We start from the raw sequence: 55,180 nt of genomic DNA, 5'->3' as shown, positions 1-55,180 counted from the left end.
AAGGGCAGCGGAATACGGCGAAACAGGGCCACCACCGCAAACCAGTCGGCCAGCGCCCCGACCATCGCCGCTTCGGAAATGGCCTTCAGCGCGCTGACCCACGGCGTCGGCGGCAGCAGCAGGGTGGTAATAAATAGCGCGGCGGCGATCAGCAGCAGCGACAGCGCCAGCAGTTTGGCGCGTTTCAGTACAGCGAGTTTTTCCATAAACTTAAGCATATAACCTGACGGCGAGGTCGTGCAAAAATCGCCAGATAATCCACAGACCGAACAACATCAGGATCGCCCCCGCAGCCCGCTCGACCCGCCAGACGATGGCGCTCAGGCGGCGCTGTACCTGCGGCAGCGCAATCGCGCTCACCAGCAGTAAATCCCAGAAGAACACCACGCTGACCATCCACAGCCCGCTCACCGTTTGCTGCAGCAGGGTGACCGCCGGCCCCAGCAGGGAGGTCATCAGCGCCAGATAAAACAGCGCATTCTTCGGGTTGAGCAGCGATGACCCCAGCCCCAGCAGTAGCTGCTTGCCGAACCCCGGACGCGATGCGCGAACGCTCTCCACCGCCAGCGCCGCGGGACAGCTGCGAATCAGCAGGCTGCCAATCCACAGTAAGTAGCCCGCGCCCAACAGCTCGATGAGTAAAAACAGCAGCGGCGCCTGGCGCAGAAGTCCCCAGCCAACGATGGCCAGAACAATATACAGCGCATTGCCGGCGGCGATGCCGAGACACAGTCCGAGGCTGCCGCGGATCCGGTAGCGTACAGCGTAACCGACCAGCAGAAAAAAATCGGGGCCCGGGCTGAGCAGGGCGACAAAGTGGGACAGGGCTAACGCCGGGAAGGCGGCGGGGAAGAGAGTCGATAAGGTATGCATAGTGGCCTCGATAATGGTGCTGAGGCCACCCTACGCCAGGTGGAAAATTACTTATTGTCGGAAATTGATCTGCTGTGCGCATACTGCCGCGGCGTGGCGGCGGTATAGCTGACGAAGGTTTTATGGAAATGGCTCTGATCGGCAAAGCCGGCCTGATAGCCGACGTCGGCGATAGGGTCCCCGGCACGTAAGCGCGTTTTCGCATATTCAATGCGCGCCATATTGATCAAACTGGCGGGCGTCAGGCCGGTATCCTGCTTCACGGCGCGGATAACGGTCTCTTTACGTAGCGCGCTATCGTGGGCCAGCTTATCCAGCGATGGCGGCGCCGGCAGATCTGTCGCCAGGCGCTGAAACAGCAGGGCGCTGGCGTGATGTGGCGCCTGCGGCGTGGCGGCGCACAGCGGCAGCGCGTGCAGGAGCTGCGCCACCCGGGCTGGCAGTTGCTCAATGCGGCCGCGGCTCATCAGGGCGACAATCTGCTGGAAGCAGGCAAAGAGAGGGCTGTCGTGCAGCAGCGGCTGCGGCGAGGTGATACTGGCGCCAGGGGGTATATCCGGACGCTGCGCATGGCACCATGCCGCCTCCAGATACAGCATATGATAGCTGCGCGGCCGGTCACGCAGCGGATTACAGCTATGCGGCGCGTGCGGCGGGATCACGATCAGATCCCCGGGCTGCAGGAGATATTCCTGTCCATTGCACAGGCAGCGCGTTTCACCGTCGATAATCGCCCCCACCGAGAGCTGCGGGTGGCTGTGGCGCTTATAGGCCTGACGGCTGCGCCAGGTGCTGCGCAGCTCCAGCCACGGCAGGCGATCGTCTCGCCAGAAGGTTTGGGGAATATCTCGGGTATGGTTCACCGCATCGACCTTTGCTGAGGGGATAAATCGTTTATAGCATGCTGCGCCGAGGCTGTCGCCCGCCGGGATTTGCGTACCGCGTCGAAAAAGGATGTCGCGCTTGCAGTCCGGGGAAATATGTTTTCGTCGCGGAATGTAAAACTCCGGTTTCCGGGGTGCCAGAGTCATTCATGGGAGGTAGAGTCCCTGCAGGATAAGCAGGCAGGGATGAGCCGATGGCAAAGGGCACCACCTCGACGCCGCATGATGCGGTGTTTAAACAGTTTCTCACTCAGGCCGACATCGCCCGTGATTTCCTGGCGATCCATCTACCGCCTGCGCTGCGTCAGCGCTGCGACCTCGATACCTTACAGCTGGAGTCGGCAAGCTTTATCGAGGAGAGCCTGCGGGCCTGGTACTCCGATGTGCTGTGGTCACTCAAAACCGCGTCTGGCGAGGGCTACATTTATGTGGTTATCGAACATCAGAGCTCGCCGGATGCACAAATGGCCTTCCGCCTGATGCGCTACGCCATCGCCGCGATGCAGCGCCATCTGGATAGCGGTCATACCAGACTGCCGCTGGTGGTGCCGATGCTGTTCTATCACGGAGCGACCACGCCATACCCGTGGTCGCTCAACTGGCTGGACTGCTTTGCCGATCCACCGCTGGCGAGGGAGCTTTATGCCTCGCCCTTTCCGCTGGTGGATATCACGGTGATCCCCGACGATGAGATCGTTCGTCACCGGCGCGTGGCATTACTCGAGCTGATACAAAAGCATATTCGCCAGCGCGATTTAATGGGGATTGTTGAGCAGCTGACGACGATTTTACTTAGCGGTGACGCTAATGACAGGCAGATAAAAACGCTGTTTAATTATCTGCTGCAGACTGGCAACGCGCGCCGCTTTGGCCGGTTTATCCAGGAAGTGGCGCAACGGGTTCCTCAGCACAGGGAGAGATTGATGACCATCGCCGAACGATTACAGGAAGTGTGGCGCAGAAAAGGCAAGCGTGAAGGACAGCATGCCGAGGCGCTGCGCATTGCCCAGAGGATGCTGGCCGACGGCATTGCCCGCGAGACGGTGGTGAAAATCACCGGCCTGACCGCCGATGAGGTCGCCGCGCTGGCGCATTGATAACGCCGGGGCGGCATGACGGTCGCCCCGGTTAGCCACCGTTATGGAATATTCCGGATATACCTAACTTTACCCGCATCGCCAGCCATCTCGACTACTCTTAATATCCTTAACGGCATTTTTGACTGCCTTTATAGCGATAACAAGGAGACATGCGATATGGCCTATCAGACGGTGAATCCTGCGAACAATCAGCTTATTAAAACGTACCCGGCGCACAGCGATGCGGACGTGGAGGCGGCGCTGCGGCAGGCGGATGCGCTCTATCATTCTGCCTGGGCGAAAGGGGATATCGAACCGCGCCTGGCGGTGCTGCATAAGCTGGCGGATCTGATCGACAGCCGGGTGGAAGATCTGGCGAAAATCGCCAGCCAGGAGATGGGGAAACTCATTAAGCAGAGCCGCGGCGAAGTGAAACTGTGCGCGCAAATCGCCCGCTATTACGCCGATAACGCCAAATCGTTCCTGGCGCCGGTGAAGTATCCCTCCGAACTGGGTGAAGCATGGGTTGAGCACCACCCCATCGGCGTCTTACTGGCGGTAGAGCCGTGGAACTTCCCCTATTACCAGCTGATGCGCGTCCTGGCGCCAAACCTGGCGGCCGGGAACCCGGTTATCGCCAAACACGCCAGCATCGTGCCGCACTGCGCGGAGACCTTTGCTCATCTGGTGCGCGAGGCCGGCGCACCGGAAGGGGCGTGGACCAATCTGTTTATCTCTCAGGATCAGGTGGCGAAGATTATCGCCGACGACCGTGTGCAGGGGGCGGCGCTGACCGGGTCGGAAAAAGCCGGCAGCGTGGTGGCGGCGCAGGCGGCGAAGCATATTAAGAAATCGACCCTGGAACTCGGCGGCAACGATGTGTTTGTGGTGCTCGATGATGCCGACCTCGATCGCGCGGTGAAAATCGGCGTCCAGGCGCGGCTGAATAACGCCGGCCAGGTGTGTACTGCCGCCAAGCGGTTTATTCTGCATGAGAGCATCGCTGAGTCGTTTCTGACGAAATTTAGCGAGGCGTTTCGCCAGGTAAAAATAGGCGATCCGCTGGATGAAAGCACCACGCTGGGGCCGCTCTCCTCTAAAGATGCGCTGGAAACCTTGAGCAAGCAGGTGGACGAGGCGGTCAAAAACGGCGCCACGCTGCATCTGGGCGGCAAAGCGGTGGCGCGGGAAGGCAACTTCTTTGAACCCACTATCCTGACCGGTATCACCCGTGACAACCCGGCGTACTTCGAAGAGTTCTTTGGCCCGGTGGCGCAGATCTATGTGGTGAAAAACGATGAGGAGGCGATTGCGCTTGCCAATGATTCTCACTATGGCCTGGGCGGCGCGGTGTTCAGTCAGGACATCGAACGCGCCAAACGGATGGCATCCGCCATTGAAACCGGGATGGTCTATATCAACTGGCTGACCGATACCGCGCCCGAACTGCCGTTTGGCGGCGTGAAGCGTTCCGGTTATGGCCGGGAGCTCTCCGATCTCGGTATCAAAGAGTTCGTGAACCAGAAGCTGGTGGTGGTGCGCCGCTAGGCCGGCCATAAAAAAACCTGCCATCCGGCAGGTTTTTTTATAATAGATTTATTGCACTTCGACTTTATCCCAGCCGCTTTTGAACATACAGCTGTCGACTAAGGTCTCCCGCTGATATTCATTCGCGTCTTCTACCGTATAACTTGTTTCAACATCCTGTTTCTTTTGCTTTTTGTCCGTTTTTTCTGAACTGGACCCGGTCACCACGTTATCCGGCGGGAGATCGACCAGGGCCTGCGCTTCACATTCGGTGAGCTTTTTATGCATCTCGGCATCGCTTAAACCCGGCTTCACCCAGGTATACTGAGTGCAGCCGGTCAGCAGCAACGCCAGGCTCAGCGCAGAGAGCGCGGCGAGACGTGATTTCATCAGAAGGTAACCCCGCCGCCTACGTAGGCGCCGTCAATCAGGGTGTGGTTTGGGCGGCCCTCTTTGCCGTCAACGCTCACGTGACGGTAACCCACCTTCAGGGTCAATGGACCAACCGGGGACCAGCTCACGCCGCCGTTCGCTTCAACATAGTTTTTCACGCTGTTGTTCAGGCCGTCGGGCGCGACATACCCTTCGCCAAATACGTGGATGCTGTCGGTCAGGGCCACGTTCACCCCGCCGCCGACCGGAAACGCGACGCCGTTATCGCCTTTTTTCGGTCCCAGATAGATAGCTTTCGCGCCAGCGTTGAGCATCACCGGGCCCACTTCCAGATTGTAACCCGCGCCAACGCCGCCGGTCTGGCTACCGTCATCGGTATTCTTCAGCCAGTGGCTTTCGGCATACAGGCCGGAAGAGGATTTACCCATTTCCATATTCAGGTTGGTAAAATTCTTACCTTGTTCAACGGTAAACCCCATTGCCATGGCGGAACCAGAGACCGCGGTCAGGGCAGCAACAATCAGGATGTTAAGCTTTTTCATGGTTTGCTCCTCGTCATTAAATTTGTCTGAGGGCACCTTAACAATCGATGTTTACCTCTGCAAATGTGACTTACGTCGATTTTTTATGCTGGTTTTGTCAGCGGTGTGTTTTGATAATGTTGTAAAGACGTTGGGTTACGGCGAGGTCAATCATGAAATTTGGTCTGTTTAGCAGAGGTTTAATGGGTGAGCTAAACAGAAACTGAACAGGGCGGGCATTAATTATTAAGGATCCTATTCATTTAGTTTCTTATTATTTCCAAAAGTGTTTCTACTGTTACTTATAAAAACGTTGATTTACATTTTTCGACGCGATGACGACGTTTTGTTCCTGTCTTTGACGATGTGCGGTGAGAGAAGGGGGCCTGCGCCTTAGCGCGCAGGCGGGTAGGTTAGCGTCGTAACCCGGCAAACGCCGCGCGAATTTCCTCTTCCGGCAACTGAATGCCGATAAACACCAGCGTGCTGTGCGGCGTTTCATCGCCCCACGGGCGATCCCAGTCGGCGCTGTAGAGGCGCTGCACGCCCTGGAACAGCAGCCGATTCGGCTCGCCGTCGATCCACAGCATCCCTTTATAGCGCATCAATTGCTCGGCGAAGGAGAGCAGCAGGTTTTCCATTACCCGTGATACCTCGCTGATATCCACCGGGTAATCCATCTCAACCACGATTGATGACACGTCGTTTTGCTTCTCGGCCATAAAGTGGAAACGCGGTGTGCTGTTAACGACCTTCTCTTCCAGCATAAAGCCGCTGGTGTTAAACAGCTGGCTTAGATCGATATCGCCATGAATGACGGTATAAATCGGCGCCCGGGCATTGATGCGCGCCAGGCGTTCGCGCAGCTTTTCGGTATCGCCGGCAACATCAATTTTGGTCAGCAAAATGCGGTCCGCGTAGCCCACCTGCGACTGGGCGATGGTGAACTGATCCATCTGCTGGTCGGCATGGACCGCATCCACCAGGGCGATCACGCCATCCAGCAGATAGCGCTCGCAAAGCACCTCATGGGAGAAAAAGGTCTGGATAATCGGCCCCGGGTCGGCCATGCCGGTGCACTCAATCACCAGCCGGTCAAACTCGATTTCGCCGCGATCGCGGCTGTCGAGGAGATCGAGCAGGGCGTCTTCCAGTTCGTTGGATCGCGTACAGCAGATGCAGCCGTTGGTCAGGGTTTTGATCTGCGTGGCGCGGTCGCCGATCAGCTGATCGTCAACGGAGACTTCGCCAAATTCATTTTCAATCACGGCGATTTTGAAACCGTGCTGCTCATTCAGGATATGGCGCAGGAGGGTGGTTTTTCCTGCGCCGAGAAAACCGGTGAGTAGGGTGACTGCAATCGGTGCCATTATTGCCTCCATTAACAGCAGCGGACGCCGCCTTTGCCGTCGCCGCCGTAGCGGGCCTGCTGGCGTTCGCGGAAGAATTCTTCATAAGTCATGTACGGCTGATCCGGATGGTTGGTTTGCATATGGGCGACGTAGTTGTCGTAATCCGGAATGCCAATCAGCATTTTCGCCGCCTGACCGAGATATTTTTTAGCCTGACCTAAGTTACCAAACATTGTAAGTTCCAGATAACGAATAAAGCCGGATGGCGACTCGCGCCTTATCCGGCCTACGTTAATGCGCTTGTTTGTAGGCCGGATAAACGTAGCGCTATCCGGCATCAGAGTTAATGATGTGACGAGGTCTTCACACCGCCTTCCGGTACCGGCACGTACGGGGTCTCTTTGTCGGTGCGCACCTTATTGTTGCGCACGTTGAGCCAGGTTTTGATGCCGTAGAAGATGATGCTGTACACCACCACCAGGAACAGGATACTCAGCCCGGCGTTGGTGTAGTTGTTGACCACGATATGATTCATGTTGGCAATCTGCTGCGCGGTCAGCTCGCCGCCGGCAGCAATCTTCTCTTTATACTGCTGAGCCATAAAGAAGAAGCCTTCCATCTGCGGGTTGGTGCTGAACAGCTTCAGGCCCAGCGCCCAGGTGGTGCACAGCAGCAGCCACGCAGCCGGGATCACGGTGACCCAGATATATTTGGTGCGTTGCATTTTGACCAGCACCACGGTGCCAAGCACCAGCGCCACGGCGGCCAGCATCTGGTTAGAAATACCGAACAGCGGCCACAGGCTCTTCACGCCGCCCAGCGGGTCGACCACGCCCTGATACAGCAGGTAGCCCCACAGCCCGACGCAGCCCGCGGTACCGATAATCCCGGCGACCAGCGAGTCGGTTTTTTTCAGGAACGGCACGAAGTTACCCAGCAGATCCTGCAGCATAAAGCGGCCTGCGCGGGTACCGGCATCCAGCGCGGTGAGGATAAACAGCGCTTCAAACAGGATACCAAAGTGGTACCAGAAGCCCATATCCGCCATCGGGATGATTTTATGGAACACGTGGGCGATACCGACGGCCAGCGTCGGCGCGCCGCCGGCGCGGTTCAGTACCGAAGGTTCGCCGATATCTTTCGCCGTCTGCAGGATCTGCTCAGGTGAAATCACGAAGCCCCAGGAGCTGACGGTCGCCGCCGCGTGGACGGTCACTTCTTTCAGCTGCGCGGCGATCATCGCCGCGTTTTCACCGCCCATTTCGTGCAGGTTCGGCATGACGATGCCCAGGCCCGCCGGCGGGGTGTTCATCGCGAAGTAGAGACCCGGTTCGATAATCGATGCCGCGACCAGCGCCATGATGGCCACGAAAGATTCCATCAGCATCGCGCCATAGCCGATAAAGCGGGCATCGGTTTCGTTGGCCAGCAGCTTCGGCGTGGTGCCGGAGGCGATCAGCGCGTGGAAGCCGGAGACCGCGCCGCAGGCGATAGTGATAAACAGGAACGGGAACAGGGCGCCTTTCCACAGCGGGCCGGTGCCATCAATGTACTGGGTCACTGCCGGCATTTTCAGGTCCGGGTTGAGGATAACGATCCCCAGCGCCAGGCCGACGATAACGCCGATTTTCAGGAAAGTAGCCAGATAGTCACGCGGCGCCAGAATCAGCCATACCGGCAGCAGGGCGGAGATAAACGCGTAGCCAATCAGGGTAAAGGTGATGGTGGTGTCTTTAAAGGTCAGCGCCGGGCCCCAGTAGGGGTCGTGAGCAATAATGCCGCCGAACCAGATGGAGGCCACCAGCAGCACGATACCGATAACCGACACTTCACCCACGCGGCCCGGGCGCAGGAAGCGCATGTAGATACCCATGAACAGCGCGATAGGTACCGTCGAGCAGACGGTAAAGACGCCCCACGGGCTCTCCGCCAGCGCTTTCACTACGATCAGCGCCAGTACCGCGAGGATGATGATCATAATCAGGAAGCAGCCGAACAGGGCGATAGAGCCCGGAACCGGCCCCATCTCCTGCTTGATCATCTCGCCCAGCGAGGCACCGTTACGCCGCGAGGAGATAAACAGCACCATAAAGTCCTGTACTGCCCCCGCCAGCACCACGCCGGCCAGCAGCCAGAGGGTGCCAGGCAGATAGCCCATCTGCGCGGCAAGCACCGGGCCCACCAGCGGGCCGGCGCCGGCAATGGCGGCGAAGTGGTGGCCAAACAGCACGTAGCGGTTGGTCGGCACATAGTTCAGGCCATCGTTATTAATGACCGCCGGCGTCGAGCGCGTCGGGTCAAGCTTCATCACCTTCTGCGCGATATACAGGCTGTAATACCGGTAGGCGACGAGGTACACGGAAACCGACGCCACGACGATCCACAGGGCACTGACGTGCTCACCGCGGCGCAGGGCGACGACTGAGAGGCAAAATGCCCCGATGATTCCGAGAATCACCCAGGGTATGTGCTTGAGTAGTTTTTTGGTATCCATAGTAAAACCTGGCGTTAATTAGATGAATAATTGGCCGAAGCCGTCTGGTTTTAAGTAAGGGTTAATGGAGGTATTGATTAGCTAGGCTGGCTTCGATCTTGCCAGAACTACGCGCGCGTAAAGTTGGGTAAATCGGTGAGTGGTTGTATAGGGGGTTAAGCGGTTACTGGAGGGGGTAAGCGGTTGGCTACGAAGTGAACAGGGCTGGATTATGTGATTGTGATCACAGGAGATTGTGGCCTGCGACTCTGTTGGTTAACGCTCCTCCCCAACCGGGGAGGAGCAGGCGAGGCCATTACACCGCGACTTCCATGTCCATCATCACCGGGTGGAAACGGCGTTTAAAGTAAATCAGGCCGTGGCCTTGCGGGCTCAGGGTAATATTGCGGATCTCCACCAGATATACCAGGTGGGTACCGATGGTTTGCACCTGGCTAATCTCGCCTTCGAGACTGGCCAGCGAGCCCTTCAGCACCGGCTGCCCGAGCGCGCCGTGCTGCCAGCCGCTGAGGGCAAACCGCTCTTCCATCGTCACCCCGGTCATCCCGGCGAAATGACGGGCCATGATTTCCTGTTCGTGGTTCAGCACGTTGATGCACAACTTGCCGTTGCCCTGAAACACCGGGTTCATCGCGCTGTTGGCGTTGATACACACCATCACCGATGGCGGCGTATCCGTCACCGAGCACACCGCCGTGGCGGTAATCCCGCAGCGGCCGGCTTCGCCTGCGGTAGTGACCACATTCACCGCCGCCGACAGGCTGGCCATGGCATCGCGAAAACGCAGGCGTTGTTCATCTAATTGCATTATGACCTCCCGCTGCGAATTACTTCAGCAGCTTATCCAACATGTTGATATCAGCGTTATTGTGCAGATGCGGCACCGTCCAGCCGTTCTGGTCGTACTCGGACAGGCAGCGGTCGACCATCGCCATCATCTTGTCCATATTGCCGGAGCTCTGCGCCTGGCGCAGACACTGCAGGCGAATCTCATCCTGGCTACCGGAGTAGTTGATTTCATACAGCTCGTGGCGGCCGCCGAATTCGCTGCCGATGGCGTCCCACATCAGTTTTAGGATCTTGATGCGTTCAACGTGATCCATACCGTTGGAGCCGCGCACGTACTTCGCCAGATACTGGTCGATCTGCGGGTTGTTCAGATCGCGGGCGCTGGACGGCAGATAAATCAGGCCGCTGGTGACGTTGCGCTCGATGATGTTTTTGATCTTGGCGTAGGCCATCGGGGCCATCACGCGATAGGTCTGCAGCGCGGCGTGATCCGGCAGCCATGCGCCGTTGACCCACGGCGTCGCTTCCGAGCACATGGAATCGCTTAACGCCCAGAACATGTTGCGCCACGCCACAACTTCGCCAAGGTCGGCCTGCACGCCGCGGAATTCGAGGGTACCGGTACATTCCAGAGAACGCTTCAGCAGGGCGGTGATAAAGTCCAGTTTCACCGCCAGGCGCACGCAGGCCTGCAGCGGATACATGCGGGCGAAACCGCCCTCCATGGTCCAGCGACGGCAGCGGTCAAAGTCGCGGTAAATCAGCACGTTCTCCCAGGGGATCAGCACTTTATCCATGACCAAAATCGCGTCGTTCTCGTCGAAACGGCTGGAGAGCGGATAGTCGTACGGGGACCCGGTCGCGCCGGCGACCATCTCATAGGAGGCGCGGGAGATAAGCTTCACCCCTTCGGCATCCATCGGCGCGACGAACATCAGGGCGAAGTCCGGGTTCTCGCCCATCACCTGTGCGGAGCCGAAGCCGATCATGTTGTAGTGGGTCAGCGCCGAGTTGGTGGCGACTACTTTCGCGCCGCTGACGATGATCCCGGCATCGGTCTCTTTTTCCAGCTTGATGTAAACATCCTTCACTTCATCAGCCGGCTTGTGGCGGTCAATCGGCGGATTGACTATCGCATGGTTAAAGTACAGGCCGGTTTCCTGAATGCGGGTGTACCAGTTGCGGGCGTTCTGCTCGAACTGGCCGTAAAACGCCGGGTTGGCGCCCAGCGCGCAGCCGAAGGCGGCTTTATAGTCCGGGGTGCGGCCCATCCAGCCGTAGCTTAAGCGCGACCATTCGGCGATGGCGTCGCGCTGCTGGCGCAGATCGTCGGCGCTTTTCGCCACGCGGAAGAATTTATGGGTGTAGCCGCCGCTGCCGGTATCGGTGCCCCAGCACAGGGAATCCTGCATCTCCGGTTTGTGCAGCGCATCGTACAGTTGGGCGACAGAAGCCGCGGCATTACGGAAAGCCGGGTGGGTGGTGACATCCTTCACGCGCTCGCCGTAGATATAAATTTCGCGGCCATCCTGCAGGCTTTTTAAATATTCTTCGCCAGTTAACGGGCGTTTCGCGTCGGCGCGGAAATCTTCAGGTTTCATAGGGGCCTCTTCAGTATTTATCGGAAAATAATGTTAAATATATGTTTTGTTTTTGTTGTTTAATTGAAGCGGTTATTGCGCTTGTCGTGAAGGGACGTTTGCGACAACGACGGGTACTTTTCAGGCGGGAGTGAATTTTGTGATCTCTGCAGCTTTTGCCGGCTGGCGCGGCGCTGACCCGACCTGTGGGCCATCGTCCGGCAGGCGCAGCGCCAGCGGGAACTTACGATACCGGTACTTTTTGCGCCCGGTAGCTGCTGGGCGAGCAGCCGACCTGGCGGCTAAAAAAGCGCGCAAAATAAGCGGGATCTTTAAACCCCAGCTGCCAGGCTATCTCATTAACCGCGCTATCGGAAAACAACAGCAGCCGCTTCGCCTCGCGTAGCTGGCGGTCGAATATCAGCCGCTTCGGCGAACGGTTGGCAAAGCGGCGACAGATATCGGTCAGCCGCGATTCGGTCAGGTGCAGCTCCCTGGCGTAATCCGGTACCGTCCAGTGCTGATGGTAGTGGCTGTCGATCATCTGGTTAAAGCGCTGGAATAGCTTCAGCTCGCCGCGCATGCCGCTGGCAGCGTGATCGTCGAGCTTTGCGTTACGCAATAGCAGGGTAAAGACCGCCTGCGCCAGCAGCGCCAGGGTATGCTCGCGCCCCGGCAACTGGGCGGTAGATTCCCGGCGAATCAGCTGCCAGTAGTGCGCCAGCGCCGCCAGCTCGTCGGGTTTATCCGCCAGCGACAGGCAGATCCCCGGCAGGCCGAAGGTCTCCCGCGTGCCGGGATAAAGCACCTCCAGCAGCGGCCAGATGAGTTCTTCGTGCACCGTCAACACGTGACCATCGCTATCGGACTCGGTAATAAAGGCGTGCGGCACCGAAGGCGGCGTTATCACAAACAGCGGCGCCTGCACCGAGTAGCGATGGTCATCAAGCTGCAGCTCAATCTGCCCGGTATCAAGAAAGTGCATCTGAAAATAGCGGTCGTGGCGATGCGCCTGCATGTCGCGGCCAAAAAAGGCCGCCATACGGGCAAACGACTGATAGTGCACCTCTTCGGTACCCAGGCTCTCGTCGTAATCTTTATTGATGTCGATGTTGGCGATGGAATGCTGACACATACCCGCTCCTTAGTGGCCTTTTTGCGCCGCTAAGCCCGGCGCGGCGGCGGCGTCCTCACGCTGGCTCATTGGAATGCGGGTGAGCACCAGCGCGCCGACGATCAGCAGTCCGGCGACAAACCACAGCCCGGAGCTAAAGCTGCCGGTGGTATCACGCAAAATGCCGATCAACAGCGGGCTGACGGCAGAGCCGACGTTGCCGATGGCGTTGATCACCGCCAGCGCCACCGCGCGCGACTGCAGGCTGATCACCCGATCCGGGGTGGTCCAGAAAATGGCCATCGCGGTAAAGGATCCCACCGAAGCCATAATAATGCCGATCAGCTGGATCAGGCTGTGGTGCGTTGCCGAAGCCAGCAGCCAACCCGCCGCGGCGAACAGGTAGGGCAGGATGGTATGCATCTTGCGCTCTTTGCGCCGGTCGGAGCGGCGACTCCACCAGATCATGCCGAAAATGGTGCAGAACTGCGGGATCGCCGCCAGCAGGCCAATCATGATGTTGCTACTGCCGGTGTTGAAGCTCTGCAGGATCTGCGGCGTCCAGATATTAATGGCGCTGAGGGTATTGGTCAGGCAGAAGTAGGCCAGGGTATACATCAGCACCGCTGGCGTCAGGACTTCGCGCAGCGTGGAACGCGGCGAAGCCGGGACGATCGCCGCATGTTCCCGTTCGCGATCGATCATCGCCTTCAGCGCCTGTTTCTCTTCGTTATCCAGCCAGTTGGCTTTATCCGGCGTGTCGTTGAGGAAGAACCAGGTGACGACGCCAAGCACCACCGATGGCAGGCCTTCCAGCAGAAACAGCCACTGCCAGCCCTTCAGGTTCCACAGGCCGTCGAGCGCCAGAATATAGCCGGAAAGTATCGAGCCGAGCATCATGGTCACCGGCATGGCGATCATAAACAGGGCGTTGGCGCGGGCGCGATGGTAGGCCGGGAACCACCAGGTCAGATAGACGAGGATCCCTGGTAGGAAACCAGCCTCGGCGATGCCGACCAGCATGCGCAGGATGTACAGCGTATGCGGGCTGGTGGCGAACATGGTACAGGTCGAGGCGATCCCCCAGACCACCATGATCCCGGCGATCCAACGGCGCGCGCCAACTTTCGCCAGCATGATATTGCTGGGGATCCCGCACAGCACGTAGGTGACGTAGAACAGCGTCGCCGCCAGGCCGAACATGGTGGAGGTCAGACCGAGGTCTTTGCCCATCGTCAGGCCGGCGAAGCCGATATTAATGCGGTCCAAAAATGAGAAAACAAAGAGAACGAACAGGAAGGTGATCAGGCGGCGGAACAGCTTTTTGATCACCCGGTTTTCTACTTCAACGGATTTATTATCATTGTGTTGCAGGGTAGAGGTAGTCATGTTGCGCTCCACATTATCCGTTCAATAGACGGATTTATTGTTATCGGTTGTGGTCGTTGCGGTGTGGGTAAACCGGGCCGCCAGCGCTTCTGCGCCGCGGGCCAGCAGGGTGGTATCGACGCCGACGGCGACGAACAGCGCGCCCAGTTCGAGATAGCGCTTCGCCAGCTGTTCATTGGCCATCAGGATCCCCGGCGCTTTACCGGCCTGACGGATTTGCTGGATGGCATCTTCAATGGCGGCCTGTACTTCCGGGTGCTGCGGATTGCCGCCGTGACCCATATCGGCGCTGAGGTCCGCCGGGCCGATAAACACCCCGTCCACCCCGTCGACATCGAGGATCTGCGGCAGATTTTTCAGCGCTTCGCGGGTCTCAATCTGTACCAGGACGCACATGGCGTCGTTGGCCTGGTGGAGATAATCCGGCACGCGGTTCCAGCGCGAGGCGCGGGCCAGCGCGCTGCCGACGCCGCGCATGCCGGCGGGCGGGTAGCGGGTGGCTCTGACCGCCAGCCGCGCTTCGTCGGCGTTCTGAACCATCGGCACCAGCAGGGTTTGCGCGCCGATATCCAATAGCTGTTTGATCTGCACCGGGTCGTTCCACGATGGGCGGACCACCGGCTGGCTAGGGTAGGGCGCGATGGCCTGAAGCTGGGTCAGCACCGTTTGTACATTGTTGGGCGCATGTTCGCCGTCGATCAGCAGCCAGTCGAAGCCGGCGCCGGCCAGCAGTTCGGCGCTGTAGCTACTGCACAGCCCAAGCCACAGGCCGATTTGCGGACGCCCGGCCTTGAGCGCCGCTTTAAAAGCGTTGTTCATGTTGCTCTCCTCAGACAAAGCGGCAGCTGATGGCGCCCATATTGCCGTAGTCGACATGGAAGGTATCGCCCTTGCGTGCCGGTACCGGACGGGTAAAGGAGCCGCCGAGAATAATCTGCCCGGCTTCGAGCTGAACATCGTACGGCGCCAGCTTGTTGGCCAGCCAGGCCACGCCGTTGGCCGGGTGATTGAGCACCCCGGCGGCGACGCCGGTCTCCTCAATCACGCCGTTGCGGTACAGCAGGGCGGAGATCCAGCGCAGATCCAGCTCGTCGGGTTTAATCGGGCGGCCGCCGAGGATCACCCCGGCGTTGGCGGCGTTATCGGAAATGGTGTCGAACACTTTGCGCGGGCGCTGGGTTTCCGGATCGATGTTGTGGCAGCGGGCGTCAATAAGCTCCAGCGCCGGAATAACGAAGTCGGTGGCGTTGTAGACATCAAACAGCGTGCAGTTCGGGCCGCGCAGCGGTTTGGCCAGCACGAAGGCCAGCTCGACTTCGATACGCGGAACGATAAAGCGGTCGGTGGGGATATCGCTGCCGTCGTGGAAGAACATATCGTCAAGCAGCGCGCCGTAGTCCGGCTCGCTGATCTGCGAGCTGGCCTGCATGGCTTTTGAGGTCAGGCCGATCTTGTGGCCTTTGAGTACGCGGCCTTCGGCGATCTTCATCTCGACCCACTCGCGCTGGACGGCGTAAGCGTCCTCAATGGTGATCGACGGATAATCCAGCGAGATCGCGCGGATCTGTTCACGCTGTTTTTCGGCCTGATTCAGCCGCTGGGCAATCAGGGTTCGGGTCTGTTTATCGAGCATAGAGATTCCTGTGGCATTGTATTGCCGGATGGCGCTTCGCTTATCTGGCCTACAAATTCATGGCCGTTGTAGGCCCGGTAAGCGCAGCGCCACCGGGCAATTTGCACATTATTTAAATAACGCGTGCACGTTGTTCTGTTTGTAGTTCAGCGTCGGGTCGAGCTCTTCCATGGCGAACGACAGCGCCAGGTAGCGACTCTCCATCAGCGCCGCGAAATGGGATTTGATCAGCGCGAACAGCATATCTCCCACGTCCTGACGGCTCTCCAGGCTGCGCCCGGAGCCGATCTTCAGCGTCATATGGACAAAGGCGTAATCCTGCTTGCCGTCGGCCATCTGCCAGGTATCGAGCCAGTGGGCACGGCTGCGGATCCCGCCGATCGGAAAGATGCCGGTGGCGGCCAGCGCCTCGTTGACTTTGGCGAACAGCCCGGGCAGATCGGCCTGCTCGCGGATGTTGTCGGTACATTCGGCGATAAAATGCGGCATAGGGCCCCCTTACGCCTGCGCCGGCAGCGGGAACACGGCGTTAACCTGGCCGGTACCGGAGCTGGCGAACAGCTCGGTGATAAACTCCACCTTGCCGTCATATTTATCCCAGCCCAGCAGGCCGAGCAGCATCACCGTGTCGTGCATGTTGCCTTCGCCGTAGCAGTAGTCGGCGTACTCCGGCAGCATGGTGCAGAACTCTTTAAATTTGCCCTCGCGCCACAGCTTCACCACCCGCTCATCCATCTGATGATCGAACTCGCGGGTGTAGCTGTTCATCCCCTCTTCGGCGCGTTGATCGTCGATAAAGCGGTGCGACAGCGAGCCGCTGGCCAGCACCGCCACGGTGCCGTCATATTTCTCAATGGCTTTGAGGATCGCTTCGCCCAGCCTGCGGCTGTCGGCAAAGTCGTGAACGGTACAGAAGGCGGAAATAGACACCACTTTGAAATGCTTATCGCTGTTCATGTAGCGCATCGGCACCAGGGTGCCGTACTCCAGCTTCAGGCTCGGAATATTGTGCGCTTTGGCGCGTACCCCGAGCTTCACCGCCTCGTCGGCGATGAGCTGGCCCAGCTCCGGGTTGCCGTCGTAGTCGTAGGTCATGTCGCGAATAAAATGCGGCAGTTCGTTACTGGTGTAGACGCCCTGGAAATGGTCGGCGCAGTTGATGTGGTAGGCGCTGTTGACCAGCCAGTGGGTGTCGAACACGATGATGGTATCGACGCCCATTTCGCGGCAGCGCTTGCCAATTTCTTTATGTCCGTCGATCGCGCCCTGGCGGCAGCCGTGGTTTTTCCCCGGCAGCTCAGACAGATACATCGACGGCACGTGAGTGATTTTTGCTGCTAACGCTAACTTACCCATATCAGACTCCCCATTTCGGGATCGGATGGTCGCCCATCGAGATGCAGACGTTTTTCATTTCGGCGAACACTTCAAAGCTGTACTCGCCGCCTTCGCGGCCGGTGCCGGAGGCCTTCACGCCGCCGAACGGCTGACGCAGGTCGCGCACGTTCTGGGTGTTGACGAACACCATCCCGGCTTCAATACCGCGCGCCAGACGCAGCACTTTGCTGACGTCCTGGGTCCAGATATACGACGCCAGGCCGTATTCCACATCGTTAGCCAGGCGCAGCCCTTCCGCTTCGTCTTTGAACGGCAGCAGGCAGGCGACCGGGCCAAAAATCTCTTCCTGCGCGACGCGCATGCGGTTGTCGACATCCGCCAGCACCGTCGGGCGCAGGAAGTTGCCGGCTTTCAGATGCGCCGGCAGGTCGGACGGCTTATCCGCGCCGCCGGCCAGCAGGGTGGCCCCCTCTTCGATGCCGAGGCGAATGTAACCGGACACTTTCTCCCAATGCTGTTGGCTAATCAGCGCGCCGACCTGGGTATTCGGATCGGTCGGATCGCCCACGCGCAGGCGGTTGGCGCGCTCGGCGAAGCGCTTGACGAACTCCGGATAAATACTCTGCTGAATGAAAATGCGCGAGCCGGCGGTGCAGCGTTCGCCGTTGATCGAGAAGATGGTGAACAGCGCGGCGTCGAGCGCGCGCTCGATATCGGCATCTTCAAAAATCAGCACTGGCGATTTGCCGCCCAGCTCCATGGAGTACTTTTTCAGGCCGGCGTTTTTCATGATGTTGCGCCCGGTGGCGGTGCCGCCGGTGAAGGAGACGGCGCGCACATCATGATGGCGCACCAGCGCGTCGCCGGCGGTGGCGCCGTAGCCCTGCACCACGTTCAGCACGCCGGCCGGGATCCCGGCCTCCAGCGCCAGCTCGCCCAGACGATCGGCGGTCAGCGGAGACAGCTCGGACATTTTCAGCACTGCGGTATTGCCTAAGGCCAGGCACGGCGCCACCTTCCAGGTGGCGGTCATAAACGGCACGTTCCACGGCGACACCAGCGCGCAGACGCCCACCGGCTGCACCAGGGTGTAGTTCAGCATCTTGTCGTCGACGGGGTAGGTTTTGCCGTTCATCTGCTGGCACACTTCGGCGAAAAATTCGAAGTTATGCGACGCCCGCGGGATCAGCACGTTTTTGGTCTGGTGGATTGGCAGACCGGTATCGGCAGTTTCCATCGCCGCGATCTCCGGGACATTCTGATCGATCAGATCCCCCAGGCGGCGCATCAGGCGCGCGCGCTCTTTCATCGGCAGATTAGCCCACTTCGGGAAGGCCTCTTTTGCCGCCGCTACCGCCTGGTTGATTTCGGCTTCGCCGCCGGAGGCGACTTCCGCCAGTACCTCGCCGGTGGCCGGGTTGGTGGTATGAAAATAGTCTGCGCCGGCAACGTTTTTACCGTTAATCCAATGGTTAATCTTTTTCATGACAGTGTCTCCTCATACGCTTGCTGGCTGATGATATGGTTGACCAGGCGGCCCACGCCCTCGACTTCAACGATCACCTCGTCGCCTGGCACCACATCGGATAGCCCTTTCGGCGTGCCGGTGGCGATCATGTCGCCCGGTTGCAGGGTCATAAATTCACTTAAGTAAGCGATGAGGAACGGGATGCTGAAGATCAGATCGGCGGTGGTGCCCTGCTGGCGCAGTTCGCCGTTGACCCAGGTGCGCAGGGCCAGATTATGCGGATCCGGGATCGCCTCTTTGCCGACGATCCACGGGCCGATCGGCGTCAGGGTGTCGCGGCTTTTCACCCGCAGGTTCGGCCGATAGTAGTTTTCCAGATAGTCGCGGATCGCGTAGTCGTTGCACACGGTATAGCCGGCGACATAGTCCATGGCCTCGGCTTCGCTGACGCGGCGGGCGGTTTTACCGATCACCACCACCAGTTCGGCTTCGTAGTGCATGTATTCGACGTTATCCGGGCGTACCGACTGCTGCTGGTGGCCAGTAAAGGTGTTTGGCGCTTTGATGAACACCAACGGCTCGGTTGGCGGCTTAAACTCCAGCTCGCTGGCGTGGTCGGCGTAATTCAGCCCCAGCGCGAACAGCGTGCCGTCGGCGGGCGGCAGCCAACGGAATTCACCTTCTTTTAATACCGTGCCATCGTCCAGGCGCACCTGGTCGCGTTCATCGACCAGCACGTCGCGTACCTGTCCCTGCCATTCAATGCGTGCCTGTTTCATGCCAGCTCTCCTTCTGCGACAACCGGGTTTTCCAGCGTCGGGAAACCGTCGGCGAGGATACGTACCCGGTCGCCGGGGCGCAGCGTGACGCGGGAGTGGGGCGTACCGATGAGGATCGCGTCGCCGGGATTGAGGGTGGCGAACTCGCTCAAGGCGCTCAGCAGCTGCGCGGCGTTACGCTGCAGATCGCCGGTATGCCAGTTGTCCGCTTCGCGGCCGTTGATTTCGGTGATGATGGTCAGGTTATCGACGTTGCGCACCGGCGACAGCGCGCCGACGGGGCAGAAGCCATCGCGGCACTTGGCCTTGATCGCCGGGCGATAAAAACTCTCTTCCGGCAGGCTGACGTCGTTAGCCAGCGCGTAGCCGGCGATATAGTTCGCCGCCTCTTCTTCCGCCACCTTGCGCGCGGTTTTGCCGACAATCAGCGCCACGGTGGCGCCGCTTTGCACGGTTTCACCCGGCGGATAGGGGATCGCCTCGCCATCGCCAATCACGGTATTGCGCGGCTTAATAAACCAGACCGCGGTCTTCGGCGGCGTCTTGTAGGGGGCCTGTTGAAACGCCTCGCGCCAGGCGTCGAGCTGGCTGCGATGATTGAGCGCAACGGCGAAGATGGTACCTTTCATTCACCACTCCTCTGGGACTGATTTCGGTTCAAAGGGATTTCGTTAATATATTAATGATCATCTTTTATGCTTTGCGCTGAGGTTTAGCAACTGGAAGTGAATGTTTTGTGATCTGATTAACACAATATTTACACATCAGTAACTTATTTATTATTAATCAATGAGTTGAATATTTTTAACGGAAAGGCTGGTACTTTTCAGGTGCAGAAACCGGTTGTACATGGCAGGATTAACGCTAATTATTAATTTGTTAATAAGTTTTAGATGAGGCCGTTGAGGGGAAACTATGCATGATTCATTAACCATTGCCTTGTTGCAGGCGCGTGAAGCGGCGATGGCCTACTTTCGACCGATCGTTAAACGACACAATCTCACCGAACAGCAGTGGCGGATCGTGCGGATCCTCGCCGAACGTCCGTCGATGGACTTTCACGATCTGGCTTTTCGCGCCTGTATCCTGCGCCCCAGTCTGACCGGTATTTTGACGCGTATGGAGCGGGATGGACTGGTGCTGCGCCTGAAGCCGGTTAACGATCAGCGCAAGCTATACGTCTCGCTGACGCCTGCCGGAACCGCGCTGTACGAAAGCGCCCAGGCGGAGGTGGAAGAAACCTATCGTCTGCTGGAGGCTCAGTTCACCACGGAAAAGCTGCAGCAACTGACCTCGCTGCTGGAGGAGTTTATTGCGCTTGGCGTCCCTGCCGGGCGCGGTGATGAAGAAGAGTAGCGGTTACGGCTCGGCGCTCAGCCTGGCGAGGGCAATAAGCGTTTCCGCGCGGGCGGGGGACAGCGGCTCTCTCGGCTGCGGCAGCGGCCAGCCATACAGCCAGCGGGCGCTGGCGGCGCAGGTGCGCCCTTGACAGGCGCCCATTCCGCAGCGCTGGGTCAGTTTGGCCTGCAGCCAGTCGTCGGCGGCAGCCACGTCGCCGCAGCGCACATCTTCGCAACGGCACAGCAGGCTCTCCGGCGTCGCCGCGTTTTTCAACGACTCTGCCAGCTGGAAGGTGCGGTTGATAGCCGCGGCGAAGCGCTGCCAGCGGGCGCGACGGGCAAATCGCGCCTGGGCCTGCTGGCTGGCACCGGCGGCGGCATACCCGGCGATTTCGCCCTCCACCAGCGCCAGCTCGCTCCCGCCGAAACCGGTGCACTCCCCGGCGGCGTAGACATCCGCGATGCTGGTCTCCTGCCAGCGGTTAACCTGGATCGCCTCCTGCGCCGTGGCGCAACCGAACAGCAGCCCCGTCTCGATATTGGGCACCAGCCCGTAGCCGATGGCCAGCCGATCGCAGGCGATAGTCCGCTCGACGCCGCGCTGGCGCAATGTCACGGCCTCCAGCCGCGTTGTGCCGTGGGCGCGGATCGCCTGGGCGCCGCTAAGATAGCCTTTCGGGGCCAGCGTCGCTAACTGGCGCAGCTTCTGCGGCCAGCGCCACAGCCCGCTGGCGAAGCGCAGCAGCGCCGGGAGCGCCGCTTGCTCAATGATATTCGTTACCTGGCCTCCGGCCTTATTCACCGTATCCGCCACCGCCAGCAGCAGCGGGCCGCTGCCGGCAATCACCACCTTTTCTCCTTTCAGCGACAGGCCCTGCTTGATCTGCGCCTGCAGGCCGCCCGCGCCGGTCACGCCGGGTAAGGTCCAGCCGGGAAAGGGCAGCGACAGCTCGCGCGCACCGCAGCAGAGGATCAGTTTCTGCCAGTCAACCACGCCCCCGCCGTCGGCGGTTTCAAACAGCACGCTGCGCGCGGAGGGGCGGGCAATCAGCCGCGCGCCGTTCACCATCCGGATGGCGGCAGACGCGGCGATGGCGTCGCGGTAGCGCCGGGCCAGGGCGGGCAGCGTCGTCTGCGGGCCGGCGCGCCAGATTTGCCCGCCGGGTGCGGGGTTATCGTCGAGAATAATGACCTGCTTATTGCAGGCGGCGGCAGAGAGCGCGGCCGCCATGCCGGCGGGGCCGGCGCCGAGGATTAAAATGTCACAGCGCAGCGTGTGCATAGCGGCTCCTTTCTATTTGCATGCCGGCCCGGCACAGGGTCTGGCAGGCCAGCACCCGCCGGCCGTCGACGGTGATCCGGCACTCCTGGCAGATCCCCATGCCGCAAAACGGCGCGCGGGGGTCGCCGTTAACCGCCTGGCGGGTGGTGGGATCGCCGGTCAACGCCAGCGCCGCCGCCACGCTGATCCCTTCCGGCACCGTCAGCGCTTCGCCATCGACGGTGATGTTGAGCGTGTTATTCATGCGATCGCCTCCTGATGATACAGACGGGTCGGGAGCCAGGCCTCAGGCGCCAGCGGGCAGCGTTCGCCGAGGATCTGCGTCGCCAGCAGCTCAGCCGTCGCCGGGGCGGTGGTGACGCCCAGCCCTTCATGGCCCAGCGCCAGCCATACACCGCGGCGCGTGGGATGCGGGCCAATCAGCGGATTGCCATCCTGTGAGGCGGCGCGCAGGCCGCTCCAGCAGCGGATGATATTCAGCGTCGCCAGCGCCGGCACAAAATGGCGGGCGCGATCGAGCATCTGCCCCAGCAAGGGGAGATCCAGCTGGCGCTCGCGGTTATCAAACTGGCGCGACGAGCCAATCAGCAGCTGGCCGGTGGGCCGCGGCTGCAGGTTAAAGGCCACCGAGGTGCCGCCGCCGTGGGCGCTGGCGCCGTAACCCAGTTCAACCAGCTGGTGATGCACCCGCGGCCCGTAGCGATCGGTTATCGCCAGTTGGCCTTTTTTCGGCCGCAGCCAGTTTTCTGCTAACAGCGCGTTGGCTTCAAGGCCGCAGGCCACCACGATGGCCCGCGCCTGTAGCCGTTTGCCGCTGGCGAGCTGTACCTGTGGTTCGGTAATCGCCTGCGCGCTGTCGCGCAGGCAGGTGAGATGGTCTCCGGCATCGGCCACCAGCCAGCGGGCGACGTTCGGCGCGTAGACGATACCATCGCCGGGCACCCATAGCCCGCCAGCCAGCCCGCTGCGCAGCAGCGGTTCGCGCCCGGCGATCTGCTGCGGGGTCTGCAGCTCGCTGTGGACCTGATAGCCTGCCAGCCGCCGCTGTTTTTCGCCCGCGACGGCCATCTCTTCTTCGCTATCCGCCAGCCACAGCGTGCCGCAGCCGCGCCAGGCGCAAGCGTCGGGCATCCGCGGCGTGATGGCGCGCCAGCGCGCCAGCGACCACGCCGACAGCGCCAGTTCGGCGGGGTCGTCATCCATGCACACCAGATGGCCCATACCGGCCGCTGTCGCGCCGGGCTGACCGTCGTCGATAAGCGTCACGCTCTGCCCCCGCTTCGCCAGCTGCCACGCACAGGCGGCGCCGATGATCCCGGCGCCGATCACGATGACATCGCACGACTTCACGGGGCGATCCCCCAGCAAAAGGGATCGTCCGGGTTGAGGATCAACTGATTATCGCCGCACACCCAGGCTTCGCCGCGGATCGTGGGGATGATGCCTGCGGCGGCGCGCTGGTAGCTGGCGGTAAACTGGCTGCCGATGATGCTGGCCTGGCGCCAGATCGCTCCCGGCTGCAGTTTGCCATCCTGCGCCAGGCAGGCCAGCTTGGCGCTGGTGCCGGTGCCGCACGGCGAACGATCCCAGGCCTTTCCCGGACAGAGTACGAAGCTGCGGCTGTCGGCGGCATCGTCATCGGCGAACAGCTCGATATGATCGATAACGCCGCCGTCGTCGCCGCGGATCCCCGCGGCTTCCAGCCCCTCGCGCACCGCCCAGGCGTAGTCGGTGAGCTGTGGGATGTGCTCCGGGGTAATGGCGAACGGGTGATCGTTGATCAGGAAAAACCAGTTGCCGCCCCAGGCAATATCGCCGACGACGGGGCCGAGCGCGGTCTCCACGCGGACCTGCTTTTTCCAGCGGCGGGCCGGGACGTTTTGCACCGATACGCTGCCATCGTCGTGCAATGTGGCGCTTACGTCGCCGACCGGGGTTTCAATCAGATGTACCCCTGGCTGGATACGGCCAAGCCACGCCAGCGAGGCGATAAGCCCGATGGTGCCGTGGCCGCACATATTCAGAAAACCGGCGTTGTTGAAGAAAATGACGCCAGCGGTGGCCGCCGCCGAGACCGGCTGGCACAGCAGCGCGCCGACCAGCACATCGTTGCCGCGCGGTTCGAGAATCACCGCCTGACGCCAGCGATCGAAGTCACGGGCGAAACGGTCGCGGCGCTGCGCCATGCTGCCGCCGCCGAGGTCGGGGAAGCCGTCAACGATCAGGCGGGTGGGTTCGCCGCCGGTGTGTGAATCAATGGCTCTCAGCGCAATAGGGGGGCGTGGCGCGGTCATTCTGCTCTCCGAAAGTTAACATCATGTTTCATCATGCTGGCGCAACCTGGGGCGGGCGGCTTGAGCGCTTTCGGCAGAGATAATGACGAAATCGGCATAATCGTGCCGGGGTGATGTGCATACGTTGCATATTTATTTCTTATTAATCACTTGGTTAATGGCGTGGTAAACCGAAAGTGGCGATTGCGCCAGTGGATAAACCAGGGGAAGGCGTAAAGCGGATCCAGGATCGCAAAACCGGCGGTTACCGCTTGAGGTGTTAACAGGAAGTGAATAAATATCCTTCGGTCACTTACCATGAGGAAGCCCTATGATCGGTGTTTCTGAAGCGGCGCCGCCGCGCGCTGTTAATCAACCGGAGCTGGCGGTCGATGAGCTGAGCCAGATCTGCGAAGGGCTGGCGCGCCAGCGGCCGGAGAATATGCCGGCGCTGCTCAATGCCCTGGCGCTGATCGCCCCCCTGCTCAATGCCATCCCCAACGTGGTCTTTTTTATCAAAGACCGCGAGGCGCGTTATCTGCTGGCGAACCTGACGCTGGCCCGCCGCTGCGGTTTCAAAACCGTCTCCTCGCTGCTGGGGAAAACCTCCGCCGACGTCTTTCCTTCCACGCTGGGGCAGGGGTACACCGAACAGGATCTTCGGGTATTACGGGAGGGCGTGACCCTGCGCGACCAGCTGGAAATGCATCTCTACAATGGCCGGGAACGAGGCTGGTGCCTGACGCAGAAGCTGGCGCTGCGCGATGTCCGCGGTCAGGTGATCGGCATGGCCGGGATCTCTCACGATCTGCAGGAGGCCCACGCCCGCCATCCGGCGTGGCAGCGGCTGGCGATCGTCGACGATCATATCCGCCGCCACTATCACCGGCCGATCGCCATGGAAGAGTTGACCGCCCTAAGCGGGATGTCGATTGCGCAGATCGAGCGCTACTGCAAGCGGATCTTTCATCTCACCCCGCGGCAGATGATCCACAAAGTGCGTCTGGAAAAAGCCACCGAACTGCTGGCCGGCGATACGCCGATTACCGATATCGCCTTGCAGTGCGGCTATACCGATCACAGCGCCTTCAGCCGCCAGTTCAAAGCGATGACCGGCTCGACGTCGCGCGATTTTCGCCTGACGCTGCAGGGATAACGGCTGGCTCACACTTTTGTCGACTGTGCTAATTTCGTCATCGGATTAAGGGAAAACCGACAAGCCGCCGGTTCCGCGACGCGTCAATCTGTCAGTGAATATTCACCAATCATTCACCTCGACTTAACAAAATGACGACAAGGAACCGAGCATGAGCAATAAAGCGATTCACTGGAGCGGCGTATTCCCGGCGGTTAGCACGCAGTTTCGTAGCGATTACTCCCTCGATTTAGACGCCACCCACGCGGTGATGAAAAACCTGGTCAAAGATGGCGTTTCCGGGCTGGTGGTGTGCGGCAGCGTCGGGGAGAACACCTCCCTGAGCACTGATGAAAAATTGCAGATTATCGAAGTGGCGAAGGATGCCGCCGGCGGCAAAATTCCGGTGATCGCCGGGGTGGCCGAGTTCACCACCGCCTTTGCCCAGAAGATGGCGAAAGAGGCGGAGCGCGTCGGCGTCGACGGGATCATGGTGATGCCGGCGCTGGTCTACTCCTCAAAACCGCATGAAACCGCCGCCCACTTTCGCAGCGTGGCCACCGCCACCGACCTGCCGATCATGGTCTACAACAACCCGCCGATATACAAAAACGACGTGACGCCGGACATTCTCGCCACCCTGACCGATTGCGACAACATCGTCTGCTTTAAAGACTCCTCCGGCGATACCCGCCGCTTTATCGACCTGCGTAACACCGTTGGCGATCGCTTCGTGCTGTTTGCCGGGCTGGATGACGTGGTGGTGGAAAGTATCGCCGTCGGCGCGGAAGGGTGGATCTCCGGAATGTCCAACGCCTTCCCGCGCGAAGGGGAAACGTTATTCCGTCTCGCCCGCCAACAGCGTTACGAAGAGGCAATGGCGCTGTACCGCTGGTTCATGCCGCTGCTGCATCTCGATGCGCGTCCGGATCTGGTGCAGTGCATCAAGCTGTGCGAAGAGCTACTCGGACGCGGCAGCGCCGTGACCCGTCCGCCGCGTCTGGCGCTGGAAGGGGAAACGCGCCAGCAGGTGGTGGCGATCGTGGAACAGGCGCTGGCGACTCGTCCAGCCCTGCCGGACGTCGGCCTCTGAACCCAGGAGTCAGTATGAATGCATCTCAGACCATGGCGGGACGGCAGTTTATTGCCGGCCGCCGCGTTGCCAGCGGCGAGGCGACGCTATTGAGCCTGCGGGCGGTGGATGGGGAAGCCACCGGCCATCGCTTTTATCCGGCTTCACGCGAGGAGGCCGCCCAGGCCGCGGAGGCGGCACAGCAGGCGTTTGCCGTTTATTCACAAACCACGCCGCAGCAGCGGGCGCGCTTTCTCTGCGCCATTGCCGATGAGCTGGACGCGCTGGGGGAAGCGTTTTTTGCACTCGCCGAACAGGAGACCGCGCTGCCGCTGGCGCGGCTGCAGGGCGAGCGGGCGCGCACCAGCGGCCAGCTGCGGATGTTTGCTGGCGTGATCCTGCGCGGGGATACCTTCGCCGCCCGTATTGATACCGCCTTAGCCGACCGTCAACCGCTGCCGCGCCCGGACCTGCGCCAGTATCAGCAGGCGTTAGGGCCGGTGGCGGTGTTTGGCGCCAGCAACTTTCCGTTGGCCTTTTCCACCGCTGGCGGCGATACCGCCTCGGCGCTGGCGGCTGGCTGCCCGGTGGTGGTGAAGGCCCATCCGGGCCATATGGCCACCGCCGAGCTGACCGCTGAAGCGATCGTCCGGGCGGTCGCGCGATGCGGGTTACCCGGCGGCGTCTTCAATATGATTTTCGGGACTGATATCGGCGCCGAATTAGTCCGCCATCCGGCGATTCAGGCCGTTGGCTTTACCGGCTCACTGGCCGGCGGTAAGGCGCTGTATCAACTGGCGCAGCAGCGTTCGCAGCCAATCCCGCTGTTTGCTGAAATGTCGGCGATTAACCCGCTGATTATTCTACCGCAGGCGCTGCAGACGCGGGCCGAGGCGCTGGCGAACGAGCTGGTGGCGTCATTCACCCTCGGCGGCGGCCAGTTCTGTACCCGTCCGGGGCTGATTCTGGCGCTGCGCGGCGCCGGGCTGGAACGCTTTAAGTCGGCGCTGTGCACGGCGGTAGCGGGCTCTGCGCCGCAGGTGTTGCTCAATGCGCCGACCCTCCAGCACTACCGCCAGGGCGTGGCGGCCCTGGCGGCGCACCCGCATATCGAGAGGCTGGCGAGCGGCCTCGCCGCCGGCGCCGGGCAGGCGCAAACCCAGCTGTGGCAGGCTCAGGTCGAAGATCTGCTGGCGCAGGATACGCTGCTGCAGACCGAAGTTTTCGGCCCGCTATCGTTGCTGGTGGAAGTGGACGACGCGGTCCAGCTACAGGCGGTGGTGAAAGCGCTGCAGGGACAGCTCACCGCGACGCTACACGCGGAAGCGGACGACGGCCCGCTGGCGGCGAACCTGCTACCGCTGCTGTGCGAGAAGGTCGGACGGGTGCTGTTTAACGGTTATCCCACCGGCGTGGAAGTGTGCGATGCGATGGTCCACGGCGGCCCGTGGCCGGCGACGACCGATGCGCGCGGGACGTCGGTCGGCAGCCGGGCGATTGAGCGTTTTCTGCGCCCGGTCTGCCTGCAGAATGCGCCGGCCGCCCTGTTACCGCCGGCGCTGCAGGATGCGAACCCTTTGAACCTGCTGCGCCTGGTCAACGGCCAGTGGACCCGGGAAGCGATTTCCTCCTCTCATTGACGCAAGGGCATCACCATGACCATTCACACTACGCATAACAGTCAAACCCGCGTTGCTGAGTCGGGTAAGTTTAAAAAACAGCTGACCCTGACCGACCTCACCTTTATCGGCCTGGGCGCGATTTTCGGCTCGGGATGGTTATTCGCCGCCAGCCACGTCGCATCCATTGCCGGTCCGGCCGGGATCGCGTCGTGGGTGATCGGCGGCTTTGCGGTACTGCTGCTGGGGATTGTCTACTGTGAGCTGGGGGCGGCGCTGCCGCGCGCCGGCGGCATTATCCGCTACCCGGTCTTTTCCCACGGCGAGCTGATGGGCTATCTGCTGGGGTTCATCACCCTGATCGCCTTCTCCAGCCTGATCTCGATAGAAATCGTCGCCGCCCGGCAATACGCCGCGGCCTGGTTTCCGGTGCTGACCCAGCCGGGCTCCAGCTCGCCGACGCTGCTGGGGTGGGTAGTGCAGTTCCTGCTGCTCTGTTTCTTCTTTGCGCTGAATTACTACAGCGTCAAGACCTTCGCCCGCTCGAACAACTTCATCAGCGTGCTCAAGTTTCTGGTGCCGCTGCTGGTGGTGGTGACGCTGTTCGCCTTCTTTAAACCGGAGAACCTGCACGCGCAGGGCATTGCGCCGTTCGGTATGTCCGGGGTGGAAGCGGCGATCAGCGCCGGAGGGATTATCTTCGCCTATCTGGGACTGACGCCGATTATCTCGGTGGCCAGCGAAGTGCAAAAGCCGCAGCGGACTATCCCTATTGCGTTGATTTTATCAGTGGTGCTGTCAACGATTATCTACGTGCTGCTGCAGCTGGCGTTCCTTGGCAGTATCCCCACCGAGATGCTGGCCGGCGGTTGGGCCGAGGTGAGCAAACAGTTCTCGCTGCCGTATCGCGATATCGCCATTACCCTCGGCATGGGCTGGCTGGCCTTTATGGTCATTAGCGATGCGATCATCTCCCCGAGCGGCACCGGCAATATCTACATGAACGCGACACCGCGGGTGATCTACGGCTGGGCGAAGGCGGGCACCTTTTTTAAAGCCTTTACCCATATCGATAAAGCGTCCGGTATTCCGCGCCCGGCGCTGTGGCTGACCTTCGGGCTGTCGATTTTCTGGACGCTGCCATTCCCCTCATGGGAACAGTTAATTAGCGTGGTGTCGGCTGCCCTGGTGCTGAGCTACGCCATCGCCCCGGTGACCGCCGCCGGGCTGCGCCGCAACGCCCCGGATCTGCCGCGGCCGTTCCGCGTGCGCGCCTTCGCCATCATCGGCCCGGTATCGTTTATGGTCTCGGCGCTGATCGTCTACTGGTCCGGCTGGAATACGCTCTCGTGGCTGCTGGGGCTGCAGATCGTGATGTTTGTGGTGTACGTGATGTGCAAAGGCAAGGTGCCGGAACATACCGTGAGCCTGGCGCAGCAGGTGAAGTCTTCGCTGTGGCTGATCGCTTTTTATGCGTTGATTATCCTCTTTTCCTGGCTGGGCAGCTTCGGCGGGCTTAATGTTATTGGTCACCCCTGGGATACGGTGCTGGTGGCGGCAATGTCGCTGGGGATTTATTACTGGGGCGCGCGCAGCTGTCTGCCGCAGGCTAATTTTAGCGGAGACGAAGAAGAGTAAAGGAGAACAGTATGGAGTCGGTAACTCTATCGTTACCAGAAGCTTATGACCTGGCGCTGGCGGTGCTCAGCGTCAATGGATTCAGCGACGACCACGCGGCGGCTATCGCCCGTAACGTGGCCGCCGGGGAGCGCGACGGCTGCGCTTCCCACGGCCTGTGGCGGCTGTTGGGCATTGTCGATACCTTACGTAAAGGTAAGGTATCGCCTGATGCCGAGCCGCAGATCCACGACCAGGCGCCGGCGATTGTGCGGGCGGATGCAGGGGGCGCCTTTTCGCTGCTGGCCTACGAGCGCGCGCTGCCGCAGCTGCTGGAGAAAGCGCGGCACAGCGGCATTGCGGCGCTGGCGATTAACCGCTGCGTCCATTTTTCCGCGCTGTTTGCCGATATTGAGCCGTTGACCGAGGCAGGGCTGGTGGGGCTCGCCTGTACGCCAAGCCACGCCTGGGTCGCCCCGGCGGGCGGCACCCGTCCGCTGTTCGGCACCAACCCTATCGCCTTTGGCTGGCCGCGGCGGGACAAGCCGCCGTTTATTGTTGATATGGCGACCAGCGCCGCGGCGCGCGGCGAGATCCAGTTGCATCAGCGCGCCGGCAAAGCGCTACCGGAAGGGTGGGGAATCGACAGCCAGGGGCAGCCGACCACCGATGCCACAGAGGTGCTGAACGGCGCGATGTTAACCTTCGGCGGCCATAAGGGCTCGGCGCTGGCGGCAATGGTTGAGCTGCTGGCCGGGCCGCTTATCGGCGATATGACCAGCGCCGAATCGCTGGCGTGGGATAACGGCGCGGGCGGTTTACCCTACGGCGGAGAGCTGATTCTGGCGCTGGATCCGCAGCGCTTTCTCGGCGCGCAGGCACAAGAGCAGCTGGCGCGCGCCGAAACCCTGTTCAGCGGGATGCAGGAGCAAGGGGCACGGTTACCGGGCGAGCGGCGGTTCGCCTGTCGCCAGCAGAGTGAGCAGCAGGGAGTGGCTATCAGCCGCGCCTTATATGATGAGATTTGCGCCTTGCGGCCGTAGCAAAGCGCAGAGCGCGGCGGGGCCGAACATCAGAGCGCCAGGCGCATGGCGCAGCGCGTCTCCGGCGGCAGGCCGTGCCGGGTCTCCTGTTCTCTTTTCGCCGCCAGCCCGGCGGGCAGGGTCAGCTCATCAAGCATGGCGAATCCCAGACGGGTATAAAACGGCGCATTCCACGGCACGTCGCGGAAGGTGGTGAGGGTCACCGCCGGGTAAGCCATTTGCCGGGCGCCGTCGATAACCTGCTCCAGCAGCATCCGCCCGATGCCCTGATGCTGCCAGGCCTGGTGTACGGCGACTTCGACGATAAATAAGGCATCGTCGAGCGGTTCGGTCAGAATAAAACCCACCGGTTGCCCGGCGGCTTCCGCCAGCAGGCTATGCTCGGTTTCCAGATAATCATGATGACGCGCAACGCTAATCACCTCGCTGTCCGCCAGCCAGGCGAGAGCGGGGATCTGACGAAAAGCCTGAGCGGCGGAACGTTCAATGGCCGGCAGAAGGGCGATATCACTCTCCTCGGTCAGGCGTAATCCGGCGCCGGCAGTTATAGTGTTAGTTTTCATCACCTCAGCATAGCAGCCTTCGGGAGAAATGTATGGAGCTGACCGCCGTTCCCGCCACGCAGTTCAGCAGCGTGCAGTTAACGGATATTCTTAACGCCTGTTTTGCAGACTATCTGGTACCGGTGACCCAGTCGGTGGAGGGATTTGTTCAGCGCTTTAGCGCCGAGGGGATGAGCCTGATCGATTCCCGCGTCTGGCTGGCCGGAGATGAACCTGCGGCGATCGCGATCGTCGCGCGTCGGGGGAATATGGCTCGCCTGGCGGCCTTTGCCCTGCGTCCGGCCTGGCGCGGCAAAGGTCTTGCACGGAAATTGATGCAGGAGCTGCTGATGCTTCTGCAGCAGCAGGGGATCGAGACGGTTTCCCTGGAGGTGATCCGCGATAACCATGTGGCCGTCGCGCTGTATCAGTCGTTAGGCTTTACGCGGCGCCATGGGCTCTGCGGCTACCTGAGCGCAGAGCCTCAGGCTGCGGCGCCAGGCGTGTTACAGCCTTATCCCACCCTGGCGCTGCTTAGACGCGCCGTTGAGGAGAGTAACAGTCAGCTCCCCTGGCTGATGGATCCGCTTACCTTCGCCACCCTGCCATGCCGCGTCGTGACGCTGGAACAGCGCGCCTTCGCGGTACTGGGCACCTCGGGTTCACGGCCTGTACTGCAGTTTTTATGGGTTGAACCCGCCGCCCGTCGCCAGGGGCTGGCACGGGCGCTGCTGATGGCGCTGGCGCAGCAGTTCCCGGGTATCGGCACTTCGGTGACGGTCCCGGAAACCTTTACGCCGCTGTTTGCCGCGGCGGGATATTCACCGCTATCGCTGCAGCAGTATGAAATGACGATGGAGTTGACCGCAGCGAAGTTCGCTTAAGCGGGAGTGTGCGCTGGGCCGCAAAAAACAGCACGGGGCGCCGATAAGCCTCTCTTTTGTCGCATCATATCTCTTCGTAATGGCGACGAGGGGGATGTAATGCGTAAAACGGAACTGTTGGCTTTTTTGCAAAATCAGACCGATTTTTTCGATCCGGATAACCTGAGCGAAGTGTTCACCGCCAGCTGGCTGGCTCAGCGATTCGCGATGCAAAGAAATACCGCCAGCCATTATCTCAATCAGCTGGTCGCCCAGGACGTGCTGGTGAAGATCAACACCCGGCCGGTCTATTTTCTGCATAAAAAAGCCTTCTGCCAGCAGTTCTTCCCCCTTTCCCGCAGCGAGTACGCCAGCATGGCGGAGCTGCTCGCGGAGAGTGACCGCCAGCCGGAACAGGCGGACCATTTTTCGTTGCTGACCGGGCATGACGGCAGCCTGCGTAAACCGATTGAGCAGATGAAAACCGCGCTGTTTTATCCCAACGGCGGGCTACCGCTGCTGATCACCGGCGACAGCGGGACCGGTAAAAGCTATATGGCGGAGCTGATGCACGAGTTCGCGATCGCCCAGGGCCTGCTGGCGCCCGATGCGCCCTTCGTGAGCTTCAACTGCGCGCAGTATGCCAGTAATCCGGAGCTGCTGGCCGCCAACCTGTTCGGCTACGTCAAAGGCGCGTTTACCGGCGCGCAGAGCGATAAAGCCGGGGCGTTCGAGGCGGCAAACGGCGGGATGCTGTTTCTCGACGAGGTCCACCGCCTGGATGCTCAGGGGCAGGAGAAGCTGTTCACCTGGCTGGATCGCAAGGAGATCTACCGGGTGGGGGAGACCGCTCAAGGCCTGCCGATTTCGCTGCGGCTGGTGTTTGCCACCACCGAAGAGATTCACAGCACTTTTCTGACCACCTTTCTTCGTCGTATTCCGATCCTGGTCAGCTTGCCCGATCTTCAACACCGCAGCCGCGAGGAGAAGGAGGCGCTAACGCTGCAGTTTTTCTGGCAGGAAGCACGGACGCTGGCCGCCCGGCTGCAGCTAACGCCGCGGCTTTTGCAGGTCCTGACGCAGTACGTTTATCGGGGCAACGTCGGCGAACTGAAGAATGTGGTGAAGTACGCCGTGGCATCAGCCTGGGCCAGGTCTCCGGGCAGCGAGATGCTGACCGTGACGCTGCACGATCTGCCGGAAACGATCATGGCGGCGACGCCGGCGCTCAGTGAAGCGATGGGCCAGCAGGAGCCGCTGCTAATCGAGCCGCAGACCAGCCTGGTCTGGCTGCTGCGGGCGCGCGACCCGGTTCAGGGGCTGATCTATGACGTTCAGTGTCGGATTTTGGCGCTGCATGAAGCGGTGCTGAATAAAAAAACGGTCTGGGAAGAGGCGCAAAGAAGCATGGGGGAGGAGATTGAAACCCTCTTCGATCGGCTGATCTTTGATAACCAGGATGCCAGTAGCTCGCAGATGTTGCTGCTGATCGCCCATCAGGTGCGGGAGGAGTATTATCGCCTGGAAAAACGCTTCAATATCCAGTTTAACGGTAACTGTCTTTACGCCCTGAGCCACTACCTGATCCATCGTTCCCGTCAGGCGCCGTCAACGATGAGCAATGAGAAAATCCGTCTGCTGGCGGATTTTCTGGCAAACAAATTCCCGCTGCTGTATCGCTTTTGCGAAGCGATCCTCGACGCGCTGGCGCTAAAGCTGGATATTGAGCCCCAACGTATTGACCTGCTGTTGCTGGTGCTGTGGTTCCAGAAAAATGGCGCTATTAGCCAGCAGCAGGTGACCCGGGCGATTATTCTCGCTCACGGTTACGCCACCGCCAGCAGCATTGCCAGCGTGGCGAACCGCTTGCTGAAAAGCCCGCTGTTTGAGTCATTCGACATGCCGCTCGACGTGACGCCGGAGGCTATCGCTAATCAGGTGATGGCCTACATTGAGCGCCACTCGCTGGCGTCAGGGCTGATCATTTTGGTCGATATGGGATCCCTGAACGCTATTCACAGCCATTTTAATCGTCGTCTGAACACGCCGGTGGCGATTATTAACAATGTCTCCACCGGCATGGCGATGTACGTCGGGGAGCGGATTTTGCACGGCGATATGCTGGAAGATATCGTCCGCGAGATCGGCGATGATCTTGCGGTTGAGCACCAACTCTATTACCCGCAGGCCGATAAACCGCGGGCGATTTTGACCACCTGCGCCACCGGACTGGGCGCGGCGGCGAACCTGTCGGCGCTGTTAAAAGCCAGCATCCCTGAAGCGCTTGGCATTGATATTGTGGCCTGCGATGTGGAGACCCTTGCCGATCCCGCGCGGCGGGAGCCGATGCTCAGCCGCTACGAGGTGCTGGCGATCGTCGGCACCCTCGATCCGCATCTTGCCGATCTCCCGTGGATCTCGCTGGATTCGCTGATTTCCGGCGAAGGAAGTCGCCCGCTGATGCGTATCTTCGGCGAACTGGCGACGGCGGAGCAGGTTAGCGAGATCAACAACCTGATCCTGAAAAACTTCTCGCTGCGGCGAGTGATTGAGTCGGTGACGATCCTTGATACCGCGAAGGTGATCAACCAGGTTGAGCAGTTTTTGCTGCGCTATGAGCATCTGGCCGGGTACGAGGTGCCCAACGAACGTAAGGTAGCGCTGTATGTGCACATCAGCTGTCTGATAGAGCGGTTAATTCGCCACGCTTCCCCAACCCATTATTCGGGAAAGCAGTGTCCGGAGCGCGAGCTGGCTACGCTGCGCGAGGCCTTTAGTGTCATAGAGAGCGGATATAGTGTCAAAATTCCCGTTGTCGAGCTCTATTACATTCAGGACATCCTGACGCGGGAAACGGAATTTATTCAGGAAGATCAAGAGTTTTAACGCTTCTCCCCCTTTTATCCTTACGTTAGCCGACGCGCCACTGTTTCTGGCACGTCGGTTGCAATTAAGAAAGCAGTGGAATGCGCTTTCGAGGTAAGGATGAAACGACACTATATTTTTGCCAGCCACGGCACCTTTGCTAACGGTTTGTTGAACTCTGTGGAGCTGATCCTCGGTAAACAGCCGGATATTCATACTCTGTGCGCCTATGTAGAAGAGGAGGTCGATCTGACGCAGCAGGTGGAGGCGCTGCTGGCGCGTTTCCCGGCGCAGGATGAGCTGATAGTGATTACGGATATTTTCGCCGGTAGCGTCAATAATGAGTTTGTGCGTTTTTTATCGCGCCCGCACTTTCATTTATTATCTGGGTTAAATCTACCGTTAATTATTGACCTGCTTATTTCTGCAGCGGAAGAGAATACCGAAAAATTAATTTCTGAAGCATTAATCAACGCCAAAGAGAGCATTCAGTACTGCAATCAGAGTATTGCCGGGGCGATGACTATGGATAAAGACTTCTGAAATGAGGATGCATGATGATTACGTTATTAAGGGTTGACCATCGATTACTTCACGGCCAGGTAGCCTTTTCCTGGACCCAATATGTCGGTGCCGATTGTATTTTAATCGCCAACGACAGTGTCCCTGAGGATGAACTTCGGAAAACCACCATTAAGCTTGCTAAACCACCCTCGGTAAAGCTGGTGATTAAAAATATAAATGATTCTATTGAAGCGATAACAAGTGGGGTTACCGATAAATATAATTTATTTATTGTTGTGGAATCGGTCAATGACGCCTGGCGTATTGCCAGCGCCGTTGAGGAAATAAAAAGTATTAATCTCGGTGGGATTAAGGCCAAAGAGGGCAGTAAAAATATTTCTAAGGCGATTAATTTACTGCCGGAGGAAATAGAGCAGTTACAACAACTGGTGGGCAAAGGCGTCGAGGTGGAAATTCGCCAGGTCCCGAACGATCGCAAACAGCTTTTTACGGAATGCGTGTAATTCCGGAGGACAGATTATGGTAGAGGCTCTCTTACTGGGTCTGGTGGCGTTTATCGCGCAATCGGAATATGCCTTAGGGACGTCGCTGATTTCCCGGCCTATCGTCACCGGGCTGCTGACCGGTCTGGTGCTGGGGGATGTGCAGACCGGCGTCATCATGGGCGCGACGCTAGAGCTGGCGTTTATCGGCTCGTTCTCCGTTGGCGCCTCGATCCCGCCCGACGTGGTGACCGGCGGTATTCTCGGCGTGGCGTTCGCTATCACCTCCGGCGCGGGCACGGAAACGGCGCTGTTGCTCGGCCTGCCTATCGCCACCCTGACCCTGATCCTGAAAAACGTTTATCTGGGGATGTTCATTCCGTTGCTCAGCCAGAAAGCGGACGGCTATGCGGAACGGGCGGATACGCGCGGCATTGAGCGGATGCATTTGATCGCCGGATTCGGCCTGTCGCTAATGCTTGCCACGGTGGTGACCGTCTCATTCCTGGTGGGCAGCAACGCGGTGAAATCTCTGCTCGATGCGATCCCGGAATTTATCAAACACGGGCTTAGCGTAGCCACCGGGATCATTCCGGCTCTCGGCTTCGCGATGCTCGCCAGGTTGCTGATTAACAAGAAAGTGGCGCCGTACTTTTTCCTCGGCTTTGTATTGATGGCCTATTTGAAAATCCCGGTGACCGGTATCGCCATTCTCGGCGCCATCGTGGCGGTGGTGATGGTTAACGTCACCGCATTTAGCGCACCTCGTACCACGACAGAACAAGGAGTCAGCGATGACGACGAAGATGATTTCTGAAGAGACCCTGCAGCCGCAGGAGCAGGAAGAAACGCGAATTACGCCGCGTGATTTACGCCGGGTGTTCTGGCGCTCCTTCCAGATGGAGTTCTCGTGGAACTATGAGCGACAGATGAATCTCGCCTTTGTTTACGCGCTGATCCCGGTGCTGAAGAAGCTCTATCCGTGCAAAGAGGAGCTGGCCGGGGCGTTGAAACGCCATCTGGTGTTCTTCAATACCACGCCGCATATCGTCACCCTGCTGCTGGGGATCACGACGGCGATGGAGGAGAAAAATAGCCAGCAGAAAAATATGGATGCCAATGCCATTGATAACGTCAAAGCTTCGCTGATGGGGCCGCTGGCCGGGCTGGGAGATTCCTTTTTCTGGGGGACGCTGCGCCTGATCGCCACCGGTATCGGCACCAGCCTGGCGCTAAAAGGCAATATTCTCGGGCCAATCCTGTTTCTGCTGGTATTTAACGTGCCGCACATTCTGGCGCGCTGGTGCTTTACCCGCTGGGGCTACGTGCTGGGCACCGGCGTCCTGCAGCGGATCCAGAAGAGCGGAATGATGGAGAGCCTGACCTACGGGGCATCGATTATCGGCCTGATGGTGGTCGGGGCGATGACCGCCTCAATGATCGATATCACCATCCCTGTCTCCTTTGGCGCCGGGGAGGCCAAAACCCAGGTGCAGGACATCATCAACGACATTCTGCCCTGCATGCTGCCGCTGGTGAGTTTCGGCATCGTCTACTGGCTGCTTGGGCGCAAGGTTAAACCGCTCTCTATTATCGGCGGAATGGCGCTGGTGGGCATTCTGGGTTCGTGGATCGGATTGTTTTAACGGGAGTGAGCTATGCAACCAACAATGATGACCTATATCAGCGAAGAGCCGGCCTGTCTGGCGCAGATCCTGCGCGACTACCGGCAAAAGCTGGCGGCGATTGAGACCTTTGCCCGCCAGCACCCGGTACGCCGAATTTTGCTGCTGGCGACCGGATCGTCGTTGAACGCTGCGCTGTGCGCGCGCTATTTCTTTGAACAACGCTTCGGCGTGCTGGTTGACATTAAAGAGCCGTACAACTTTACCCATTACGAAGCTATCGACCCGCATACCGATCTGGTGGTGGCGATTTCACAGAGCGGAAAAAGCGCGTCGACGCTGGAGGCGATGCGTAAGGTACAGTCCTCAGGACTGCCGGTATTTGCCCTGACCTCCGACCCGCAAAGCCCGACCGGGCGCGCCTGCGATGGCGTGCTGGATATCAATACCGGGATCGAGAGCGTAGGGTTTGTCACCCGCGGCTTTAGCGCGACGGTGCTCAATTTGCTGCTGATAGCGCTGATGATTGCCCGCAGCCAGGGGAAGGCCAGCGAAGCCGAGGAGCAGCACTATCTTGCCGAATTCCAGCGGCTGGCGGCGGCGATCCCGGAGGTTATCGCCCGCACTTCGCGCTTTATCGATCGGCATAGCGAAACGCTGCGGCGCGGCGAGCGCTTTGTCGCCACCGGCTATGGCGCGCTGGTTGGCGTGGCGAAAGAGTTCGAAACCAAATTTACCGAGACGGTGCGCGTGCCTTCCAGCGGCTTTGAGCTGGAAGCCTATATGCACGGCCCCTATCTGGAAGCCAATGCCCGCCATGTGATGCTGTTTATTGAAGATACGCCGGACGGGCGAACCCGGGCGCTGCGCGACTATATGGCGCCGTCCATTGCCCGGGCCTTTACCCTGACGTTGAGCGACGAAGAGGATGAACAAACGCTGGCGCTAAACTGCCCGTGCGAGCATCACCTGGCGCCGCTGTTGCTGATTGTCCCAGTGCAGATGTTCGCCTGGCATACCGCAGGACTGAAAGGCATCGATCTGGCTAAACGTATTTTCGACGATTTTGACCGCGTCTTAAAAAGTAAAATCTGATTATTCAGGAGAAAACTATGTTGGGTTTTAATCAGGACGAGTACCTGACCAGTGCTCGCGAGATCATCGCTGCGCGTAAACAGGCTGAAACCGTGGCCGACGCTATTTATGACAGCGGCTGCAGCGCATTATTTTTTGCCTCGGTTGGCGGTTCCCTGGCCCCGATGATGGCTATTAATGAGTTTGCCAAAGAATTAACCAGCGTGCCGGTTTATCTTGAGCAGGCGGCGGAATTAATCCATCGCGGGCATAAAAAATTAAATAAAGAGGCGGTTGTCGTCACGCTCTCTAAATCCGGCGATACCAAAGAGTCGGTGGCCATTGCCGAATGGTGCAAGGCGCAGGGGATACGCGTGGTAGCCATTACCCGTCATGCCGATTCGCCATTGGCTGCCGCCGCCAGCTGGCATATTCCGATGTGCCACAAGAACGGCGTGGAATATGAATATATGCTGCTGTACTGGTTATTCTTCCGCGTCATTTATCGTCATGGTGAGTTTGCTGAATATGCGCGTTTTGCCAGCCAGCTGGAATTGCTGCCGGAAAATCTGCTAGAGGCCAAGCGCCAGTTCGATCCGCAGGCGGATAAAATTGCCGCGCAATACCATGACAGCGACTATATGATGTGGATTGGCGGCGCGGAAATGTGGGGTGAGGTCTACCTGTTCTCGATGTGTATTCTCGAAGAGATGCAGTGGAAGCGGACGAAGTCGGTAAGCTCGGCTGAATTTTTCCACGGCACCCTGGAGCTGCTGGAAAAAGAGGTCCCGTTGTTTCTGGTGAAGGGCGAGGGGAAATGCCGGGCGCTGGACGAGCGCGTCGAACGCTTTGCCGAAAAGATAACTGACCATCTGGTGGTGATCGACCCACGCGACTATCCGCTGAACGGCATTGATGATGCGTTCCGCTGGATTATGGCGCCGTGCGTGGTGTCCACTCTGCTGGTGGACCGGCTGGCGGCCCACTTTGAGCACCATACCGGCCACGACCTGAATATCCGCCGTTATTACCGGCAGTTTGATTACTAAATCTTGCCCATGGCGGCCAGTCAGACTGGCCGCTCCGCTATTCTCCGAGGCGCTTCCCAGAAAATCATCGTCAAATCCAGCCGGGTAAAAACCGGTGGTAGAGTCCGGCTTTCCTTCTCTTTCAGGCAAGCGGATGGCCATGAAAAAACGGATGACCTCAACGCCGCATGATGCGGTCTTTAAACGATTTCTTCGCCACCCGGAGACAGCGAATGATTTCCTCATGCTCTATCTTCCCGAAGCGATCCGCCAGCGGTGCGATTTCGCTACCCTGAGGCTGCAATCGGCGAGTTTTATCGATGAGGATCTGCGCGCCTGGTATTCGGACGTGCTGTGGTCGGTGCGGACCACCTGCGGGGCGGGATATATTTACGTGGTGATAGAGCATCAGAGCTCGCCGGACAACCATATGGCTTTTCGTCTGATGCGCTATGCGATTGCCGCGATGCAGCGACACCTCGACGCCGGGCACAAAACGCTGCCGCTGGTGGTGCCGATGCTGTTTTATCACGGCGCAACCAGTCCGTATCCTTTTTCCCTCAACTGGCTGGATGAATTTGCCGACCCGCAGCTGGCGAAGAGGCTGTACGGCAGTCAGTTTCCATTGATCGACGTCACGGTCATGCCGGACGATGAAATCGTGCAGCATCGGCGGGTCGCCCTGCTGGAGCTGATGCAAAAGCATATTCGCCAGCGCGATCTCAGCGGCATAACGGAGTCGTTGGCGGCCGTGGTGATGCTGGGATACACTAGCCCCCGGCAGTTGAGAATGCTGTTTCACTATATGCTGCAGTACGGTAACACGGCCGAGCCGGGCGTGTTTCTCCGCCGGCTGGCCCGCCGTCTGCCACAGTATGAGGAGACATTGATGTCTATCGCGCAAAAGCTTAAGCAGGAAGGTCGACAGGAAGGTCGGCATGAGGGCCGACAGGAAGGGCGCCTTGAGGGCTTACAGGAAGGGAGCCGGCGTGAGGCGCTGCGCATTGCCGGCAGCATGTTACAGAATGGCCTCGACAAAGAGACGGTACAGAAGATTACCGGACTGTCGGCTGACGAGCTCAAGCCGCTGTATTGCTAACACCCCGCCACCCAAACCGTTGCCCGGCGCCAAAACCCGCCGGGCAAGGTGGCTTTAACCTTCGCTTTTCACCACTTTGATCTCCACCATACCGATCCCCAGCTGACGCGGGGAGTGGCCGAGGATATTGCCCTCGTTGGTGGACTGCGGGTCCGGCGGAGTGATGGTCAGCGTGTTGCTGCGCGTCGGGTTGTCGAAATGCAGCGTCGTGGTGGTCACATCATTGACCAGAGTAAGCACTTGCTCACTTTGACCAACCCGCACCGGGATCGGCTTATTGGCATTGGGACCGTAGGCTTTGGCGGTGATCACCAGATCAAATTTCTCCGGCAGCGGCTCTTTATATTCAATCTTCACGTCGCTGCCCAGCTGGGCATTGGACCACCGACCCCAGGACTCGGGGCGCGAAATGCCGCTAAACTGTTTCACCTCTTCCGGCGCGCCGGCAACGTTAAACACGAAGCTGTCGGCCTTATAGCGAATATCGTTGTCGACAACTTTCAGCGTATCGACGTTGCCCTTATAGCGCTCCATATCGATAAGGGTGTCCCTGAAGGCGGTCTTGCCTTTCCACTGTGGCTTATCAACGTGCTGAACCTTCTGCTCACCCCCGAGCTGGCCCTGCGAGACGCACCAGTCGGTGGAGAGCGCCAGCTCAGGAGACCACAGCTGGCCCATTTTATAGCAGCGATCGACCCACACGAAATTATCCCGCGGTGCGAAATCGGCCAGCTGGAAGCGCAGCGGCGCCGAGTATTCGCTCTCCGGCAGCGGTTCAACGCGCTGATCCGACACCCGGAGCAGCAGCGGCAGACGGAAATGGCTGCCGGAGAAGGCGATCATGTTCTTCTGCGAGTCGATGGTGAAGTTTTTAATCTCTTTCGGGAAGTTCCACAGGCGGATCACGTCGGGTTTCCAGGCCAGGATCTTCTCTTTCATATTGATGAAAATACCGGAGAGCGACTGGCCAGAGAGACTGCTGCGCCCGAGGCCGATATAGTTATCGCCACCGAGAATATCCAGCACCGTCGCACCGTTATCCATGGTGTTGCGTTTCACTGCCAGGGTCTCCTGCTGCGGCCGATCGCCGCGCAGGACAAAGAACAAATTGCTGCGATCGTGCTTGTTGAGGTAATCCCAGGCGCTGTTCTTCATGGCCAGGTGGTCGGAAGAGACCACGATGACCGTGTTTTTGAAATAGGGAGAGGCTTTGATCTTCTCGATTAGCGCGGCGATATGTTCCTGGCTGCAGCTAACGGCGCTAAAGGAGAGGTTTTTCTTACCGTCCACGTCATAGCGTTTACGCTCGCAGGTGCGCGAAATAAAGCCGTCGGGATGGTGGGTGTCCACCGTCAGGGCGAACAGCGAAAAGCGTTTTCCGGACTGCGACAGCTCTTCGAATTTTTTCCACGTCTCCTCAAGTACCGTGTCGTCATAGAAGCCCCAGTCGTTGCGGTAGGCGGGATCCGCTACCGTGGTTTTGAGCTCTTCCGCCCCGAACAGGTGATCGAAGCCGTGGGACTTGAGAAAGACGTCTTTGCCAGCAAAGCGCAGGTTAGCTCCCTGCACAAAATAGTTTTCGTAACCGGAGTTTTTCAGGATATCGCCAAGGCAGATATTCTGCGGAAAGAAGCTGGATACGGAGGCCGAAGCGTTGCCTTCAAACGGCGCAAACAGCGGAATGCCGCACTGTGACGCGACCATGCCGGCGATGGTGTAATCGGTCCCCGGCAGCTGCATGGTATTGCTGAAATCAATGCCCTCATCTTTAATTCTGCCAAGCTCAGGGGTGAGGTTGGGGAACGCATCGTTATCAAAATAGGTGCGCTCAAGGCTTTCGCCATAGATATAGACCAGATTCAGCTGCGGATTGTCGATACGCTTCGACGGTTCTTTGTAGTACGCGGCAAAGTCCGGGTCTCCTTCCCGTGATTGCGATTTCACCAGCTCGCTGATTTGATGGAAGGCCGGGCTGGCGTCGACCGAGGCCAGCGCCAGCAGCAGCGCCGCCAGGCTGTAGCCGACGTGATGAGGATGATGCCGACGGCGGCGCAGCACCCACCCCAGGGCGCCAAAAACGGCAACCAGCGCGACGGCCACGCCGACGCCCGGCAGAATGTATTTGCCGATCCCGGCGCCGGTCAGGCTGTTGGTCAGAGTGTAGAGTACCGCGTCGTTGATGCCGTCGCCGGTAAAGTAGTCGCTGGCGTAGAGGGTGATATTCAGCACCACGAACAGGCCTAACACCGTGAGCGTGGCGGCAAACCACCAGGTGTTACGACCCGCTTTCCAGGCATAAAGCGCCACCGAAGCTAAAAATAAGGCGATGGATAACAACTCTGACACAGCTCATCCTCATTAACGCCAGTTATCGGCTGGCAGAACAGATTACTTTTCAAGCCACACTGTAATTGCAGCGCCATCTTGCTGCAATTCTAGCGTCATGAAAGTGTGCAGTTATTCAGAATTGGTTTAGAAGTTGCTTTTTTTGATCGGCGTCGCAGCCGGCGTGGCGGGGAAGCGCAAGGAGAAAAAGGAGAAAAAAGCCGTTTCAGGCCGCGCTGCCGTCGCGAAGGCGACAAACGCGGCATTAGCAGTACGTATCAGGAGAGGAAGTTAACGCCCTGTTTTAAGACCAGATCGCAGGCTTTGGTTTTCACCTGTTTCGCCAGCGAGCTGTTGCCAAGCGTATTCAGGTCCAGCTGCTGGCCGTTATTACTGTTGAGCAACCCCTGCAGGCCATCGAGATAGTTGGTGTCTTGTTTCTGTTTTTCCGGCGTGCTGAGTCCTAGTTTATCCAGCACCTGGTTTTTGACGTTATCGGCGCTGGTCACGGAGGCCAGCTTCTGTTGTGCGCAATATGACAAGATCCCGGCCGCATTATTCATGCTGCTGGCGGTCAGCGACTGGCTGCTGCCACTGAGCAGGCTGGTTAGCGAGGAGACGGACATGCCGCCGCTGCCAGCCTGGGTGCTGCCGCCGCTGAGCTGGCTGGCGGCGCTGTTGAGAGAATCCTGCCAGGAGGCAGCGTGGGCCCCGGAGAGGGTAAATGCGCTGAGGGTAAGCGCGGCAAGTAAGCCATTTTTTAACGATTTCATAGACGGACTCATAAGCGTGACTGAAGAATCACTTTAGTATAACGCCGCCGTTGTCCGGAAATCTCTTAATACTCCTTGCCGGTGACGCGGTGCCGGTAACTTTCCCAGTTGAAGATAACCCACAGGCTGTTGCCCAGGCGCATACGGTCCATCACCCGTTCGCCGAGCAGCTTATTCATCTCTTCCATATTACTGTTGGTTAGCATACCGGTAGGCCGTTTGGAGGAAGAGCGGCGGTCAACTATCTGATTGATAATGACCTTTTCATAGCGAGACTCCGTCTGCATACCAATTTCATCAATCACCAGAAGATCGACCTTGCTGAGATCGCTCAGTAATTGCTCTTCGCTCGTCTCCCGATTGCCGAAGGTATCTTTCATGGCTGACATAATATCAGCCACGGTGATAATTAAGACCGATTTCCCGCGCAGCAGCAGTTCGTTGCAGATAGCAGCCGCGAGGTGGTTTTTACCGGTGCCCGGTTTGCCGGAGAAGATAAAGCTGGCGATATTGCCATCAAACTCCTCCACGTACTGACGCGCCCGGGCGAGGGCGTTCATCTGCCCCTCGCACTCGACGCGATAGTTATCAAAGGAGCAGTTCTGATGCAGGGGGCGGATCCCCGAGCGGTTAAAGGTGCGCTGCATTTTCATCGCGCGGTTCTCCCGCTCCAGCGCTTCGGAACGCAGCTTGCCTTGCTCTTTTTGCCAGGCCAGCAGCTCTTCGCCGGTTTTAAACGCCGGTTCGATATGAGCCGGCATCATTTTCTGCAGGCGCTTCATCAGATCGCCAACGTTTTTCATGCTCATCCTCGGAAACCTCGCGGAATATGACTGTCGGGTTCGCTCACGCTGTTCACATCGCGCTTCGGCTGCCCGCCGTTGCTGGCGCGGCTGATTTGCACGCTGCGAGCCAGTTTCTGCTGCCACTGCACGTGGTGAAACACTTTACCTTCCGCCTGCCAGTAAGCGACAAAAGCGGCCAGCTCTTCCGGGGTGACCGGCTGGCTCAGGGCGATGCCCCACAGCGCGGCCAGACGCTGAAAGTCGGCGTCCGGCTGCCAGGCCGCATACATGGCAAATTTGCCCATCGGCACCGCAACGGGCGCCGCCGCGGGCTCGTCGAAAAACTGCGGGTCAAGCGCGATGTCGCTGCCGGGGCGCGCCAGCCTGGCTTCCAGTTCCAGCAGCTGCGCCAGCCGGTCTGGGGTCAGCGCATAGAACGCCGGGGCGTTGTTGGCAAAAACGGCGACAGTGCCGTCAGTCGATTTCGCCAGCAGCGCCGCGTGCTGCTGGAGGAACTCTTCCAGGCCGCTAAAATGGGAGGTTAAAATTCGCGAAGACATAACTCTATCTCAACTCTGAACTGCAAAGAGTGGGGTGATCTGCACATAGTAGCACAGAGCCCGTCGCGGAAGGAGCGTCGCGGCTTTACCGCGACGCCGGGGTTAGACGCGAGGGCGCTTACGATACAGCCACAGACCGGGTATCGACAGGCCGATGGAGAGGGCGCCCACGATTGAAGAGGCCTTTAAAAAATTGCTCAGCAGCAAAATCATCATCTCTTCAGAATAGCCAAAATGACTGATTTTTACCGCGGAGATCATCGCAGTGTAAGCGGAAATACCGGGAAACATCGGGATCACGGCGGCAACGGTAAAAATCTTCGGATGCGCCAGATACCAGCGCGACCACTGGATACCGATGCAGCCCACCAGCAGGGCGGCGAGGAACGTGGCCCATTCAATGTTAAAACCGGCGCTCATCATGACCATGCGCGAACCGTGGCCGATGGCCCCCAGCAGCGCGCACCAGCGCAGGGCGCGCCGCGGGACATTAAAGACCATCGCAAACCCGACGGCAGGGATCGCCGCCAGCAGCATGTCTTCCGCCAGCGCGAAAATAAACGAAATTATGCCCATCCCCGCAGCCCCCATACGGTCATTGCCATCACTACGCCAATGCAGGTGGCAAGGGTTAACAGGCTGGCGATCGCCCAGCGGGCGAGGCCGGTATTAATATGCCCTTTAAACATATCGGCGACGGCGTTGATCAGCGGAAAGCCCGGGACCAGCAGCAGGACGCTGGCGGCCATGGCAATGGTCGGGGTGCTGGCAAAGGTAGGGAGGCGCAGCAGCAGCCCGGAGATCGTGGTGGCCACAAAGGCGGTGATGCAGAAGTTGATCTGCGGATGCATGGAACGGTGGGTCAGCACCTGGCGAATGTACATGGCCACCGTGCTGGCGCAGAAGCTGACCAGCGCTCCATCCCAGCCGCCGTTATTCAGTTTACAGAAACAAGCGCAGGAGAGGCCCACCATGATCACCAGCAACCAGCGGGGATAGCGCAGGGGCTTAATCTGCGCGAAGCGCTTCTCGACGTCGCGATAGTCCAGCAGCTTATGCTCGGCGAGGATCACGATATGCTGCACTTCCGTCACCACATGCATATTAATGCCGCGGTCGACATTCTTACGCGTTGAGGTAAGACATTCGCCATTCTTAATGGTGGTCAGGACGATAGCGTTGGAGGAGATGGCGCTTTCGACGCTGTCCATCCCCAGCGCCAGCCCAAGACGCGTTGAAAGCTCTTCCACCAACGCGCTTTCGGCGCCGTGCTGTAACAAAAAAAGACCACACTGGATGCATAATCGTGTGATTGCCCGCTGCTGTGCCCGATCAACCTGCATATTTCCTCTGCTGTCCGCGACGCCTGGTATCTGCCGATACTTTAACCTGAAGCGCCTGGGCGGCTGAGGGGGGTGGGATCAAATAATGTGCAAAAATTTCCCGCCCGCCGGAGGGGCAGAATTTGAAGCTTCCCACACTTTTTCCAGTTTGGTGAAAAGTGCAATTTTTGTCGCCATTCATCCCTTCTTTTTCCCGTCTGACTTATCAAAAATGCAGGAAAGCACTTTTATCAAACAAAAAATATACAAATAATTAACCCTGCAAAAGTGAGACAATCCTATGAAAACACAGGTCGCGATTATTGGCGCTGGCCCTTCCGGACTGCTGCTGGGGCAGCTCCTGCACAACGCCGGCATCCACACGGTCATTCTTGAGCGTCAAACGCCGCAGTATGTGCTGGGGCGCATCCGCGCGGGAATTCTGGAAAGCGGTACCGTCGATCTGCTTCGCGAAGCGGGCGTGGCGCAGCGAATGGACGTCGAAGGCCTGGTGCATCATGGGGTGGAGTTTCTCTTTGACGGCCAGCGGGTGCCCGTCTCACTGAGCGAGCTGACCGACGGCAAGAGCGTGATGGTTTACGGCCAGACTGAAGTGACCCGCGATCTGATGGCTGCCCGGGCCGCCAGCGACGCGCCGATCGTGTACGGCGTGAGCGAAGTGACTATCCATGACGCGAAAAGCGACCGGCCGACGATCACCTATCTTAGCGAAGGAGAATTCTGTCGCCTGGAGTGTGACTTTATCGCCGGTTGCGACGGGTTCCATGGCGTGTCGCGGCAAAGTATTCCCGCTGACATCCTCAAGACTTACGAGAGCGTCTGGCCGTTCGGCTGGTTAGGCCTGCTGGCGGATACGCCGCCGGTCAATCCGGAGCTGATCTATGCGCATCATCAGCGGGGATTCGTTTTATGTAGTCAGCGCTCACTTACTCGCAGCCGCTACTATCTGCAGGTTCCGCTGAGCGATAAAGTGGAAGACTGGTCGGACGAACGCTTCTGGCAGGAGTTGAAATGCCGATTGCCGGCGGATCTATCATCAAAGTTAGTGACTGGTCACTCACTTGAGAAAAGCATCGCTCCCTTGCGCAGCTTCGTCGTAGAGCCGATGCAATATGGGCGATTGTTTCTGGTGGGGGATGCCGCGCATATCGTACCGCCGACCGGCGCTAAAGGGTTGAACCTGGCGGCATCGGACGTGAACTATCTGTGGCGGATCCTTCGCGAATACTACCATCATGGCCGGAGCGATCTGCTCGCGACCTATTCGCGACTGGCGCTGGATCGGGTCTGGAAAGGGGAACGCTTTAGCTGGTTCATGACCCGCCTGCTGCACGATTTCCCGCAGCAGAACGAATTCGACGCCAAAATGCAGGCGGCCGATCGCCGCTACTATCTGGGCTCGCGCGCTGGGCTGACCACCATCGCGGAAAACTACGTGGGCCTGCCCATGGAGCGCGTCGTCTGACTGAACAGGAGTAACTATGTCGCCCGTCCAAACTGTTCCGGTATTTAAGCTCTATGGCGAGGAGCGCGGCTGGCCGACGCCGGACCTGCTGCACTGCGAATCGATTTTGCAGCGCAGCAGCCTGTATCAGTGGCATATTCGTGTCCACCAGCACGCCGAAATGGTCCAGCTCCTCTATCTGCACAAAGGTCGGGCGGAGATCGAAATTGAAGGCACCACTGCGGTGATGACGGAATCCTGCATCCAGGTGGTGCCCGCCCTCTGCATTCATGGCTTTCATTTTTCACCCGGGACGCACGGATTTGTGCTCTCCCTGGCGCTGCCGCTGCTGAGCCGCTTTGAAAATCAGTTCGGCCGGCCGCTGGATGTGCTTAGCGTAGCGCAGTGTCTGCCGGTGGGGCGTTCCCGGGGGCGTATGCATACGCTGTTTTCAGCGCTTCGCGAGGAGTACAGTGCCGATCATGACGCACGGGAAATGATGCTTTATTCGCTGCTGGGGACGCTGCTGGTCTGGCTGAACCGGCAGTGCCGCCCCGCACCGCCCGCGGAAGACAAAGCGGAGCGAAAGCGCAGTATGATGCGTCATTTTTCCCGGCTTATTGAGAGCCACTACCGGCAGCATCTCCCGCTGGCGGAGTATGCGAAGTTGATTGGGCTGTCGGTCACGCATTTAAACTATTTATGTCGCGAGTTCTATGGCTGTAGCGCTCTCGGGGTACTGCATCAGCGACTGATGCTTGAGGCGCGGCGTAACCTGCAGTACACTCGCATGACGGTAACGCAACTCTCTGATTATTTGGGTTTTAGCGACGCCGCCTATTTTTCTCGCTTTTTCCGCCGCTACAGTGGCATGTCGCCTAAAGCATTTAGAGAAGCAATTAAAGAGAATGCTTCATAATTTTCAAGCCTGAAATTATTTTTGCTAAATAATAGTTTTATCTTTTCTAATTTATTAGCGCAGAGGCGTCTGTGCTAATATTCATCGCAAGTATACACAGGAATAATATTTACACGGTATGACCACGGTTCGGTCATTCAGTATATCGTGTACGCGGGCCATGAATATGCTTTTAATATTCATCCAGTAAATGGTATGGCGATCGAGTCACTCGCCGAACGTTTACGGGCAAGCGAAGGAACTTCGACAGGAAGCGGAGGTGTTATGTTACCAGGACAAGGTAAGTTTGGCGTCGTTATTAGTAAAATCCCCGTCATGCAGTCAGGGTTAAAGGTGATCTTCAATGAGAACCTCCCGGATTACGAACTCAGTTTTTGTCGCTCTCATGATGAGCTCACCCTTTTACAACTGCGGCGGGCGGTGCTGGTTGTCGCGGATATCTCCGGCGAGATTGCGCAACCCCGGGCCGTCTGCGAGCGTTATTACTCCCTCATGACCCAGTATCGTGATATTCACTGGGTTTTTATGGTCAGCGACAGCCTCTATCCATTAGCCGTTGAGCTATTAATTCGTCCCGAAAGCTCGCTCATCTCCGAGAGCGAGCCGGTAAACCGGCTGATTGAGGTGATTTGTGCTGGTAGCCGTGCGGCTGAGCAGATTAGCCGTACGCTGTTTACCGGGAATGAGGACAGCGATTTCGCAAGCTACCACTCTGCGGCGATGCTGACCCTGTCAGAGCGAAAAGTTCTGCGCCTTCTGGCGAAGGGATGGGGAATTAACCAGATCGCCGCGCTGTTGAAAAAGAGCAATAAGACGATCAGCGCGCAGAAAAATAGCGCAATGCGTCGCTTATCGCTACGCAGCAACGCTGAAATGTATGCCTGGATCAACAGCGCACAGGGAATGCAAGAGCTGAATATCAATTCAGCTTACGGGGAGCAAATGGAATGGAAAAAAAAAGCACAACCCGTCATGTCGCCATCGTAGAAAAATGTGTGATGACGGAAATGGCCTGGCGCTATATCTTTAGCCGTGAAGATAACAGCCAATACCGCATTCATTTTTTTAAAAATATCAATTTGCTCAGGGCGGTGGAAGCGTCTTTCCCATGGTCAGCAATGATCTTTTCACTTTCAGGGAGTCGTTCGTCCAGAGCCGAGAGCCTGCTTTTTCTTCACGAGATGGCGAGGATTCGACCGGAAGTCCAAACGATTATTCTGGCTAATAATGAAAGCGAAATGCGCCTGATCGGCCATTTAATGCCGTCCTGCCTGCACGGTATATTAAATAAATCTGCGCCGCGACGCGGGTTGCAGGAGCATTTGTTACAGCTGCTGGATAATCATTCCCTCGCCGGCAAAGAGCATTTTTGCGGCAGAGAGGCATGCAACGATCCGCTAAGTCCGACGGAGCACGCTATTCTTCGGTATATGTCGTGGGGATATTCGCTTTCGGAAATTGCGGTGCAGCTGAACCGGAACATTAAAACCATCCGCGCGCATAAGTTCAACGCCATGACCAAGCTCGGGGTTCGCTCTGACATTGGTTTATTAAACGCGGCGGATATCTTGCTGCATTTACCGATAAACGGCCCGACCAGCGCCGTTAAACAGGTGGCATAACGCGGCTATATGCATACGTCTACCCATGTTGCGTCGGTGAGCTGCGCCATTCGTTCTGGTTCGATGCGAACGGCGCTGTGAATAGCCCCCGCTGCGGGTAGTACCTCCTGATAGTGCCTGAGCGAGACGTCACAGAAGACGTCCAGCGGATTTTCCAGACCAAACGGGCACACGCCGCCGACCGGATGGCCGGTCCAGGTCACCACCTCATCGCTGCTCAACATACGCGCTTTTGCGCCAAAGGTTTCTTTCAGCTTTTTATTATCCAGCCGCGCATCGCCCCTGGCGACGATCAGTACAATTTTATCTTTGATCTTGAGCGACAGCGTTTTGGCTATTTGTCCCGGCTCAACGTTGTGCGCGGCAGCGGCGAGCGCCACGGTGGCGGTACTCTGGTTTAACTCAATAATTTCGATATCGGGGGCGTGTTCGGCAAAGAACTGCCGTACAGACTGCAGACTCATTGGATTCTCCTGATTTAAGCCTGGTTAAATCTGTCACAAGCCTGGCGGAGTGTAAATATCGGCGCGGACAATCCAGATTCTTTCTATTTTGTCGATCTCCTTCACATTCACCGTAACCGGTTACTGTAACCGGTTGCGGTTATCTGCATTGAGATGAATACTGGAACAGTCACTTCTCCTTTTATTTATAACAAAAGAGCCGTGTATGAATCGTTGTGTTATGAGCAGTATAGCCGGTGATCCACCCGCGGCCTGCTGCATCAAAAAGCGGTCATCGTAACGGCAGGGTAATCGTTGTTGGGCCAGTATCAATAGCCTGTCAGGAGGGCTACTATGTCTGCTAACCATGCTGCGTTTAATTTGATATTTCGCTTTGTAGAAAATTACATAAGCCCCATAGCAGGGCGGATCTCATCGCAGCGTCACGTCATGGCTATCCGTGACGGTTTTATCTCCGCGATGCCGTTTATGATCGTCGGATCGTTTCTGCTGGTGTTTGCTTATCCTCCTTTTTCCCCGGATACCACCTGGGGTTTCGCCCGCGCCTGGCTGGATCTGGCAAAAGAGTTCGAGGGGCGCATTCTGACCCCCTTTGATATGACAATGGGGATCATGTCGATCTACATCTGCGCGGCAATCTCTTACAACCTCGGTAAGCACTACGAGAAATCCAATCAGCTCGATCCCTTTATGTGCGCGATGCTGTCGATCATGGCCTTTTTACTGATTGCCGCGCCGAAGACGAATGGCACGCTGCCGGTGGATAGCCTCGGCGGAACAGGGATCTTTACCGCCATTCTGGTGGCGATCTACTGTGTGGAGATGATGCGTTTTCTCAAGGCACATAACATCGGTATCCGTCTACCGGATCAGGTCCCTCCGATGATCAAAAATTCCTTTGATCTGTTGATCCCCGTGCTGGTGGTTGTGCTAACGCTCTATCCGCTGAGCCTGTTTATTCAACACCATTTTGACATGCTGATCCCGCAGGCCATTATGGCGATTTTCAAACCGCTGGTTTCGGCGGCCGATTCCCTGCCGGCGATCCTGTTGGCGGTTCTCATCGGCCACCTGCTGTGGTTTGCCGGGATCCACGGTGCGGCGATCGTTTCCGGGATGCTGCAGATGTTCTGGCTGACCAACCTCGGTATGAACCAGCAGGCGCTGGCCCAGGGCGCACCTCTGCCGCATATCTTTATGGAGGCGTTCTGGACCTTCTTTATCGTGGTCGGAGGTTCTGGTGCCACCATGGGGCTGGTGTTCTGCTATCTGCGCAGTCGTTCAGCGCATTTGCGCTCCATTGGTCGTTTGAGCGTGGTGCCAAGCCTGTTTAACATTAACGAGCCGGTCATCTTTGGGACGCCTATTGTCATGAATCCGGTGTTCTTTATTCCGTTCCTGCTGGCGCCGATGGTGAATGCGGTACTGGCCTGGGCGGCAATGAAGCTGGATCTGATCGGCCGCGTCATCTCCGTGGTGCCGTGGACGGCGCCGGCGCCGATTGGCGGTGCCTGGGCGCTGGGCTGGGATTTCCGGGCGGCAATTCTGGTCATCGTTCTGGCCTGCGTGTCGGCGATTATCTACTTCCCGTTCTTTAAGGTGTATGAGAAACAGCTGCTTGCTCAGGAAGCGGAAGAGGCCGAACGGGCGGAACAGGAGAGTCAGCAGACCGCATAAATAGTGACCGGGCGGCCACAGGCTGCCCGTAGCTTATTGGGAACAGGGCGTTATTTTAACGTGCAGTCGCCGCACTGTTGGACGTCCGGCAGGCGATAGCGCTGACAGCAGGTGCGTCGGACTAACTGCCCTTCACGCAGCACGACCGTTCGCCATAGTGGGTTATCCTGACCATCGGCGAGTTGTTTTTCAAAGAAACAGTGCTGGCGCAGGGCGGCAAGCTGCTCATCCCCCAGCAGCGCGCGCATTTCCCCAAGATACCAGTTAATCAGATAGCCTGTATTGCTCCAGATAAGCTTGCCATTGATTTCGCCCGTCGCTTCCAGCGCCTCAATAACCGGCTGCAGGGTGCGCGTCACCAGGGCATCCATCCGCGACAGCGGTGACAGTCTCTCGATGCCTGCATCACTATGGACATCAATCCAGAAACAGGCCGCCCGGCCGCTTTCGTGAAATTCGACGTGGAAATGTTCCGGCGCCAGGCTGAGACCCTGTGGTTCATTGAGCAACGCCAGCATCAGCGGCGGCACCAGCAGACCGATATACCATTGCGCCCAGAGCGAGAGCAGAGGTTTCTGTTCCCGTGTCAGCGTTGGCTGATGACGATAGATATGATCGGAATAAGTGGCCAACAGGGAGCGTAAGGCGGTGGGTTGCGACCACTCGGCGAGCGTCAACGCGTGACCGGGAGCGGATTCATCCAGGCGCAGGAAATCGAGCAGATGGGGGCGCAGGGTGGCGATTTTTTCCCGAATACTCTCCGCCAGGGCGCGCTCAGCCGTCGGCAAAGGGGCCCGCCAGATAAGTTCATCGCTGAGAGGAAGGGAACGCCAGGCCATTCGATTTCCAGATACAAATCTAAATGATAATGATTCCTGATATTAGTTGTTTGCAGGCGGCATGGCAAGAATTTTGTCGGCGCCACGATGCCGCAGCGCGCGCGGGTTAACTGGCCAAAATAATGTTGCGGCCTTTATTTTTAGCTTCATAGAGTGCGCCATCGGCTCGCGCCAGCGCTTGCTCAATATTGTCATCAATGAGCGGCGTCAGACCAATACTGATGGTCACGTTGGTGGCGACGCTCTCATTAAACATATGCGGGATTTTCAGGTCATAGACCCGCTGTCGAATTCGTTCGGCAGCCTGCCAGGCCGTTTCTTCGCTGCTATTGGTCAGCAGCACCATAAACTCCTCTCCACCAAAGCGGGCGACAATATCGCGCGAGCGTACGGCGTTACGAATGGCAGCAGAGACGCGAATGAGCGCCTGATCGCCCATCATATGACCGTAGTGATCGTTATAGGCTTTGAAATGATCGATATCGAGGAGCAGCACGAAGTGGTTATCGCCGTCCAGCGCCAGCAGGGTATCGAGGCGATTCTGCAGTCCGCGGCGATTATACAAACCGGTCAGGGGATCCAGCATACTGAGATCGTTGAGGGTGTTGCGTTCCTGCATCAGTTTATCCATCAATCCTTGTGTAAAGGCATCGCTGCGCTTCTGGATAATATTTTGCAGGGTAATACCGGCAATAGGCAGCATAAAACAGTAAGTCATGCGCAACCATTGTTCTCCCTCCGCCATTATCAGGCAGGCAAGGAAAGTCGGTAAAGAGTGGAGGGTAAAGGCAGTGATATTATTGGAAAAAGCGATGGTGCCGATAAACAGAATGCTTAATAGGGCGATCACCAGATAGTTAAAATGCGGCGGTGTCAATAGCATCGCCTTTGTCACTACGTGCCATGCCCATAGCATGCCAAATAACAACGAGATAGCGGAAATATTTATTTTCGATTGCGGCCATTTCCAGTGCCAGAGTAGCAGCAACCCGCTGCAGGCCACGATCAGGGCGCAGGGCAGCGTGAAACGAACTACCGTAAATAGGGGGGTGACCAGCGACAGAGAGGAAGAAATGAAATTAAGCAGTAAAAAAAGCCGTAAGGAATATTGATATTTTTGTGCGTAATGTGCTCGCCAGGTTTGTGCAGTCATATCGGAAGAATCATTATTAGTCGTTAAATTTCAAAATGATGAAAGCCAAAAATGAAGAGTCTGATAACAATGTGCAAAAAAAGGTTATTTGCAAAATAAGAAAAATATTTAATATATATCGATAATCCGCTTAATTTATCACCTTCATGAATGTATGTCATTACCGCGAACGTAAAGAATAAGGCACAGAGCACTTTGCAAATGACAAATGATAAAAATTATCATATGATATTGGTTATCATTATCGTTGTGAGAGGTAAAACCATGCTGCTGCGAGCATTAGGAAGCGGTTGGGCAGTCGTCGTTCCCGGCGCGCTGATTGTCGCTCTCGGGTATGCCGGGGTGTCGGCTGACGTATGGCGGACGCTGGTCGCGGTGGGCATGCTGATGTCCGCGGTGATGATATGGCATCGTCAACTGCGCCATTTTATCCTGCTGCCATCGTGCGTTGCATTGATTGGTGGGATAATGCTGATGATGGTGGATATCAAGCTGAGAGGATAACGTCGGGAGAGGGAAGAATATTGGTGCGAGGGGGGGGACTTGAACCCCCACGTCCGTAAGGACACTAACACCTGA

At 58.4% G+C, this 55,180-nt stretch carries 56 protein-coding genes and 2 pseudogenes (1 of these 58 cut by a window edge); 23 read left to right on the top strand and 35 right to left on the bottom strand.

Annotated features, from left to right (window positions below; genetic code table 11):
• The 3 genes in view from ABLV64_RS15265 to ABLV64_RS15255 are tightly spaced (at most 47 nt apart) and all read right to left on the bottom strand, a layout consistent with a single transcriptional unit that may run on beyond the window.
• Positions 1–218, bottom strand: partial view of a DUF445 domain-containing protein gene (locus tag ABLV64_RS15265; RefSeq protein WP_075206397.1) — the 5' portion only. It extends 1,075 nt beyond the left edge of the window; the window shows 218 of its 1,293 coding nt (coding positions 1–218); the start codon lies at positions 216–218; its stop codon lies off the left edge, out of view.
• Positions 211–873, bottom strand: a complete 663-nt coding sequence (locus tag ABLV64_RS15260) for a LysE family translocator (RefSeq protein WP_341807089.1) — start codon at positions 871–873, stop codon at positions 211–213. Before ABLV64_RS15260 ends, ABLV64_RS15265 begins: the two co-directional genes overlap by 8 nt.
• Positions 874–920: 47 nt before the next feature.
• A complete protein-coding gene (locus ABLV64_RS15255; RefSeq protein ID WP_049003531.1) occupies positions 921–1,736 on the bottom strand; it encodes an AraC family transcriptional regulator in 816 nt (271 codons plus the stop codon).
• A gap of 215 nt (positions 1,737–1,951) precedes the next feature.
• Between ABLV64_RS15255 and ABLV64_RS15250 the strand changes: the two genes are divergently transcribed.
• Together ABLV64_RS15250 and ABLV64_RS15245 are read left to right on the top strand one after the other, a co-directional pair.
• The gene (locus ABLV64_RS15250) at positions 1,952–2,854 is read left to right on the top strand and encodes an Rpn family recombination-promoting nuclease/putative transposase (RefSeq protein WP_017899130.1); all 903 of its coding nucleotides are present in this window, start codon (positions 1,952–1,954) and stop codon (positions 2,852–2,854) included.
• A 159-nt stretch (positions 2,855–3,013) separates the two neighbouring features.
• Positions 3,014–4,384 (top strand): NAD-dependent succinate-semialdehyde dehydrogenase, encoded by a 1,371-nt coding sequence (locus ABLV64_RS15245; RefSeq protein ID WP_128335763.1) that lies wholly within the window; start codon positions 3,014–3,016, stop codon positions 4,382–4,384.
• Positions 4,385–4,432: 48 nt separating this feature from the next.
• Here ABLV64_RS15245 and ABLV64_RS15240 read toward each other — a convergent pair whose 3' ends face one another.
• From ABLV64_RS15240 to ABLV64_RS15160, 17 genes and pseudogenes are all read right to left on the bottom strand, one after another.
• Entirely contained in the window at positions 4,433–4,753 is a 321-nt protein-coding gene (locus ABLV64_RS15240; protein ID WP_004204165.1) for a hypothetical protein, read from the bottom strand.
• A complete protein-coding gene (locus ABLV64_RS15235; RefSeq protein ID WP_004204167.1) occupies positions 4,753–5,298 on the bottom strand; it encodes a YfaZ family outer membrane protein in 546 nt (181 codons plus the stop codon). The genes ABLV64_RS15240 and ABLV64_RS15235 overlap by 1 nt, the downstream gene beginning before the upstream one ends.
• 392 nt (positions 5,299–5,690) lie before the next feature.
• A complete protein-coding gene (gene yjiA, locus ABLV64_RS15230; RefSeq protein ID WP_064151046.1) occupies positions 5,691–6,647 on the bottom strand; it encodes a GTPase in 957 nt (318 codons plus the stop codon).
• 11 nt (positions 6,648–6,658) lie between these two features.
• Positions 6,659–6,862, bottom strand: coding sequence for a YbdD/YjiX family protein (locus tag ABLV64_RS15225; protein WP_004204171.1), 204 nt, complete (start codon positions 6,860–6,862; stop codon positions 6,659–6,661).
• A gap of 110 nt (positions 6,863–6,972) precedes the next feature.
• Entirely contained in the window at positions 6,973–9,123 is a 2,151-nt protein-coding gene (locus ABLV64_RS15220; RefSeq protein ID WP_004204173.1) for a carbon starvation CstA family protein, read from the bottom strand.
• A gap of 295 nt (positions 9,124–9,418) precedes the next feature.
• Positions 9,419–9,931 (bottom strand): 4-hydroxyphenylacetate 3-monooxygenase reductase subunit, encoded by a 513-nt coding sequence (locus ABLV64_RS15215; RefSeq protein ID WP_017899127.1) that lies wholly within the window; start codon positions 9,929–9,931, stop codon positions 9,419–9,421.
• Positions 9,932–9,950: 19 nt separating this feature from the next.
• The gene (gene hpaB / locus ABLV64_RS15210; RefSeq protein WP_002887473.1) at positions 9,951–11,513 is read right to left on the bottom strand and encodes a 4-hydroxyphenylacetate 3-monooxygenase, oxygenase component; all 1,563 of its coding nucleotides are present in this window, start codon (positions 11,511–11,513) and stop codon (positions 9,951–9,953) included.
• Between the two features lie 223 nt (positions 11,514–11,736).
• Positions 11,737–12,627 (bottom strand): 4-hydroxyphenylacetate catabolism regulatory protein HpaA, encoded by an 891-nt coding sequence (gene hpaA / locus ABLV64_RS15205; RefSeq protein WP_004204176.1) that lies wholly within the window; start codon positions 12,625–12,627, stop codon positions 11,737–11,739.
• A gap of 9 nt (positions 12,628–12,636) precedes the next feature.
• Entirely contained in the window at positions 12,637–13,995 is a 1,359-nt protein-coding gene (gene hpaX, locus ABLV64_RS15200) for a 4-hydroxyphenylacetate permease (protein WP_004204177.1), read from the bottom strand.
• A gap of 21 nt (positions 13,996–14,016) precedes the next feature.
• The gene (gene hpaI, locus ABLV64_RS15195; RefSeq protein ID WP_017899125.1) at positions 14,017–14,814 is read right to left on the bottom strand and encodes a 4-hydroxy-2-oxoheptanedioate aldolase; all 798 of its coding nucleotides are present in this window, start codon (positions 14,812–14,814) and stop codon (positions 14,017–14,019) included.
• A 10-nt stretch (positions 14,815–14,824) separates the two neighbouring features.
• Positions 14,825–15,628 carry a 2-oxo-hept-4-ene-1,7-dioate hydratase gene (hpaH, locus tag ABLV64_RS15190; RefSeq protein ID WP_004204180.1) on the bottom strand — a complete coding sequence of 268 codons (804 nt, stop codon included), beginning with the start codon at positions 15,626–15,628 and terminating at the stop codon, positions 14,825–14,827.
• Between the two features lie 108 nt (positions 15,629–15,736).
• The gene (locus tag ABLV64_RS15185) at positions 15,737–16,117 is read right to left on the bottom strand and encodes a 5-carboxymethyl-2-hydroxymuconate Delta-isomerase (RefSeq protein WP_017899124.1); all 381 of its coding nucleotides are present in this window, start codon (positions 16,115–16,117) and stop codon (positions 15,737–15,739) included.
• A gap of 9 nt (positions 16,118–16,126) precedes the next feature.
• Positions 16,127–16,984, bottom strand: coding sequence for a 3,4-dihydroxyphenylacetate 2,3-dioxygenase (gene hpaD / locus ABLV64_RS15180; protein WP_002887492.1), 858 nt, complete (start codon positions 16,982–16,984; stop codon positions 16,127–16,129).
• A 1-nt stretch (position 16,985) separates the two neighbouring features.
• Complete coding sequence (gene hpaE / locus ABLV64_RS15175; RefSeq protein WP_002887494.1) at positions 16,986–18,452, bottom strand: 5-carboxymethyl-2-hydroxymuconate semialdehyde dehydrogenase; 1,467 nt, start codon at positions 18,450–18,452, stop codon at positions 16,986–16,988.
• Positions 18,449–19,213 carry a fumarylacetoacetate hydrolase family protein gene (locus ABLV64_RS15170; protein WP_048294123.1) on the bottom strand — a complete coding sequence of 255 codons (765 nt, stop codon included), beginning with the start codon at positions 19,211–19,213 and terminating at the stop codon, positions 18,449–18,451. Before ABLV64_RS15170 ends, hpaE begins: the two co-directional genes overlap by 4 nt.
• A gap of 17 nt (positions 19,214–19,230) precedes the next feature.
• A pseudogene (locus tag ABLV64_RS15165) lies at positions 19,231–19,842 on the bottom strand (fumarylacetoacetate hydrolase family protein); the annotation flags it as partial.
• A 57-nt stretch (positions 19,843–19,899) separates the two neighbouring features.
• Positions 19,900–20,064 (bottom strand): annotated as a pseudogene (locus ABLV64_RS15160) (hypothetical protein).
• 64 nt (positions 20,065–20,128) lie between these two features.
• Between ABLV64_RS15160 and hpaR the strand changes: the two are divergent.
• Positions 20,129–20,569 (top strand): homoprotocatechuate degradation operon regulator HpaR, encoded by a 441-nt coding sequence (gene hpaR, locus ABLV64_RS15155; RefSeq protein WP_002887503.1) that lies wholly within the window; start codon positions 20,129–20,131, stop codon positions 20,567–20,569.
• 3 nt (positions 20,570–20,572) lie between these two features.
• Here the strand turns inward: hpaR and ABLV64_RS15150 are convergent, their stop codons facing one another.
• Genes ABLV64_RS15150 through ABLV64_RS15135 form a run of 4 tightly spaced genes read right to left on the bottom strand, consistent with a single transcriptional unit; the run spans position 20,573 to position 24,129 of the window.
• Positions 20,573–21,835 carry an FAD-dependent oxidoreductase gene (locus ABLV64_RS15150; protein ID WP_074440935.1) on the bottom strand — a complete coding sequence of 421 codons (1,263 nt, stop codon included), beginning with the start codon at positions 21,833–21,835 and terminating at the stop codon, positions 20,573–20,575.
• Positions 21,816–22,079 carry a (2Fe-2S)-binding protein gene (locus tag ABLV64_RS15145; RefSeq protein ID WP_004204189.1) on the bottom strand — a complete coding sequence of 88 codons (264 nt, stop codon included), beginning with the start codon at positions 22,077–22,079 and terminating at the stop codon, positions 21,816–21,818. The genes ABLV64_RS15150 and ABLV64_RS15145 overlap by 20 nt, the downstream gene beginning before the upstream one ends.
• Positions 22,076–23,185 (bottom strand): FAD-dependent oxidoreductase, encoded by a 1,110-nt coding sequence (locus ABLV64_RS15140; RefSeq protein ID WP_032455501.1) that lies wholly within the window; start codon positions 23,183–23,185, stop codon positions 22,076–22,078. The genes ABLV64_RS15145 and ABLV64_RS15140 overlap by 4 nt, the downstream gene beginning before the upstream one ends.
• Positions 23,182–24,129, bottom strand: coding sequence for a 4-hydroxyproline epimerase (locus tag ABLV64_RS15135; RefSeq protein ID WP_004204193.1), 948 nt, complete (start codon positions 24,127–24,129; stop codon positions 23,182–23,184). The genes ABLV64_RS15140 and ABLV64_RS15135 overlap by 4 nt, the downstream gene beginning before the upstream one ends.
• Before the next feature lie 310 nt (positions 24,130–24,439).
• Here ABLV64_RS15135 and ABLV64_RS15130 point away from each other — a divergent pair, with 310 nt between their 5' ends.
• The 5 genes from ABLV64_RS15130 (at position 24,440) to ABLV64_RS15110 (ending at position 30,594) form a co-directional block, all read left to right on the top strand.
• Positions 24,440–25,264: an AraC family transcriptional regulator gene (locus ABLV64_RS15130; protein ID WP_348843306.1), complete on the top strand. Its 825-nt coding sequence runs from the start codon at positions 24,440–24,442 to the stop codon at positions 25,262–25,264.
• A gap of 151 nt (positions 25,265–25,415) precedes the next feature.
• Complete coding sequence (locus ABLV64_RS15125) at positions 25,416–26,336, top strand: dihydrodipicolinate synthase family protein (RefSeq protein ID WP_004204197.1); 921 nt, start codon at positions 25,416–25,418, stop codon at positions 26,334–26,336.
• A gap of 14 nt (positions 26,337–26,350) precedes the next feature.
• Positions 26,351–27,955 carry an aldehyde dehydrogenase (NADP(+)) gene (locus tag ABLV64_RS15120; RefSeq protein ID WP_348843305.1) on the top strand — a complete coding sequence of 535 codons (1,605 nt, stop codon included), beginning with the start codon at positions 26,351–26,353 and terminating at the stop codon, positions 27,953–27,955.
• A gap of 15 nt (positions 27,956–27,970) precedes the next feature.
• Complete coding sequence (locus tag ABLV64_RS15115) at positions 27,971–29,572, top strand: APC family permease (RefSeq protein WP_004204200.1); 1,602 nt, start codon at positions 27,971–27,973, stop codon at positions 29,570–29,572.
• 11 nt (positions 29,573–29,583) lie between these two features.
• Positions 29,584–30,594 carry an Ldh family oxidoreductase gene (locus tag ABLV64_RS15110; RefSeq protein WP_348843304.1) on the top strand — a complete coding sequence of 337 codons (1,011 nt, stop codon included), beginning with the start codon at positions 29,584–29,586 and terminating at the stop codon, positions 30,592–30,594.
• 29 nt (positions 30,595–30,623) lie between these two features.
• On the opposite strand, the gene ABLV64_RS15105 is transcribed toward ABLV64_RS15110, so the two are convergent.
• Positions 30,624–31,157: a GNAT family N-acetyltransferase gene (locus ABLV64_RS15105; RefSeq protein WP_108450696.1), complete on the bottom strand. Its 534-nt coding sequence runs from the start codon at positions 31,155–31,157 to the stop codon at positions 30,624–30,626.
• A gap of 32 nt (positions 31,158–31,189) precedes the next feature.
• Between ABLV64_RS15105 and ABLV64_RS15100 the strand changes: the two genes are divergently transcribed.
• The 9 genes from ABLV64_RS15100 to ABLV64_RS15060 all read left to right on the top strand — a co-directional run bounded on the left by ABLV64_RS15100 (position 31,190) and on the right by ABLV64_RS15060 (position 40,697).
• Entirely contained in the window at positions 31,190–32,020 is an 831-nt protein-coding gene (locus ABLV64_RS15100) for a GNAT family N-acetyltransferase (RefSeq protein ID WP_160125064.1), read from the top strand.
• A gap of 99 nt (positions 32,021–32,119) precedes the next feature.
• Complete coding sequence (locus ABLV64_RS15095) at positions 32,120–34,885, top strand: sigma 54-interacting transcriptional regulator (protein ID WP_348843303.1); 2,766 nt, start codon at positions 32,120–32,122, stop codon at positions 34,883–34,885.
• A gap of 99 nt (positions 34,886–34,984) precedes the next feature.
• Positions 34,985–35,407 (top strand): PTS sugar transporter subunit IIA, encoded by a 423-nt coding sequence (locus tag ABLV64_RS15090; RefSeq protein WP_004886440.1) that lies wholly within the window; start codon positions 34,985–34,987, stop codon positions 35,405–35,407.
• 14 nt (positions 35,408–35,421) lie between these two features.
• Entirely contained in the window at positions 35,422–35,892 is a 471-nt protein-coding gene (locus ABLV64_RS15085) for a PTS sugar transporter subunit IIB (RefSeq protein WP_004886443.1), read from the top strand.
• Positions 35,893–35,908: 16 nt separating this feature from the next.
• A complete protein-coding gene (locus ABLV64_RS15080; RefSeq protein WP_004886445.1) occupies positions 35,909–36,688 on the top strand; it encodes a PTS mannose/fructose/sorbose/N-acetylgalactosamine transporter subunit IIC in 780 nt (259 codons plus the stop codon).
• Positions 36,666–37,517, top strand: a complete 852-nt coding sequence (locus ABLV64_RS15075) for a PTS system mannose/fructose/sorbose family transporter subunit IID (protein WP_049004608.1) — start codon at positions 36,666–36,668, stop codon at positions 37,515–37,517. Before ABLV64_RS15080 ends, ABLV64_RS15075 begins: the two co-directional genes overlap by 23 nt.
• Before the next feature lie 12 nt (positions 37,518–37,529).
• Positions 37,530–38,591 (top strand): SIS domain-containing protein, encoded by a 1,062-nt coding sequence (locus ABLV64_RS15070; RefSeq protein WP_231792807.1) that lies wholly within the window; start codon positions 37,530–37,532, stop codon positions 38,589–38,591.
• A 17-nt stretch (positions 38,592–38,608) separates the two neighbouring features.
• On the top strand, positions 38,609–39,619 hold the full coding sequence (locus ABLV64_RS15065) for an SIS domain-containing protein (protein ID WP_180405071.1): 1,011 nt from the start codon (positions 38,609–38,611) through the stop codon (positions 39,617–39,619).
• Between the two features lie 133 nt (positions 39,620–39,752).
• Positions 39,753–40,697 carry an Rpn family recombination-promoting nuclease/putative transposase gene (locus tag ABLV64_RS15060; RefSeq protein WP_348843302.1) on the top strand — a complete coding sequence of 315 codons (945 nt, stop codon included), beginning with the start codon at positions 39,753–39,755 and terminating at the stop codon, positions 40,695–40,697.
• 54 nt (positions 40,698–40,751) lie between these two features.
• Here ABLV64_RS15060 and opgB read toward each other — a convergent pair whose 3' ends face one another.
• The 6 genes from opgB to ABLV64_RS15030 form a co-directional block, all read right to left on the bottom strand.
• Complete coding sequence (gene opgB, locus ABLV64_RS15055) at positions 40,752–43,043, bottom strand: phosphatidylglycerol--membrane-oligosaccharide glycerophosphotransferase (protein ID WP_017899105.1); 2,292 nt, start codon at positions 43,041–43,043, stop codon at positions 40,752–40,754.
• 257 nt (positions 43,044–43,300) lie between these two features.
• On the bottom strand, positions 43,301–43,795 hold the full coding sequence (locus ABLV64_RS15050) for a DUF2501 domain-containing protein (RefSeq protein WP_004886462.1): 495 nt from the start codon (positions 43,793–43,795) through the stop codon (positions 43,301–43,303).
• A gap of 65 nt (positions 43,796–43,860) precedes the next feature.
• A complete protein-coding gene (dnaC, locus tag ABLV64_RS15045; protein ID WP_025999144.1) occupies positions 43,861–44,598 on the bottom strand; it encodes a DNA replication protein DnaC in 738 nt (245 codons plus the stop codon).
• Between the two features lie 2 nt (positions 44,599–44,600).
• Positions 44,601–45,140, bottom strand: a complete 540-nt coding sequence (gene dnaT / locus ABLV64_RS15040; RefSeq protein WP_017899103.1) for a primosomal protein DnaT — start codon at positions 45,138–45,140, stop codon at positions 44,601–44,603.
• A gap of 102 nt (positions 45,141–45,242) precedes the next feature.
• Positions 45,243–45,716 (bottom strand): threonine/serine exporter, encoded by a 474-nt coding sequence (locus tag ABLV64_RS15035; protein WP_032455516.1) that lies wholly within the window; start codon positions 45,714–45,716, stop codon positions 45,243–45,245.
• Positions 45,707–46,483: a threonine/serine exporter ThrE family protein gene (locus ABLV64_RS15030; RefSeq protein WP_348843301.1), complete on the bottom strand. Its 777-nt coding sequence runs from the start codon at positions 46,481–46,483 to the stop codon at positions 45,707–45,709. The genes ABLV64_RS15035 and ABLV64_RS15030 overlap by 10 nt, the downstream gene beginning before the upstream one ends.
• 280 nt (positions 46,484–46,763) lie before the next feature.
• Between ABLV64_RS15030 and pobA the strand changes: the two genes are divergently transcribed.
• The 4 genes from pobA to bglJ all read left to right on the top strand — a co-directional run bounded on the left by pobA (position 46,764) and on the right by bglJ (position 50,468).
• On the top strand, positions 46,764–47,948 hold the full coding sequence (gene pobA, locus ABLV64_RS15025; RefSeq protein WP_032455518.1) for a 4-hydroxybenzoate 3-monooxygenase: 1,185 nt from the start codon (positions 46,764–46,766) through the stop codon (positions 47,946–47,948).
• Positions 47,949–47,964: 16 nt separating this feature from the next.
• Entirely contained in the window at positions 47,965–48,846 is an 882-nt protein-coding gene (locus tag ABLV64_RS15020) for a helix-turn-helix domain-containing protein (RefSeq protein WP_023319686.1), read from the top strand.
• Between the two features lie 264 nt (positions 48,847–49,110).
• Positions 49,111–49,833 carry a response regulator transcription factor gene (locus tag ABLV64_RS15015; protein ID WP_135731549.1) on the top strand — a complete coding sequence of 241 codons (723 nt, stop codon included), beginning with the start codon at positions 49,111–49,113 and terminating at the stop codon, positions 49,831–49,833.
• Entirely contained in the window at positions 49,794–50,468 is a 675-nt protein-coding gene (gene bglJ / locus ABLV64_RS15010) for a DNA-binding transcriptional activator BglJ (protein ID WP_114465221.1), read from the top strand. The genes ABLV64_RS15015 and bglJ overlap by 40 nt, the downstream gene beginning before the upstream one ends.
• A 5-nt stretch (positions 50,469–50,473) precedes the next feature.
• Here the strand turns inward: bglJ and ABLV64_RS15005 are convergent, their stop codons facing one another.
• Positions 50,474–50,932 (bottom strand): YbaK/EbsC family protein, encoded by a 459-nt coding sequence (locus ABLV64_RS15005; RefSeq protein WP_004886490.1) that lies wholly within the window; start codon positions 50,930–50,932, stop codon positions 50,474–50,476.
• Positions 50,933–51,265: 333 nt separating this feature from the next.
• On the opposite strand from ABLV64_RS15005, the gene ABLV64_RS15000 reads away from it, so the two are divergent.
• Positions 51,266–52,609: a PTS cellobiose transporter subunit IIC gene (locus ABLV64_RS15000; protein WP_002887650.1), complete on the top strand. Its 1,344-nt coding sequence runs from the start codon at positions 51,266–51,268 to the stop codon at positions 52,607–52,609.
• A gap of 50 nt (positions 52,610–52,659) precedes the next feature.
• Here the strand turns inward: ABLV64_RS15000 and fhuF are convergent, their stop codons facing one another.
• The 3 genes from fhuF to ABLV64_RS14985 form a co-directional block, all read right to left on the bottom strand.
• A complete protein-coding gene (gene fhuF, locus ABLV64_RS14995; protein WP_023319688.1) occupies positions 52,660–53,448 on the bottom strand; it encodes a siderophore-iron reductase FhuF in 789 nt (262 codons plus the stop codon).
• Positions 53,449–53,554: 106 nt separating this feature from the next.
• Entirely contained in the window at positions 53,555–54,601 is a 1,047-nt protein-coding gene (locus ABLV64_RS14990; RefSeq protein ID WP_004886496.1) for a diguanylate cyclase, read from the bottom strand.
• Between the two features lie 23 nt (positions 54,602–54,624).
• On the bottom strand, positions 54,625–54,795 hold the full coding sequence (locus ABLV64_RS14985) for a hypothetical protein (RefSeq protein WP_072096669.1): 171 nt from the start codon (positions 54,793–54,795) through the stop codon (positions 54,625–54,627).
• Between the two features lie 70 nt (positions 54,796–54,865).
• Here ABLV64_RS14985 and ABLV64_RS14980 point away from each other — a divergent pair, with 70 nt between their 5' ends.
• On the top strand, positions 54,866–55,105 hold the full coding sequence (locus ABLV64_RS14980) for a DUF1435 domain-containing protein (protein WP_004886500.1): 240 nt from the start codon (positions 54,866–54,868) through the stop codon (positions 55,103–55,105).
• Positions 55,106–55,180: the final 75 nt, after the last annotated feature.

Source organism: Klebsiella sp. JB_Kp031, assembly GCF_040064295.1.
GTDB classification, from domain to species: Bacteria; Pseudomonadota; Gammaproteobacteria; order Enterobacterales; family Enterobacteriaceae; genus Klebsiella; species Klebsiella quasipneumoniae.
Note: the sequence above shows the minus strand (reverse complement) of the source record. Positions and strands in the feature narration are given on the sequence as shown.

Excerpts from the sequence above, each read along its gene's own strand:
- ABLV64_RS15260 (WP_341807089.1), bottom strand. The coding sequence starts at position 873 with ATGCATACCTTATCGACTCTCTTCCCCGCCGCCTTCCCGGCGTTAGCC.
- ABLV64_RS15250 (WP_017899130.1), top strand. The coding sequence starts at position 1,952 with ATGGCAAAGGGCACCACCTCGACGCCGCATGATGCGGTGTTTAAACAG.
- ABLV64_RS15245 (WP_128335763.1), top strand. The coding sequence starts at position 3,014 with ATGGCCTATCAGACGGTGAATCCTGCGAACAATCAGCTTATTAAAACG.
- ABLV64_RS15240 (WP_004204165.1), bottom strand. The coding sequence starts at position 4,753 with ATGAAATCACGTCTCGCCGCGCTCTCTGCGCTGAGCCTGGCGTTGCTG.
- ABLV64_RS15235 (WP_004204167.1), bottom strand. The coding sequence starts at position 5,298 with ATGAAAAAGCTTAACATCCTGATTGTTGCTGCCCTGACCGCGGTCTCT.
- yjiA (WP_064151046.1), bottom strand. The coding sequence starts at position 6,647 with ATGGCACCGATTGCAGTCACCCTACTCACCGGTTTTCTCGGCGCAGGA.
- ABLV64_RS15225 (WP_004204171.1), bottom strand. The coding sequence starts at position 6,862 with ATGTTTGGTAACTTAGGTCAGGCTAAAAAATATCTCGGTCAGGCGGCG.
- ABLV64_RS15220 (WP_004204173.1), bottom strand. The coding sequence starts at position 9,123 with ATGGATACCAAAAAACTACTCAAGCACATACCCTGGGTGATTCTCGGA.
- ABLV64_RS15215 (WP_017899127.1), bottom strand. The coding sequence starts at position 9,931 with ATGCAATTAGATGAACAACGCCTGCGTTTTCGCGATGCCATGGCCAGC.
- hpaB (WP_002887473.1), bottom strand. The coding sequence starts at position 11,513 with ATGAAACCTGAAGATTTCCGCGCCGACGCGAAACGCCCGTTAACTGGC.
- hpaA (WP_004204176.1), bottom strand. The coding sequence starts at position 12,627 with ATGTGTCAGCATTCCATCGCCAACATCGACATCAATAAAGATTACGAC.
- hpaX (WP_004204177.1), bottom strand. The coding sequence starts at position 13,995 with ATGACTACCTCTACCCTGCAACACAATGATAATAAATCCGTTGAAGTA.
- hpaI (WP_017899125.1), bottom strand. The coding sequence starts at position 14,814 with ATGAACAACGCTTTTAAAGCGGCGCTCAAGGCCGGGCGTCCGCAAATC.
- hpaH (WP_004204180.1), bottom strand. The coding sequence starts at position 15,628 with ATGCTCGATAAACAGACCCGAACCCTGATTGCCCAGCGGCTGAATCAG.
- ABLV64_RS15185 (WP_017899124.1), bottom strand. The coding sequence starts at position 16,117 with ATGCCGCATTTTATCGCCGAATGTACCGACAACATCCGCGAGCAGGCC.
- hpaD (WP_002887492.1), bottom strand. The coding sequence starts at position 16,984 with ATGGGTAAGTTAGCGTTAGCAGCAAAAATCACTCACGTGCCGTCGATG.
- hpaE (WP_002887494.1), bottom strand. The coding sequence starts at position 18,452 with ATGAAAAAGATTAACCATTGGATTAACGGTAAAAACGTTGCCGGCGCA.
- ABLV64_RS15170 (WP_048294123.1), bottom strand. The coding sequence starts at position 19,213 with ATGAAACAGGCACGCATTGAATGGCAGGGACAGGTACGCGACGTGCTG.
- hpaR (WP_002887503.1), top strand. The coding sequence starts at position 20,129 with ATGCATGATTCATTAACCATTGCCTTGTTGCAGGCGCGTGAAGCGGCG.
- ABLV64_RS15150 (WP_074440935.1), bottom strand. The coding sequence starts at position 21,835 with ATGCACACGCTGCGCTGTGACATTTTAATCCTCGGCGCCGGCCCCGCC.
- ABLV64_RS15145 (WP_004204189.1), bottom strand. The coding sequence starts at position 22,079 with ATGAATAACACGCTCAACATCACCGTCGATGGCGAAGCGCTGACGGTG.
- ABLV64_RS15135 (WP_004204193.1), bottom strand. The coding sequence starts at position 24,129 with ATGACCGCGCCACGCCCCCCTATTGCGCTGAGAGCCATTGATTCACAC.
- ABLV64_RS15130 (WP_348843306.1), top strand. The coding sequence starts at position 24,440 with ATGATCGGTGTTTCTGAAGCGGCGCCGCCGCGCGCTGTTAATCAACCG.
- ABLV64_RS15125 (WP_004204197.1), top strand. The coding sequence starts at position 25,416 with ATGAGCAATAAAGCGATTCACTGGAGCGGCGTATTCCCGGCGGTTAGC.
- ABLV64_RS15120 (WP_348843305.1), top strand. The coding sequence starts at position 26,351 with ATGAATGCATCTCAGACCATGGCGGGACGGCAGTTTATTGCCGGCCGC.
- ABLV64_RS15115 (WP_004204200.1), top strand. The coding sequence starts at position 27,971 with ATGACCATTCACACTACGCATAACAGTCAAACCCGCGTTGCTGAGTCG.
- ABLV64_RS15110 (WP_348843304.1), top strand. The coding sequence starts at position 29,584 with ATGGAGTCGGTAACTCTATCGTTACCAGAAGCTTATGACCTGGCGCTG.
- ABLV64_RS15105 (WP_108450696.1), bottom strand. The coding sequence starts at position 31,157 with ATGAAAACTAACACTATAACTGCCGGCGCCGGATTACGCCTGACCGAG.
- ABLV64_RS15100 (WP_160125064.1), top strand. The coding sequence starts at position 31,190 with ATGGAGCTGACCGCCGTTCCCGCCACGCAGTTCAGCAGCGTGCAGTTA.
- ABLV64_RS15095 (WP_348843303.1), top strand. The coding sequence starts at position 32,120 with ATGCGTAAAACGGAACTGTTGGCTTTTTTGCAAAATCAGACCGATTTT.
- ABLV64_RS15090 (WP_004886440.1), top strand. The coding sequence starts at position 34,985 with ATGAAACGACACTATATTTTTGCCAGCCACGGCACCTTTGCTAACGGT.
- ABLV64_RS15085 (WP_004886443.1), top strand. The coding sequence starts at position 35,422 with ATGATTACGTTATTAAGGGTTGACCATCGATTACTTCACGGCCAGGTA.
- ABLV64_RS15080 (WP_004886445.1), top strand. The coding sequence starts at position 35,909 with ATGGTAGAGGCTCTCTTACTGGGTCTGGTGGCGTTTATCGCGCAATCG.
- ABLV64_RS15075 (WP_049004608.1), top strand. The coding sequence starts at position 36,666 with ATGACGACGAAGATGATTTCTGAAGAGACCCTGCAGCCGCAGGAGCAG.
- ABLV64_RS15070 (WP_231792807.1), top strand. The coding sequence starts at position 37,530 with ATGCAACCAACAATGATGACCTATATCAGCGAAGAGCCGGCCTGTCTG.
- ABLV64_RS15065 (WP_180405071.1), top strand. The coding sequence starts at position 38,609 with ATGTTGGGTTTTAATCAGGACGAGTACCTGACCAGTGCTCGCGAGATC.
- ABLV64_RS15060 (WP_348843302.1), top strand. The coding sequence starts at position 39,753 with ATGGCCATGAAAAAACGGATGACCTCAACGCCGCATGATGCGGTCTTT.
- ABLV64_RS15050 (WP_004886462.1), bottom strand. The coding sequence starts at position 43,795 with ATGAAATCGTTAAAAAATGGCTTACTTGCCGCGCTTACCCTCAGCGCA.
- dnaC (WP_025999144.1), bottom strand. The coding sequence starts at position 44,598 with ATGAAAAACGTTGGCGATCTGATGAAGCGCCTGCAGAAAATGATGCCG.
- dnaT (WP_017899103.1), bottom strand. The coding sequence starts at position 45,140 with ATGTCTTCGCGAATTTTAACCTCCCATTTTAGCGGCCTGGAAGAGTTC.
- ABLV64_RS15035 (WP_032455516.1), bottom strand. The coding sequence starts at position 45,716 with ATGGGCATAATTTCGTTTATTTTCGCGCTGGCGGAAGACATGCTGCTG.
- ABLV64_RS15030 (WP_348843301.1), bottom strand. The coding sequence starts at position 46,483 with ATGCAGGTTGATCGGGCACAGCAGCGGGCAATCACACGATTATGCATC.
- pobA (WP_032455518.1), top strand. The coding sequence starts at position 46,764 with ATGAAAACACAGGTCGCGATTATTGGCGCTGGCCCTTCCGGACTGCTG.
- ABLV64_RS15020 (WP_023319686.1), top strand. The coding sequence starts at position 47,965 with ATGTCGCCCGTCCAAACTGTTCCGGTATTTAAGCTCTATGGCGAGGAG.
- ABLV64_RS15015 (WP_135731549.1), top strand. The coding sequence starts at position 49,111 with ATGTTACCAGGACAAGGTAAGTTTGGCGTCGTTATTAGTAAAATCCCC.
- bglJ (WP_114465221.1), top strand. The coding sequence starts at position 49,794 with ATGGAAAAAAAAAGCACAACCCGTCATGTCGCCATCGTAGAAAAATGT.
- ABLV64_RS15005 (WP_004886490.1), bottom strand. The coding sequence starts at position 50,932 with ATGAGTCTGCAGTCTGTACGGCAGTTCTTTGCCGAACACGCCCCCGAT.
- ABLV64_RS15000 (WP_002887650.1), top strand. The coding sequence starts at position 51,266 with ATGTCTGCTAACCATGCTGCGTTTAATTTGATATTTCGCTTTGTAGAA.
- fhuF (WP_023319688.1), bottom strand. The coding sequence starts at position 53,448 with ATGGCCTGGCGTTCCCTTCCTCTCAGCGATGAACTTATCTGGCGGGCC.
- ABLV64_RS14990 (WP_004886496.1), bottom strand. The coding sequence starts at position 54,601 with ATGACTGCACAAACCTGGCGAGCACATTACGCACAAAAATATCAATAT.
- ABLV64_RS14980 (WP_004886500.1), top strand. The coding sequence starts at position 54,866 with ATGCTGCTGCGAGCATTAGGAAGCGGTTGGGCAGTCGTCGTTCCCGGC.